A 57107-nucleotide genomic window follows, 5' to 3' on the forward strand; every position below is an offset into this window, starting at 1 on the left:
CCTCCACGACGCTCGTCCGATCTAGCGCGGCGCCGGCCACGGCGGGCTGGGTCACGGGGTCGGCCGCGCGGCGGGCGCGCGCGGCGCCCGGGGCGGGCAGCCGGAAGATGGCGCGCACCAGCGGCGGGGCCGCGATGAGCAGCACGATCACGGACTGCACCACGAGGACGATGTCGACCGGCACCCCGGTCTCGGTCTGCATGGTCACGCCGCCGGCGCGCAGGGCGCCGAAGAGCAGGCCCGCGAACAGCACGCCCACCGGGTGGGACCGGCCGAGCAGCGCCACCGTGATCGCGTCGAAGCCGAAGGACCCGGCCACGGAGGTGTTCAGCGTGCTCTCCGTGCCGGCCACGTGGGTGGCGCCGGCCAGGCCGGCCAGGCCGCCGGAGATCGCCATGGCGGCCAGGTAGGAGCCCTTGACGGAGATGCCGGCCGTGCGGGCGGCGTCCGGGTTGGCGCCCACGGCCCGCAGGCGGAAGCCGAGGGTGGAGCGCTGCATCAGCCACCACGTGAAGAGCACGGCCAGCAGCGCGACGAAGAAGCCCCAGTGCAGCCGGAAGTCGGTCCCCAGCAGCCGCGGGAACATGGCGGAGCGGTCCAGCGGCGCGGACACCGGGTTCGTGGTGCCGGGCGCCCGCAGGACGGGGGTGTTCAACAGGTAGGCGAGCAGGTTCACCGCCACGTAGTTGAGCATGATCGTGAGGATCACCTCGTGCGCGCCCGTCCAGGCCTTGAGCACGCCGACGACGGAGCCCCACAGCACGCCGCCGAGCACGCCCATCACGACGACGAGCAGCAGGTGCACGCCGGCCGGCAGGTGCAGGTGCACGCCGAACCACGTGGCGAACATGGCGCCGAAGATGAACTGACCCTGGCCGCCGATGTTGAACAGGCCCGCCCGGAAGGCGATGGCGATGCCCAGCGAGATGATGATCAGCGGGGTCGCCACGGTGAGGGTCTCGGTGAGCGGGTAGAGCATGCCCGTCGCGTCCGAGGCCCGGTAGTTGAAGACGGCGCCGCGGAACAGGGCCGCGAAGGCTCCGGCGAACGCGGCCCAGGCGGCGGAGAGCAGGTCGCCCGGGCGGGCGAAGAAGTAGCCGGCGGCGTCGCGGACGTCCTCGTCCACGGCGATGATCAGCAGGCCGGAGATCAGCAGGGACAGCAGGATCGCCAGGGCGGTGACCGTGCCGTTGCCCGAGAGGATCCGGCGCAGGGCGGAGTCGGCGGGGGCGGGCCGGGCGGCCGCGTCGGACGCGGGGGCCGGGCGCTGCGGGGCGGCGGTGCTCACGGGCGCTCTCCTTCCGTGGTGGGGTGGGCGGCGGGCGCCGCGCCGGCGGTGCCGGGCGTGCCCGCGGCGACGTCCGCGCCGGAGGCGAGGGCCGCGTCGTCGGGGGTCTGGCCGGCCATCATGAGGCCGAGCGTCTCGCGCGAGGTGTCCCCCGGCACGATGTCCACGATCCGCCCGTGGTACATCACGGCGATCCGGTCGGCCAGCTCGAGGACCTCGTCCAGCTCGGTGGAGACGATCAGCACGGGGGTGCCGGCGTCGCGCTCGGCGATGATCCGGTCGTGCAGGAACTCGATCGAGCCGACGTCCACGCCGCGCGTGGGCTGCGAGGCGATGAACAGGCGCAGCCCGTCCACGAGCTCGCGGGCCATGACGACCTTCTGCTGGTTGCCTCCCGAGAGGGAGGAGACCGGCAGGTCCACGCCCTGGGTGCGGACGTCGAACTCGGCCACGCGGCGCTCGGCGTGCGCCCGCACCGCGGCGGGGCGCATCTGCACGGCGTTGCCGGCCGGGGCGACGTCGAACCGGTTGAGCACCATGTTCTCCGCCACGGAGAACGGGCCGACGAGCCCGTCCGTGGAGCGGTCCTCGGGCACGAAGCCGACGCCGGCGCGGATGATCTGGCGGGTGGACCGGCCGATCAGCTCCCGGCCGTCCAGGGTGACGGAGCCGGTGGCCTTGACCAGGCCCATGATCGCCTCGGTCAGCTCGGTCTGCCCGTTGCCCTGCACACCGGCCACGGCGAGCACCTCGCCCTGGCGGACGGCGAAGGACACGGCGTCCAGCAGCACCTGGCCCGTGGGCGAGACGACGGAGAGGTCCTCGACGCGGAACGTCTCCTCCCCCAGGGTCGGGGCCGTCTTGCGCCGCTCGAGGACGACGCTCCGGCCCACCATGAGGGCGGCCAGCTCGGCGGCCTCGGCGGAGGGGTCCGCCGTGCCGACCACGCGGCCGCGGCGCAGCACGGTGATGTCGTCCGAGACGGCCTTGACCTCGCGCAGCTTGTGGGAGATGAACACGATCGCCGTGCCGTCCTCCCGCAGCTGCCGGATGATGCCGAGCAGCTCGTCGGTCTCCTGGGGGGTGAGCACGGCGGTCGGCTCGTCCAGGATGAGGATGCGCGCGTCGCGGACGAGGGCCTTGATGATCTCGACGCGCTGCTGCACGCCCACGGGCAGGTCCTCGACGACGGCGTCCGGGTCCACGTCGAAGCCGTACTGGGCGGAGATCTCCCGGATCCGCCGGCGGGTGGCCTCGAGGTCGAGCACGCCCAGGGCGCGGGTGTGCTCGTCGCCGAGGGCCACGTTCTCGGCCACCGTGAAGACGGGCACGAGCATGAAGTGCTGGTGCACCATGCCGATGCCCGCGCGCATGGCCTCACCGGGACCGGAGAACCGGACGGGCTCGCCGTCGAGGAGGATCTCCCCCTCGGTGGGCTCGTAGAGCCCGAAGAGGACGTTCATCAGGGTGGACTTGCCGGCGCCGTTCTCGCCGAGGAGGGTGTGCACCCGCCCCGACTCCACGGTCAGGTTCACGTCCTCGTTCGCGGCGAACGAGCCGAAGCGCTTGGTGATCCCGCGCAGTTCGAGCCTCATCGAGGGCCTTCCGTCTGGTCGATGCTCGTGGTGCCGCGCTCGGCGGCGGGGGCGGGCCGGGCGCCCGCGCGCCGCGGGGCCGGTCCGGAGGGGTCCGGGCCGGCCCTGCGGCGGTGGCGAGGCGGGTCAGGCCTCCGGGGAGTACTCCGAGCCGACCTTCAGCTCGCCCGAGACGATCTTGGCCTCGAGGTCCTTGAGCTCGTCCTTGAGCTCCTGCGGCACCGTGTCCTCGAAGTCGTGGAACGGGGCCAGCTCGACGCCCTTGTTCTCCAACGTGCCCACGTAGGGCTCGGCCGAGAACTCGTCCTTCAGGTCCGCGGCGATCACGTCGGCGACGGACTGGCCCATGTTCTTCTTCACCGAGGTGAGGATCAGGTTGCCGTCCTTGGTGGACTCGTAGCCGTCCGAGTCCGGCCAGATGACCTTGACGTCCTTGCCGCCCTGGTTCGCCTCGCGGACGGCGTCCAGGGTGCCCAGGCCCACGGGGCCGGCCACCGGCATCACGATGTCGGCGCCCTCGTTGATGAAGTTGGCGGTGTTCGTCTTGCCGTTGGCCACGTTCTTGAAGTCGCCCGTGAAGGAGCCGGTCTTCGCGTCCTTGTCCCAGCCCAGGACCTTGACGTCCTTGTCCTTGACCTCGTTGTAGTGCTCCACGCCGCGGGCGAAGCCGTCCATGAAGATGGTGACGGTGGGGATCTCCATGCCGCCGTAGGTGGCCACGGTGCCGGTCTCGGTGGTGCCCGCCGCCAGGTAGCCGGCCAGGAACGCCGCCTGCGCCGTGTCGTAGGTGAGCTTCTGGAAGTTGTCGGAGAAGCCCTCCGCGGTGACGTCCACGCCGAAGAAGTGGGTGTCCGAGTGCTGCGCGGCGATCGGCTTCATGGCGTCGCCGAGGAGGAAGCCCACGCCGATGACGGCGTCGCAGTCGGCGTTGACCATGGCGGTCACGTTCGGGGTGAACTCGCTGGGCTCGTTCGACTCGGCCTCGCTGGTGGTGATGCCGTAGGCCTTCTCGGCGGCCTTGAGGCCCTCGTAGGAGGACTGGTTGAAGGAGCGGTCGTCGAAGCCGCCCTCGTCCGAGACGATGCAGGCCTTGTAGTCCTTGTTGTCCGAGCCGACGCCGTCCACGGTGGCGATGGCCTCGCTCTCGGCGGCGCCGGAGCCCGAGGCCTCGGACTGCTCCGGCGGGGCGCCGCACGCGGTCAGCAGCAGGCCGGAGACGCCGAGCGCGGCGACGGGGAGCAGGAGACGACGACGGCGCGCGGCCGAGGGGGTGGCGATGCCCATGGGGTCCTCATTTCGGAAGGCACGGTGCGAGGTCCGCGGCCGGTGGCCGCGGAAAGACGGGGCCCGTGCGGGCGGCCCCGTCCGGATGAGCGCGAGTCTACCGAACGGTGGGCCCGTCCCCTCCGGCGGGTGCGGGCGGCGGGGTCAGTGGTGGTCCTCGCCCGTGAGCACCTGCAGCGCGGCGGCGGTGAAGACCCGCATGCCCACGCCGATGGCCCGCTCGTCCGGCGCGTAGTCCCCGCGGTGCAGATCGTAGATGGGGCCACCCGGGGACCGGGTGCCGAGGCGCAGCATGGAGCCGGGCACCTTCTGGGTCATCCAGGCGAAGTCCTCGCCGCCCATCGACTGCGGGGTCAGGACGATCGCCCGCGAGCCGAGCTCCCGCCGCGCCGCGGTCTCGATCAGCGCCGTCTCGCCCTCGGTGTTGTGCACCGGCGGGACGCCGCGCACGTGCTCGAGCTGCACGTGCACGCCGTACGGCGCGGCCACCTGCCGGACCACCTCGTCGAGCAGCGCACCGGCCTCCTCCCACACGTCCGCGTCGAGGCAGCGCATGGTCCCGGCCAGGTAGCCGGTGTTGTCGATCGCGTTGGGCGCGCTGCCGGCGGCGATCTGCCCCCACACCACGGAGACGGCCGAGCGCACGTCGATCCGCCGGGAGAGCACGGCGGGCACGTTCACGGCGATCTGGGACAGGGCGAAGACCATGTCCTCGGTGAGGTGGGGCCGCGAGGTGTGCCCCCCGCGTCCGGTGAGGGTGATCCGGATCGTGTCCGCCGCCGAGGTGATGGCGCCGATGCGGGTGCCGATCGAGCCGACGTCGACCTGGGGGTCGCAGTGCGCCGCCAGGATGCGGGGCACGTCGTCGAGGATCCCCTGCCGCAGCACGGCCAGGGAGCCGCCGGGCAGCCGCTCCTCCGCGGGCTGGAAGATGACGCGGACCGTGCCGTGGACCCGCTCGCCGACCGCGCGCAGGTCGGGGTCGGCGGTGGCCCCGCGGAGGATGCGGCCGAGGGCGACGGCCACACCCGCCATGACGGCGGTGTGCATGTCGTGGCCGCACGCGTGCGCGACGCCGTCATTGACGGACACGTAGGGCAGGCCGGTCTCCTCCTCGACCGGCAGCGCGTCGATGTCCGCGCGCAGGGCCAGCACCACCGGCCCCTCCCCGACGTCCACATAGGCGCCCGTGGACTCCATCCGCACGGGCGAGAGCCCATAGCCGGAGAGCAGCTCCACGATGCGGTCGGTGGTGCGGTACTCCTCATAGGAGAGCTCGGGATGCCGGTGCAGGTCCCGGCGGAAGGACACGATCTCGTCCTCGAGCTCGGCCACCACGGGGCCCACCGAGGGGACGGAGGTCGGACGGGGCCCGGTCAGCACGGAGTCGGAGGTGGTCATGGCCCAGCACCCTACTCCGGGGGTGCCGGTCGGTGCGGACCGGACCCGGCCGGGGACGCGGTCAGAGGACCTCGTCCACGCCCTCGGCCTTGAGCGCCTCGACGGCCTTCTTGACCTCCTGCGCGTGCTCCGTGGTGGTGACCAGCAGCGCGTCCTCGGTGTCCACCACGACGACGTCCTCGATGCCGATCAGCGCGATGACGCGCTTCGTGTCCGTCACCACGACGCCGGACGCGTCGTCCGAGTACACCCGCGGGGTGTCGCCGATCACCGTGATGCCGGAGGCGTCCTTGACCGGGTTCAGGCGGGCGATCGCCGCGAAGTCCCCCACGTCGTCCCACGTGAAGGAGCCGGGGATCACGGCCACGTCGCCGACGGCGGCGGCGGGCTCGGCCACGGCGTAGTCGATGGCGGTCTTCGTCAGCTCGGGCCACACCCGGGCCATGACCTCGTCCCGCTCCGGCGTCTCCCACGCGCGGGCGATCTCCATCAGGCCGGCGTGCAGCGCGGGCTCGTTCTCTTCGAGGTGGGCCAGCATGAGGCCCACGGGCGCCACGAACATGCCCGCGTTCCAGAGGTAGCGGCCGGACTTCACGTACTGCTGGGCGACCTTCAGGTCCGGCTTCTCCACGAACGCGGCGACGTCATGCGCGTCCGGAGCGCCGGCCACGCGGAGGCGGCGGCCCCGGCGGATGTAGCCGAAGCCCGTGGCCGCGTGCGTGGGCTCGATGCCGATGGTCACGATCCGGCCGGTGGCCGCCGTCTCGACGGCCTGCCGCACCGCGTCCTGGAAGACCTCCACCGGGGAGATCACCTGATCCGCCGCGAACGAGCCCATGATCGTGTCCGGGTCACGCAGGGAGAGGATCGCCGCGGCCAGGCCGATGGCGGCCGCGGAGTCCTTCGGCGAGGGCTCGAGCACCAGATCCGTCTCCGCCAGGGCCGGCAGCTGCGTGCACACCGCCTCCCGGTGGGCCTCCCCGGTCACCACGAGCATGCCCGCGGCCAGGGGCGCCAGACGGTCCCACGTGGCACGGATCAGGGTCTGGCCCGAGCCGGTGAGGTCGTGGAGGAACTTCGGCGCGGCGGCCCGCGAGAGGGGCCACAGGCGGGTGCCCACGCCCCCGGCGGGGATCACGGCGTGGAAGCGGGACAGGGCCGTGCCCGGCGCGGCCTCGCGCGGGGCATCGGTCAGGTTCGGATCGGTGCTCACCGGCCCAGACTACGGAACCGTCCGGACGGGGGACCACTCGACGCGTCCCAGGCGGGGCACAGCCCAGACCGAACAGGACGGCGGCGGGGCGCCGCACGCGTCACAGTGGTCGCCCGGGTCCCCGATCGGGCACGGAGGCGCGGGAAGGGTCTACCCTAGGCGGAGGAATCCACTCGCACACGCCCCTGCCCGTCGTCGTCCCACGGCGGAGGACCGGGATCGTGCATTCCCCCTGGAGGTATCAACCGTGTCTAGCGCCACTGCGCAGGCCCCGGCCAAGAACGGCCGCGGAACCCTGTACCGGGGCCACGGCGGCATGTGGTCCTGGGTGGGCCACCGCGTCACCGGCGTCGTCATCTTCTTCTACCTGCTCGTCCACGTGCTGGACACGGCCCTGGTCCGGGTCTCCCCCGAGGCCTACAACGCCGTGATCGGCTCGTACAAGACGTGGTACTTCGCGCTCGGCGAGGCCGGCCTCGTCGCGGCGATCATCTTCCACGCCCTGAACGGCCTGCGCATCATCCTGGTCGACTTCTGGAAGGGCGGCACCCAGCACCACAAGACCCTGCTGTGGATCGTGCTGGGGCTGTGGGTCGTCCTGACCCTGGGCTTCGCCATCCGTCATTTCAGCCTCGCACTCGGAGGTCACTGAGCCATGAGCACCACCGCTGAGACCACCATCGCGGCGCCCCGCAGCCGCCGTCTGGACCCCAAGTACACGCGCGACGGCGGCGGCCGCGGCAACTTCGAGATGCTCGCCTGGCTGTTCATGCGCATCTCTGGTGTCTTCCTCGTCGTGCTGATCGCCGTGCACCTGACCACCAACCTGCTGGTGGGCGACGGCATCCACGCCATCGACTTCGGCTTCGTGGCCGGCAAGTGGGCGCACCCGCTGTGGCAGTTCTGGGACCTGGCCCTCCTGTGGCTGGCCATGCTGCACGGCGCCAACGGCGTGCGCACGATCATCAACGACTACACCCGCCGCGGCAGCGCCCGCTTCTGGCTGACGATGATCCTGTACATCGCCACGGCCGTGATCATCATCCTCGGCACCCTGGTGATCTTCACCTTCGATCCCTGCATGGTGGACGCCTCCGGCGCCCTGCTCGAGGGCTCCCCGGCCTTCTGCGGCTGACCCCGGCAACGTTCACCCTGCGGTGCGGCCGGCCCGAGCGGCCGCCGCGTCACAGACACCCAGAAAGAGAGACCTGAATGCAGGTGCACAAGTACGACGTGGTGATCGTCGGCGCCGGCGGCGCGGGCATGCGCGCGGCCATCGAGGCCGGTCAGCGCGCGCACACCGCCGTCCTCACCAAGATCTACCCCACGCGTTCCCACACCGGCGCGGCCCAGGGCGGCATGTGCGCGGCCCTCGCCAACGTCGAGGAGGACAACTGGGAGTGGCACACGTTCGACACCGTCAAGGGCGGCGACTACCTGGTGGACCAGGACGCCGCGGAGGTCATGGCCAAGGAGGCCATCGACGCGGTGCTCGACCTCGAGAAGATGGGCCTGCCCTTCAACCGCACCCCCGAGGGCAAGATCGACCAGCGACGCTTCGGCGGCCACACCCGTGACCACGGCAAGGCGCCCGTGCGCCGCGCCTGCTACGCCGCGGACCGCACCGGCCACATGATCCTCCAGACGCTGTACCAGAACTGCGTCAAGCACAACGTGGAGTTCTACAACGAGTTCTACGTGCTCGACCTGCTGCTGGTGGAGGAGGACGCCGTGCGCGAGGACGGCACCGCCTACAAGCAGAAGCGCACCGCCGGCGTCGTCTCCTACGAGCTGGCCACCGGCGAGATCCACGTCTTCCAGGCCAAGTCGGTCGTCTTCGCCACCGGCGGCGCCGGCAAGGTGTACAAGACCACCTCGAACGCCCACACCCTCACCGGCGACGGCATGGCCATCGCCTACCGCGCGGGCCTGCCGCTGGAGGACATGGAGTTCGTGCAGTTCCACCCGACCGGCCTGGCCGGCCTGGGCATCCTGCTCTCCGAGGCCGCACGCGGCGAGGGCGGCATCCTCCGCAACGCGGACGGCGAGCGCTTCATGGAGCGCTACGCCCCCACCATCAAGGACCTCGCCCCGCGCGACATCGTGGCCCGGTCCATGGCCGAGGAGGTCCGTCAGGGCCGCGGCGCCGGTCCCAACAAGGACTACGTGCTGCTCGACCTGACGCACCTGGAGCCCTCGCACATCGACGAGAAGCTCCCGGACATCACCGAGTTCGCCCGCACGTACCTGGGCGTCGAGCCCTACACGGAGCCGGTGCCGGTGTTCCCCACCTGCCACTACTTCATGGGCGGCATCCCCACGAACATCAAGGCCGAGGTCCTCCAGGACAACGACACCGTCGTGCCGGGCCTGTACGCCGCCGGCGAGGTGGCCTGCGTATCCGTGCACGGGTCCAACCGCCTGGGCACCAACTCGCTGCTGGACATCAACGTGTTCGGCCGCCGCGCCGGCATCTACGCCGCCGAGTACGCCGTGCAGGCGGACTGGGTGGAGCTGCCCGAGGGCGGCGAGCTGCCGACCGTGGAGCACATCGAGAACCTGCGCTCCGCCACCGGCTCCGAGCGCGTCGCGGACATCCGCGCCGAGCTCCAGGAGTCCATGGACGCGGACATGCAGGTCTTCCGCGACGAGGACTCGATCCGCCGCGCACTGGCCAAGATCGAGGAGCTGCGCGGGCGCTACGAGAACGTGTCCGTCCAGGACAAGGGCCACCGCTTCAACCTCGACCTGCTCGAGGGCATGGAGCTGGGCTATCTCCTGGACATCGCCGAGGCGATGACCCTCGCGGCCCTGGGCCGCAAGGAGTCCCGCGGCGGCCACTACCGCGAGGACTACCCCGATCGCGACGACGAGAACTTCATGGCGCACACCATGATCTACCGTGACGAGACGGCGGAGATGGAGGGCGTCAAGGGCATCCGCTTCGAGACCAAGCCCGTCGTCGTGACCCGTTACCAGCCGATGGAGCGTAAGTACTGATGAGCCACTCAGCAACCGAGACCGAGGCCCCCGTGGCCCAGGCGCAGACCCAGTCCGCCGGCGGCGGCGCAGGCGAGGTCGAGAGCTTCGACATCGTGCTCAAGGTCCGCCGCTACCTCCCGGAGTCCTCCGAGGAGTCCTACTGGGACGAGTGGCGCCTGACCATGTACGGCACCGACCGCGTGCTGGACGCCCTGCACAAGGTCAAGTGGGACCACGACGGCACCCTGTCGTTCCGCCGCTCCTGCGCCCACGGCGTGTGCGGCTCCGACGCCATGCGCATCAACGGCCGCAACCGACTGGCCTGCAAGACGCTCCTGAAGGACCTCGACCTGTCCAAGCCCATCCTGGTGGAGCCCATCAAGGGCCTGCCGGTGGAGAAGGACCTGATCGTGGACATGGACCCGTTCTTCCAGTCCTACCGCGAGATCATGCCGTTCCTGGTCGCCGAGGGCCACGCGCCCACCAAGGAGCGCTACCAGTCCCAGGCCGACCGGGCGATCTACGACGACACCACGAAGTGCATCCTGTGCGCCGCGTGCACCTCGTCCTGCCCGGTGTTCTGGACGGACGGCCAGTACTTCGGCCCGGCCGCCATCGTCAACGCGCACCGGTTCATCTTCGACTCGCGTGACGAGGCCGGCGACATGCGCCTGGAGATCCTGAACGACAAGGAGGGCGTGTGGCGCTGCCGCACGACCTTCAACTGCACCGACGCGTGCCCCCGCGGCATCCAGGTGACCAAGGCGATCGCCGAGGTGAAGCAGGCCATCCTGGCCCGCCAGTTCTGATCCCCCGCACCACGACGGCGGCCCGTCTCCTCGCACGAGGAGGCGGGCCGCCGTCGTCGTGGGCGGAGCCCCCTCCCGCCGAGGCCCGCAGACGCGCCGTCACCGGACCGGCGTAGCGGCGTGTCTGCGGGCCTCGGCGTGGGGACGGGCGGGACCGGAGGCGGAGTCGGAGGCGGGGCGAGCTCAGACGTCGAAGGCGTCGCGCGTCTCCCGCCGGTGTGCCACACGCAGCCACACCGCGCTGGACACGAGCATCCCGACGACGGCGCCCAGCACGACCGGACCCCCTCCCCCGGCCTGCACCATCCGCCCGCCGTCGACCATCCAGAAGGCCGCCGTGAGCATCCCCAGCACCACGAACACGCTCCCCACGGGGCGCACGGCCCGAATCCGGCGGGTGATGCCGGCCAGGAGCACCAGGGTCAGGACGACCACCGCCGCGGCGGCCACCGGCCCCGCCCCCGCCGGGGTGAGGAACGCGGCGACGTCGGCGTCGGTGACCTCGCTCGCGCCCCAGGAGCGCGCCTCCAGCACGGCGCGGGCATAGGTGGGCGACAACTGCAGCGCGAGCACGCCCCCCACGCCGGCCGCGCTCAGTGCCCCCGTGACCGCCGTGACGGTCTGGAACAGGCGCAGGGGACGCAGGGCCGCGCGATCGGGACCGGGGTCGCGCTCCGTGGTCTCGTGGGGATCGTCGTGGAGGGGGTGCATGCCCCCCATCATGCCCGGCGGCGCAGGAAGGTCGTCGCGAGGCCCGGGTTGAAGGCGCACACGAGCCAGGCCGCGTTCACGAGCGCGAACAGCCCGCCCAGGACCAGGGGCAGCACCACGTCCCCGGCGGGGAAGACGAACAGGCGGATGGCCCCCAGCAGCGTCACGAAGATGGCGATCGAGGCGAACAGGGCACCCATGATGCGCGCCGTGTTGCTGTGCCGGGTCAGGCCGACGAGGACGATCGCGTAGACCGCCAGACCCAGCAGGGTCGCGAACCAGACACTGCCGGTGAGGGCGCCCTCGATGGCCTCGGCAGTCATCGCGGGCGACTGCGCGCCGCCCTCGGGCAGCGAGTCCGCGATGTCCTGGGCCGCGCCCGGGAGGAGGTTCCGCAGGATCGACGCGGCGTAGAGGACCGCGGACGCGACCGTGAGCCCGAGCAGCGCCCGGAACACGCCGGGGGTGCGGGCATCGGGGCGGATGAGCGGGCGGGCGTCCGGGCCGGAGTGCCCGGCGATGCGCCGCCGCGCTTCGTCCGGACCCACCACGGGCCGCCCGCCGCCGTCCAGGTCGTCGGAGTCGGGGGACACGGGATGCGGGGGTCGATGATCGGAGGCCATGTCGCCATGGTCTCCGCTGGCCGACGCCGGGGCGAGGGCTGGCGACCCAGGACTCGCCGCCGGCGAACGGCGTCGGGGTCAGGCGCGGCGGCCCTGACGGGTGTAGGCCGCGACCTGCGGGTTGAAGGCCTTGACCAGCCACAGGATGTTCACGATCACCAGCGCCAGGCTGAGCACGGAGGCCAGCACGCCGCCGATGCCGGGGTAGGTCACGAAGGAGAAGATGCCGCCGACGGCGCTGAGGGTGCCCAGGATCGCGACGACGATGCCGAGGATGCGGGCCCAGTTCTTGGCCCCGCGGAGGTTGAAGTACACCAGGGCGTACAGGGCCACGCCGATGAGCAGGACGATGATCGTGCCCACCGTCACGGAGGCGCCCACGACAGGCGCGATCTCCTCCACCTGCTCGGGGGTGAGGCCGCTCTGGCGAAGGGAGTCCCGCATGCGTTCGATGCTCTCCTCGCCGCCGAACAGGGCCGGCAGGGAGGACAGCACGTACAGCGCGAGCGACGTGAGTGTCAGCGTCAGGAGCGCGGGGAACGCGGCCGGCTCCGGGACGATGCCGTACGGGCTGCCCGGCTGGGCGCCGTAGCCCGGGGCCGCGTAGGGCTGCGTGCCGTAGCGGGAGCCCGCGGCGGGCTGGCCCGGGTTCGGGTCCTGGTGCGGTCGATCGGTGGTCATGGTGAGCTCCTCGGTGTCGGGGGTGCGGGTGGTGGTGATGACGGGCGCGGCGGCAGGATCACTCGTGCCGCAGTGCCTCGATGGGATCCTTGCGGGCCGCACGCAGGGCGGGCAAGGTGCCGGCGATGAACGCGATGGCCACGATCAGCAGCAGGATCAGCAGCAGGGCGAGGGGGTTGACCGCGAACAGGACCAGGCCGGTGACGCCGCTGAGGGGGCCGGTGGTCAGCACCTGGTTCGCGATGAGTCCGACGGCGACGCCCAGGCCGATGCCGATCAGCGAGCCGAGCAGGCCGATCACGACGGCCTCCATGGTGAACAGGCCGAAGATCTTCCCGCCGGTCATGCCGAGAGCCTTCATGAGGCCGATCTCCCGGGTGCGCTCCTGCACCGCCATGAGCAGGGTGTTGATGATGCCGAAGCTGGCGGCGAGCAGCGCGATGAGCGCGAAGCCGGTCAGCACCCACGTGACGGCGTCGATGATGCCGCGGATCACGCCGAGCTGCTCCTCGAGGGTCTGCGCCAGCAGGCCCTGGTCGGCCAGCGCCTGCTTCACGGCGTCCTCGTTCGCCTCCGGGTCCTCCACGATCGCCGTGGCCTGGAAGTAGGTGTCCCGCTGGGACTCCGGCAGGCCCTCCGTCGTGATGTCGTAGATCGCCTGCTCGAGCGACTCCGACGGCGTCGGGGCGGTGCCCGCACCGGACGCGGCCGCCTTCGTCACACCGACCACGGTGGCCTTCACGGACTTGTGCTCCTGCAGCGGGGTCGCTGCCACGACGGTCAGCTCCGTGCCGATCAGGTCCTCGGCGTCGCTGGCGCCCAGGTCCTCCACCCACGACTCGGGCACGACGATCTCGTTGGCCCCGGCCTCGGGGGCACGGCCGGCGGAGAAGGTGAGCATGTCGATCTCACCGGAGCTGCCCATGAAGCCGGTCTGCCACTTGCGGCCGTCCGGGCCCTGGATGTACTCCGGCTCGGCCACCCGATAGGTCTTCACCTCGGTGACGTGCTCGGTGTCCTCGATCGCGGCGAGGTCCTCCTGGGTGAGCAGCGGCATGCCGAACATCTCGCCGCCGGCGGCGTCCTGCTCCGTGTACTCCTGGGGCGAACCGCTCACCGCGCCGGCCGAGGACATGTCCTGCTGCTTCATCACGGTCAGCTCGCCGGGCTGGCCGAAGCCCTCGACCACGTTGTCCACGTACTTGTTGATTCCCGCGCCGAGCCCCGTGGTGAGGGTCAGCGTGAATGCGCCGATCACGATCGCGACGACGGTGAGGAACGTGCGCAGCTTGGAGCGCATCGTGTTGGCGAGCGCCGTGCCCGCGACGTCGGTGACCTTCATGCCCATGCTCCGTCCTGCTCGGTGCCGACGCGCTCGTCGGCGATGACCACGCCGTCCTGCAGCTCGACGCGACGGTCGCACTTCGCGGCCAGGTCGTCGTCGTGCGTGACCACCACGAGGGTGATGCCCTCGTCGCGGTGCAGGCCGAAGAGGATGTCCTCCACGGCCGCCGAGGTGGCGGAGTCCAGGTTGCCCGTGGGCTCGTCCGCGAACAGCACCGTCGGGTTGTTCACGAGCGCACGGGCGATGCACACGCGCTGCTTCTGGCCGCCGGAGAGGTCCGTGGCCTTGTTCTTCGCCTTGTCCGCGAGCTCGAGCCGCTCGAGCACCGCCATGCCGCGGCGGGTGCGCTGGGCCCGGCCCACGCCGGCGATCTTCAGCGGCAGCACGGTGTTCTCCAGGACCGTCTGGTTCGGGTTCAGGAAGAACTGCTGGAACACGAAGCCGAACCGCTCGTTGCGCAGCTGGGAGATCTCCGCGGCCTTGAGCTGGGAGACGGGACGGCCGTCCATCGCGACGACGCCGGCGGAGGGCTGGTCCAGCAGCGCCAGCAGGTGCATCAGGGTGGACTTGCCGGAGCCGGACTTGCCGACGACGGCCAGGGACTCGCCGCGCTGGATCTGCAGGGTGATGCCCTTCAGCGCGTCGAAGCGGGACGCCCCGCGACCGTAGACCTTGACGAGGTTCTCCGTCTCCAGGACGGGTTCGGCGCCGGGCGGGACCTCGGCGACGGCGGGGATGGGGACAGCGGTGGACATGGCTCCGGCACTCCTCTGTCGGTGGGGCTCGCCCCCGCTGCGGCAGGAGCGGAGGCAGTGCCTCCATCCTGACAGCCGCGCACGCGCCGCCGCCTCCGCCTCGAGTCGGAGAACACGACGGCCCGCGTCCCCCGCAGGTCGGGGGCGCGGGCCATCGTCGGGAGGCCGCGGGGCCGGTGCGGCCCGGCTCAGCGCAGCGGCGGCAGGAAGCCGACCTTGGCGTAGACGTCCTCGAGCACGGGCGTGGCCACGGCGCGGGCCTTCTCGGCTCCGGAGGCGAGGATGCGGTCCAGCTCAGCGGGGTCGGCGAGCAGCTCGAGGGCGCGCTCGCGCACGGGGGCCAGGCGCTCGACGACAGCGTCCGCCACCGCGACCTTGAGGTGCCCGTACATCTTGCCGACGAACTCCTCCTCGAGCTGCGGGATCGGCGTGCCGGACACCGCGGCGAGGATGGTCAGCAGGTTGGAGACGCCGGGCTTGGCCTCGCGGTCGAAGCGCACCTCGGTGCCGTCGTCGGTGACCGCGGACTTGATCTTCTTGGCGGTCTTCTTCGGCTCCTCGAGGATGTTGATGAGCCCGTTCGGGGACGCCGCGGACTTGGACATCTTCGACGTGGGGTCCTGCAGGTCGTAGATGCGCGCGCCGGTCTCCGGGTAGAAGCCGGTGGGCACCACGAACGTCTCGCCGTAGCGGTGGTTGAAGCGCTGGGCGAGGTCGCGGGTGAGCTCCACGTGCTGGCGCTGGTCGTCGCCCACGGGCACGCCATGCGGCTGGTAGAGCAGGATGTCCGCGGCCATGAGCATGGGGTACGCGAGCAGGCCGACGCCGGCCGCGTCCGCGCCCTGCTTGGCGGACTTGTCCTTGAACTGGGTCATGCGCATGGCCTCGCCCATGCCGGTCATGCAGGTCAGCACCCACGCCAGCTGCGCGTGCTCGGGCACCTGGGACTGGACGAACAGCGTGGAGCGCTCGGGGTCGATGCCGCCGGCGATGAACTGCGCGGCGGCCACCCGCGTGCGCTCCGCCAGGGCTGCCGGGTCCTGCGGCACGGTGATGGCGTGCAGGTCGGGGATGAAGAAGAACGCCTCGAAGTCGGCCTGGGTGCGCTCCCAGTTCACGAGGGCACCGAGGTAATTGCCCAGGTGGAGGGAGTCCGCCGAGGGCTGCATGCCGGAGAGCACGCGGTGCCGGGCGGACGCGCCGGCCAGGTGGGCGGTGGCGGCGGCGTCCTGGGCCAGGACGTCCTGGACGGAGTTCTTCTTCATGGTCATCTCAGCCTCGGGTCTCTCCTGCACGGTCAGAACTGGTAGTCGACCACGAGCGGGGCGTGGTCGGAGAAGCGGGTGCCCCAGCTGGGGGCGCGGTCCACGACGGCGGTCGTCGCCCGCTCGGCCAGGCCCGCGGTCGCCATGTGGTAGTCGATGCGCCACCCGGCGTCGTTGTCGAAGGCCTTGCCGCGCATGGACCACCACGTGTACGGGCCCGGCACCGGCCCGGCGAGAGCGCGGTGCACGTCCGTGAAGCCGAGCTCGCCGAAGAACCGGTCGAAGTAGGCGCGCTCCTCGGGCAGGAAGCCGGCCTTCTTCACGTTGCCCTTCCAGTTCTTGATGTCCAGCTCGGTGTGGCCCACGTTGAGGTCGCCCGTGACGAGGGCATGCCCCTCCCCCGCGGCCAGCTCGGAGAGGCGGCGGGCCATCTCGTCGAGGAACCGGTACTTGTCCACCTGCTTCGGGGTGTCGACCTCGCCCGAGTGCACGTACGCGGAGACCACGGTCAGCGGCGAGCCGTCCGGCAGGCGCAGGTCGGCCTCGATCCAGCGGCCGGCGTCGTCGAAGTACCCGTCGGCGTCGGCGATGCCCGTGCGGACCTCGCCGAGCGGGAACCGCGAGGCGATCGCGACGCCGGCCCGCCCCTTGGCGGCGGCCACGGCGTCCGCCAGGTGCACCTCGTCCCAGTCCTCGCCCACGATCTCGCGGACCAGCTGCGCCGTGACGTCCGCGGGGGCGCGCACCTCCTGGAGGGTGAGCACGTCCACGCCGCGGCCGGCGAACCACTCCCGCATGCCCTTGCGGTGCGAGGCGCGGATGCCGTTGACGTTCACGGTGGCCACGCGCACGGCGCCGTCGGCCTTGGGCGCCCCGGCGTGGGCGTGCACCACGGGCTCGCCCTCGGCGGGCTCGGGGTACTTCCCGGTGACGGGGTCCTTCTCGGGCAGCGCCGTCATCAGCCGATCACCGTCCCGCTCACCGGGCCCTCGGCGCCGCCGGTCCGGGACTCCTTGATCATGTCGCGGGCGTTGGAGGCCGTGATGTCGATGGTCTCCAGGGCGCGGTCCACCATCTCGCGGTCCATGCCCTCGCCTGCGGCGAGCTGCTCGCGCACCACGCGCACCTGCACCTGGGCGATCTTGAACGAGTGGTCCAGCTTGGTGTCCCGCAGGGGGTCCGCGGCCGGTGCCGGCGGGACCACCGCGGGGGCGGCGGCGTCGGCGTCGCGGCCGCGCAGGGCGGCGACGTCGGCGCGGGCGTTCTGCATGGCGGTGTCCACCTTGCGGCCCGCGGCCTGGACGCCACGGCGCATCTGCAGGTACACGACCACCGCGAACACGAGCCAGCCGGCGGCGACCGCGACCACGAGCCACCCGATCACGTCGTTCTGGTTCGCGGCGAAGATGATCGCCACGATCAGGATGACGATCATCGCGACGAAGCCGAGCGATCCCACGCGCAGGCCGGCGCGGGGGCCGCGGCGCGCGCCGTCGGGACCGGGGGTCAGGGACTGGGACATGGGTGCTCCTCCGGAGGGGCTCGTGGGGTCTGCCCTCCATCATCCCGCATCGTGGGGTGCGCTCCGAATCGGGCGGCCCGCGTCGGTACCTATCCTGAGGCGATGACCCCCCGCCCCCCGCACCCCGCCGACCCCGCGTCCGGGGCCTTCACCCCTGACCAGCGCCGCATCCTCACCGCACTGCTCATGCCGCTCTTCCTCGCGCTGATGAGCGTGTCCGTGGTGAACGTGGCGCTGCCGGCCATCGAGTCGGGCCTGGACGCCACGAGCGCGGATCTGCAGTGGGTGCTGGCGGGGTACACGCTGACGTTCGGCACCGTGCTCGTGGCCGCGGGCCGCGCCGGCGACCTGTGGGGGCGCAAGAACCTGTTCCTGGCGGGCATCACGCTGTACATGCTCGGCTCCCTGCTCTCCGGCCTGGCCGGGGACACTCTGCTGCTCAATGCCGGGCGCCTGCTCACGGGCCTGGGCGCGGGCGTGTTCAACCCCCAGGTCATCGGGTTCATCCAGTCGAACTTCCACGGCCGCGCCCGCGGGCGGGCCTACGGGCTCTTCGGCACCGTGGTGGGCCTCGGCGTGGCCGTGGGGCCCCTGCTCGGCGGGCTGTTCCTCGGCGCGTTCGGCCCCGAGTGGGGCTGGCGCTCCACGTTCCTCATGAACGTGCCCGTGGGCCTGGCCGCCGTCGCGATGGGCGCCCTCTGGCTGCCGCCGCCCACCCGCGTGCACGGCCTGCCCCCCGCCCCCGGACCACGCGGGATCGCCGCGCTCGATCCGGTGGGCGCCCTGCTGCTCGGCGCCGGCGGGGTGAGCCTCATGGTGCCGTTCATCGTCCCGGGCACCGCCTGGCTGCTGGTCCTCGCCGCCGCGCTCGTGACGGCGTGGTGGCTGTGGGAGAAGCGCGTGAAGGCCCGGGCGTCGGCCACCGGCGTGCAGCCCATGGTGGACCCGGCCCTGTTCCGGCGGCCGTCCTTCACGATCGGCGCGCTCGAGTCCACCATCTACCTGGCCACCATGCCGGCGGTGTTCGCGATCGTGGCGATCTTCCTGCAGCGCGGCATGGGGTTCACGCCGCTCGAGGCCGGCCTCGTGGGTCTGCCCGGCGCCGTCGTCGTGGCCTCCCTGTCCCCGTGGGTGGGTTCGATGGTGCAGCGGCGGGGGCCCGTGCTCGTGCTGCTCGGCGCTCTGGTGGGCCTCGTGTCGCTGGGGGTGCTCGCGCTCGCGTTCGAGCGCAGCGCGGCCGGCGCGTGGTCGCCGTGGATCGTGGGGGTGGGGCTGATCGTGCAGTCGGCCTCGCAGGCCCTGCTGCTCACCAGCACGCAGGTGCTGATGATGGACGACGTCGCCGGCCACGAGGCGGGGGCGGCCGGCGGCGTCGCCCAGACGGCGCAGCGTCTCGGCACCGCCCTGGGCCTGTCCGTGGTGACGGGCGCGTTCTTCGCGGCCCTGGCCGGCGCCGCAGCCGAGAGCGCCGGTCCGCCGTCGGCCGCGGCGTACGCGCACGCGGCCTCGACCGCCATGGGCATGGTGGCCGTGTGCTGGGCGCTCACCGCCGCGGTCGCGGCCCTGGACGTGGTCCGGCGGCGCCGCGCCGCGCGCGCGGCCTGACCGGCCCGCGGGGGCCTCAGCGCAGGAACAGCGCGCCGAGCCGGCGGGCGGCGAGCCACACCCCGACGCCGGCCATCACCACGAAGTAGAGGACGTGGCCGGCGGTCGCCCAGCTCAGCACGCCCACCGCGAGGGCGCGCATCATCTCCACGGCGTGCCACAGCGGGAACACGCGGATCACCCACTGGATCGGCTCCGGGTAGACCGCGAGCGGGAAGAACGTGGCCGAGAACAGGAACATGGGCATCAGCACGATCTGGACCCAGTCCATGTGCTGGAACGTCTTCATCCAGCTCGTCACCGCCATGCCGAGGGAGGCGAAGCCCAGCGCCACGAGCAGGGCGCCGGGGATCATGAGCAGCGCCGTCCACGAGGTGACGAGCCCGGCCACGGTCATGACGATCAGGAAGCCGACCGCGTAGATCAGCCCGCGCAGCAGCGCCATCGCGATCTCCCCGAGCGCCACGTCCAGCGGGCCCAGCCGCGTGGAGAGCATGGTCTGGTACGTCTTCGCGTAGCGCAGCTTGAAGAACACGTTCCACGTGGAGTCGTAGATGGCGCCGTTCATCGCCGAGACCGCCAGCAGTGCGGGGGCGAGGTACATGCCGTACGGGACGGGGGTGCCGTCCGGGCCGGCCACGTCGCCGACCAGCGCGCCGAGCCCCAGTCCCATGGAGGCCAGGTAGAGCACGGGCTCGAAGAAGCCGGAGAAGAACACCACCCAGTTGTTGGACTTCAGGGACAGGAACGCCCGCTCCATCACCGCGCGCACGTTGCCCGAGTACGCGCCGGCCAGCGGGCCGCGGCGCACGGGGATCTCGGGCATGGGCGGCACGGCGACGGCGTGTTCCCGCACCACCGACGACGACGGCGCGGCCGGGCCCGCCTGCGCGGCGGCGGGTGCGACGTCGGCGCGGGCGGCCCCGGTGCGCGCGGCACGGCGGCCCAGGCGCGGGGCACGGTCCCGGCGGGCGGCCGTGACGGCGTCGCGGTCCGGGGTGCCTCGGACCCAGCCGAGGCGGCGCGTGTAGATCCGCACCGCGAGCCAGGCCCCGCCGAGCGCGAGGGCCAGCAGGAACGCCACATGCGCCACGGTGAGCCAGACCGGCTCGGCCATCCCGTAGGAGAGCACGCGGCCGAGCTGGGCGGCATGCCACTGCGGGGAGAGCCAGCCGATCCAGCGCAGCCACACGGGCAGTACGTCCAGCGGGTAGAAGGTGGCGGAGAACAGGAACAGGGGCATGACCACGAGCCGCTGCAGGGTGGCGAACTGGCCCTTGTCCTCCTTCAGGGAGGCGGCGAACGCCATGATCGGCGCGCCGACGGCGAGCCCGCCGAGCGTGGCGGTGAGGACCTGCACCCACGCCCACGGGCTCGAGACCACGCCGAACGCCAGCATCACCAGCAGGAACACGGCGGCCTGGAACACGAACCGCAGGCTCACGGCCGCGAGGTGGCCCAGGGCGATCTGCGCCGGAGACAGCGGAGTGGCCTGCGCCGCGTAGTACGTGCGCTGCCATTGGAACCCGCCCATCACCGGGTAGGAGAACTCGACGGACGCGGTCATCAGCGCGCCCGAGGCCAGCAGCGCCGGGGCGATGAACGCGACGTAGGAGACCCCGCCCAGGGCGTCCTGCGGCATCCCGCCGCCCATGAGCTGGGCCAGGCCCAGGCCCATGGCCAGCAGGTAGAGCACGGGCTCGCCGAGCGCCCCGACGAGCAGCACCGCGCCGTAGCGGCGCATGTTCCGCAGCTGGTGTTCGGCGTAGAGCAGGACGCCGCGGCGCCTCACGCGCTCCGCGGACGCCGCCGCGGTGACCGGCGGGCGCAGCGGCTCGGCGGGCGAGGCGGGGCCGGGGGCCGTCGTCGTGATGGGGGACGGCACGGGTCAGTCCACCAGGGTGCGGCCGGTGAGGATGAGGAACACGTCCTCGAGGCTCGCGCGGCGGGTCAGCGTGGTGACGGGGGCGGGCAGGGCGCCCTCGTCGACGAGGCGCTGCACGACGTCGTGCAGGTCGTCCGCGCGTCGGGCGTAGACGAGGACGCGGTCCGGGAGGACCTCGACGCGGTGCACGACGCCGTCACCCGCGTGGGCCTGGACGGTGCGGGCTGCGGCCTCGTTGCGGTCCGCGCCGAAGCGCGCCTCGAGGACCTCGCGGGAGGCGTGCTCGCGGATGAGCTCGGCGGGGGTGCCGGCGGCCATGATCTCGCCGCCGTCGACCACGACGAGCCGGTCGCACAGCTGCTCCGCCTCGTCCATGTGGTGCGTGGTCAGCAGCAGCGTGGTGCCGCGTTCCTTGAGCCGGTAGAGGCGGTCCCACAGGATGTGGCGGGCCTGCGGGTCCAGGCCCGTGGTGGGCTCGTCGAGGAGGAAGAGGGCCGGCTCGTTGACCAGGGCGCGGGCGATCACGAGCCGGCGCTTCATGCCGCCGGAGAGGTCCGTGACCTTGGCGTCCGCCTTCTCGGTGAGCTGGGCGAAGACCAGCAGCTCCTCGGCCTTGGGCCGCAGGTACGAGTAGGGCAGGCCGAAGTAGCGGCCGTAGATCAGGATGTTCTCCCGGGCGGTGAGCTCCTCGTCCAGGTTGTCCTGCTGCGGCACCACGCCCAGGCGCGCACGGACGGCCGGCCCGTCCTCCTCCGGGTCGATGCCCAGGATGGTCAGCTCGCCCGCGGTGCGCTGCGAGGTGCCCGCGAGCATGCGCATGGTGGTGGACTTGCCCGCGCCGTTGGGGCCGAGCAGGCCGAAGCACTCGCCGGGGCGCACGTCCAGGTCGATGCCCTTCACGGCGTGGAACTCGCCGTACTGCTTGCGCAGCCCACGGGCACGGATGACGGAGGCGTCGCCGGGGGACGCATGCAGAGTGGTGTGACTCACAAGCCGACAGCATAGGCGCATCGCCCGCCCGGACGCGCGCCGCCCCCTCGGCGACGAACCCTGCGATATGGCCCCCATCCGGGGTGGATGGGGGCCATATCGCAGGGTTGGTCGCGGGAGTGGGAGAGGTCAGGCGCCGGCCCGCTCCCCCGCCCAGTCCTCGCCGTCGGCGGCGCGCTCGGCGGCCTCGACGACGTTCGCCAGCAGCATGACGCGGGTCATCGGCCCGACGCCCCCCGGGTTCGGCGCCATCCAGGCCGCCTTCTCCTTCACGGCCGGGTCCACGTCACCCAGGACGCGGGACTTCCCGTCCTCCCCGGTCACGCGCGAGACGCCCACGTCCAGGACGATCACGCCCTCCTTGACCTGTTCCGGCGTCACCATGTGGGCGGAGCCGGCGGCGGCGATCACGACGTCGGCGCTCGCCAGCAGCTCGTCGAGGTTCGTGGTGCCGGTGTGGGCCAGGGTCACGGTGGCGTTGACCTCGCGGCGGGTGAGCACGAGGCCGGCGGGCCGGCCGATGGTCACGCCGCGGCCGATCACGAGCACGTGCTTGCCGGCCAGCTCCACACCGTGGTGGCGCAGCAGCTCGACGCAGCCGGCCGGGGTGCACGGCAGCGGCGAGTCCAGCTCGCCGCCGACCGAGGCCACGAGCCGCCCCAGGTTCATGGGGTGCAGGCCGTCCGCGTCCTTGTCCGGGTCGATGGCCTCGAGCACCTTCTGGGTGTCCACGTGCCGGGGCAGCGGCAGCTGGACGATGTAGCCCGTGCAGGCCGGGTCCTCGTTCAGCTCGCGCACGACGTCGAGGATCTGCTCCTCCGTCGCGTCCGCGGGCAGCTCACGCTGGATGGACTCGATGCCCACCTCGGCGCAGTCGCGGTGCTTGCCCGCCACGTACTTCTGCGAGCCGGCGTCCTCACCGACGAGCAGGGTGCCGAGGCCGGGGGTGTGCCCGCGCTCGGCGAGGGCGGCCACGCGGCCGCGCAGCTCCTTCTTGATCGCGGCGGCGGTGGCCTTGCCGTCCAGGACCTTCGCGGTCATCGGCGGCTCACCAGCCCTCGAGGCCGTCGTAGAGCGGGAAGTCCTCGGTGAGCTTCACGACGCGGGCGCGCAACGCCTCCACGTCCGGGCTCGGCTTGAGGGCCTCGGCGATGACGTCGGACACCTCGCGGAACTCGGCCTCGCCGAAGCCGCGGGAGGCCAGCGCGGGGGTGCCGATGCGCAGGCCGGAGGTGGTCATCGGCGGACGCGGGTCCCACGGCACCGAGTTGCGGTTCACCGTGATGCCGACCTCGTGCAGGATGTCCTCGCCCTGCCTGCCGTCCAGCTGGGACTCGCGCAGATCCACCAGGACCAGGTGCACGTCCGTGCCGCCGGTGAGCACCGAGATGCCGTGCTCGGCCATGTCCGGGGCGGTCAGTCGCTCGGCCAGGATCTGCGCACCGGCCAGGGTGCGCTCCTGCTTCTCCTTGAAGTCCGCGGAGCCGGCGATCTTGAAGGCCACGGCCTTGCCCGCGATCGCGTGCATCAGCGGGCCGCCCTGCTGGCCCGGGAACACGGCGGAGTCGATCTTCTTCTTCAGCTCCTCGGTGGAGAGGATGAAGCCCGAACGGGGGCCGGCGAGGGTCTTGTGCACGGTGGAGGAGACGACGTCGGCGTGCGGCACCGGGTTCGGGTGCAGGCCGGCGGCCACGAGGCCGGCGAAGTGGGCCATGTCCACCCAGAGCCTGGCGCCGACCTCGTCCGCGATCGAGCGGAAGGCGGCGAAGTCGAGCTGACGGGGGTAGGCGGACCAGCCGGCCACGATCACCTTCGGCCGGGCCTCGAGGGCCTTCTCGCGCACCTTGTCCATGTCGATGCGGTGGGTGTCCGGCTCCACCTCGTACGCGGCGATGCTGTAGTTCTTGCCGGAGAAGTTCAGCTTCATGCCGTGCGTCAGGTGGCCGCCGTGCGCCAGGGACAGGCCCATCATCGTGTCCCCGTGGTCCAGCAGCGAGGTCATCACGGCCACGTTGGCCTGGGCGCCGGCGTGCGGCTGGACGTTGGCGTGCTCGGCGCCGAACAGGTCCTTGGCGCGCTGGATGGCCAGGTTCTCGGCCACGTCCACGAACTCGCAGCCGCCGTAGTAGCGGCGGCCCGGGTAGCCCTCCGCGTACTTGTTGGTCAGCACCGAGCCCTGCGTCTCGAGGATGGCCCGCGGCACGAAGTTCTCCGAGGCGATCATCTCGAGCGTGCCCCGCTGGCGGCCGAGCTCGTCCGCGAGCGCCGCGGCGATCTCCGGGTCCACCTCGGCGAGGGGCTGGGTGTTGATGTCGGGCGTCTGCGTCACGGGGGTTCCCTTCGAACGGGGGTCTGTGCGGCCGGAAGGCTCCGGTGCCCTCCATCCTAGTGACCGGGCGCCGTCGTCGGGCCTGCGCGACGGCGCCCCGCGGCCCCGGCGACCGACCCCGACACACGGTTCTTTTGACTGATTCAGAAATATGCCAAGATCGGGGGTGACGCCGCCCACCGCGCCGATCGGTGCGCGGCCGACGTCGATCGACGAAGGAGAGTTCCATGACGGAGTACCAGAAGACGACCCCGCACGCGACCGGTTCCACCCGCCAGAACGGCGCCCCGGCCGTCAGCGACCGCCAGTCCCTGACCGTGGGCAGCGAGGGGCCCATCGTCCTGCACGACACCCACCTGCTGGAGACCCACCAGCACTTCAACCGCATGAACATCCCGGAGCGCCGCCCGCACGCCAAGGGCTCCGGCGCCTTCGGCGAGTTCGAGGTGACCGAGGACGTGTCGAAGTACACCAAGGCCCTCGTGTTCCAGCCCGGCACGAAGACCGAGACCCTCCTGCGCTTCTCCACCGTGGCCGGCGAGCTCGGCTCCCCGGACACCTGGCGCGACGTGCGCGGCTTCGCGCTGCGCTTCTACACCGAGGAGGGCAACTACGACCTCGTCGGCAACAACACCCCGATCTTCTTCCTGCGCGACCCGATGAAGTTCACCCACTTCATCCGCTCGCAGAAGCGTCTGCCGGACTCCGGCCTGCGCGATGCCACCATGCAGTGGGACTTCTGGACCAACAACCCCGAGTCGGCGCACCAGGTGACCTACCTGATGGGCCCGCGCGGCCTGCCCCGCACCTGGCGTGAGATGAACGGGTACGGCTCCCACACCTACCTGTGGGTCAACGCCCAGGGCGAGAAGCACTGGGTGAAGTACCACTTCATCTCCCAGCAGGGCGTGCACAACTTCTCGAACGACGAGGCCACGAAGATGGCCGGCGAGAACGCCGACTTCCACCGCCAGGACCTGTTCGAGTCCATCGCCAAGGGCGACCACCCCAAGTGGGACCTCTACATCCAGGCGATCCCCTATGAGGAGGGCAAGACCTACCGGTTCAACCCCTTCGACCTGACGAAGACGATCTCCCAGAAGGACTACCCGCGCATCAAGGTCGGCACGCTGACCCTGAACCGCAACCCGGAGAACCACTTCGCGCAGATCGAGTCCGCCGCGTTCAGCCCGAGCAACACCGTGCCGGGCATCGGCCTCTCCCCGGACCGCATGCTCCTGGGCCGCGCCTTCGCGTACCACGACGCCCAGCTGTACCGCGTGGGCGCCCACGTGAACCAGCTGCCGGTGAACCGCCCCAAGAACGCGGTGCACAACTACGCCTTCGAGGGCCAGATGTGGTACGACCACACCGGCGACCGCTCCACCTACGTGCCGAACTCCAACGGCGACTCCTGGTCGGACGAGACCGGCCCGGTGGACGACGGCTGGGAGGCCGACGGCACCCTGACCCGCGAGGCCCAGGCCCTGCGCGCGGACGACGACGACTTCGGTCAGGCCGGCACCCTCGTCCGCGAGGTCTTCTCGGCCCAGGAGCGCGAGGACTTCGTGGAGACCGTGGCCGGCGCGCTGAAGGGCGTCCGCCAGGACGTCCAGGCCCGCGCCTTCGAGTACTGGAAGAACGTGGACGCTACGATCGGCCAGCGCATCGAGGACGAGGTCAAGCGCCACGAGGGCGACGGCATCCCGGGCGTCGAGGCCGGCGGCGAGGCCCGCATCTGACGGCTCCCTCCCCCGGCGGGCGCCCGCGCGGGCTCCGCTGAACGCGCGGCGGCCGCTCCCTCACACGAGGGGGCGGCCGCCGTCGTCGTGGGGCGGTTGTTCCGGTCAGCGCTTGCCCCAGCGGCGCTCCTGCGCCTGGGACAGCTTGTCCTTGACCACCTTCACGACCGTGTCCTTGGCGGGCACGGCCACGTTGTCCCGCAGCGGGACGGCGACCTTGTCACGCACGGTCTCGAACGCGGAGGCCGCCACGGCGCCGACCTGGGCCAGCTTCGACTCACCCTCGGCGTCCGAGGCTCGGGTCTCGTCGCGGTCCGCCCGCAGGTCCGGGAGGGCGGCGCCCTCGGTGTCGTCCTCGGCGGGCTCCTCATCCGTGGGGGCGGAGGAGGTGGAGGTGTCCGGGGCCACGGTCGTGGGCGTCGACGACGTCGGCGCGGCGGTCCCGGCAGTCCCGGCGGTCCCAGCAGTCCCGGCGGCCCCGGCGGCTGCCGCCGACTGCGCGGCGCGGGCCTCGCGGCGGGTCGCCGGGGTGGTGTCCTCCGCGCGGCCGGACGAGGCTGCGGTCGGATCCAGCTCCGGGGTGCCGCCCAGGGGCGTGGCCGGCGTGGTGCCGGCGTGGGTCTCCGGGGCCTCGGCCCGGCGGGTGGCCGGGGCGGCCTCGAGCGGCGGGCGCTCAGCCGCGGGCTCGACCGCCGCCGGCTGCGCGACGTCCGCGCCGTGGTCATCGGTGCGCGCCGGCCCGCGGTCCGCCTCCGCCACGCGACCGGGCACCCCGGGCGTGCCGTCGATGCGCAGGGACCCGGCGGCCGAGCGCTCCGCCCCGTCGGCGCCGTTCTGCAGGGCCTGGTCCGACTCGGTGGCCACGACGGTGACCGAGCCGTGCGCGGTGGTGGCGACCGTGTGCGTCTCGAGGTGCTCGCCCTGAGGGACGGGGATCGCCTCCGTGGCGAGCTCCTTGGTGGGGGTGTGCTCGGCGGCGACCTCGTCGGCGGGGACGGTCCCGTGCACGTGCTCGGGAGCCGGGGTGAGGTGGCTCCTGTGCTGCGGAGCCTCGGCGGCCGGTGCCGCCGGGGCGGGGGTCTCGGTCACCGCAGACGGGGAGGCCGGGGTCGCCGGGACGTCCGCCGCGGGCGTCTGCTCGTCCAGGGTGACGCCGGAGCCGCCGGCCACACCGGCCGCGCCCAGGCCCACGGTGTCCGCCTCGCGCGCCGTGCTCGGCGCCGCCGGAGCGGGGCGCAGAGTGCCCCGGGTGGCCGGAGCCGCGGCGTCGCGGCGGTGGGTCTGAGCGGCGGCGTCGGCGCTCGGGGCGTCGTGCTGGTCCACGGTCACCCCGGCACCGCCGGCCACGCCGGCGACGGACTCGTCGGTCTCGCGGTCCGCCGCGGCGGTGTCGGACGCAGCCGGACCCCCGGCGGGCTTCACCGCGGCCGCGGGGCGAGCGTCCTTCTCGGCCGCCACCTCGTCCAGGCGGGAGAGGCGGGTCGGGGCCGCGGGGGCGGCCGCGGCGGCGGCCGCCTGCTCACCCGCGGTGTCCGCGCTGACGCCCCGGCGCTCAAGCAGGGTCTCGGCCACCTCGGTCTCGGCCTCGCGACGACGTCGCGAGGCGACCACCGAGAGGATGATCAGGATCAACAGCACGACAATGATCGCCGCGATGATCCAGTAGAGGGTGGACTGTGGCATGGGGTGCTCCTCGGTTGCTGGGGCGACCGGCCGTGCCGGGCGCCGCGTCGTGCCTCCCCCGCCGCCACGCGGCGGGGAACCTGGTCTTGAGGATGACACGGGGCCCGGCCCCCCGACCAGGGATCAGCCCCGTCATCCCGCGGTTCCGCGCGGTCGGCACCGCCTACCATCGACGCCATGGACACGGCAGCCCTCTCCCCCAGCCCCTCCCCCGCCTCCGGCGCCGAGCACGCCCACGTGCTCACGCTGGCCTGCACGAACCGCAAGGGCATCGTGCACGCCGTGACGGGCGCCCTGCTGGGCGTGGAGGCGGACATCACCGAGTCGCAGCAGTACGACTCCCCGGACACCGGCGACTTCTTCATGCGCGTGGAGTTCGTGACCCCGGCCACGTGGGAGGACATCGACCAGGCGCTCGCGCCGGTGCGCGAGGAGTTCGGCATGCGCATGGGCCTGTGGGACGCGGCGCACCGCATGCGCACCCTCGTGATGTGCTCCAAGGACGGGCACACCCTCAACGACCTGCTCTTCCAGCAGCGCGCCGGCACCCTGCCCATCGAGATCCCCGTGGTGGTCTCGAACCACCTGGACCTGCAGCCGCTCGCCTCCTTCTACGGCGTGCCCTTCATCCACGTGCCCGTCTCCAAGGACCCCTCGAGCCGGGACTCCAAGGAGGCCGCGGAGGACCGGCTGCGCGACCTGATCGCCCAGTTCGACATCGAGCTGGTGGTCCTGGCCCGCTACATGCAGATCCTCTCGGACGAGCTGTGCCGGGACCTGGCCGGGATGGCCATCAACATCCACCACTCGTTCCTGCCCTCCTTCAAGGGCGCCCGCCCCTACCACCAGGCGCACGAACGCGGCGTGAAGCTCATCGGCGCCACCGCCCACTACGTGACCGCCGACCTGGACGAGGGCCCGATCATCGCGCAGTCCGTGCAGCCGGTGACCCACGCCCAGACCGCCGCCGACTTCGTGGCCCGCGGCCGCGACGTCGAGGGCTCCACGCTCGCGCAGGCCGTGCGCTGGCACGCCCAGCACCGCGTCCTCGCGGACGGCCGGCGGACCGTCGTCTTCAGCTGAGCCCGGGACGACGGCGCCACGCGGCGCCGTCGTGCTGCCCGCCTAGGCTGGTGGCATGGCCCACATCATCACCGTCGCGGGTGCCACCCCGCGCATCCACGAGTCCGTCTTCCTCGCCCCGACCGCCGCGATCACCGGCGACGTCGAGATGGCCGAGCGCTCCTCCGCCTTCTACGGCGTCTCCGCCCGCGGCGACTCCGCCCCCATCCGGGTCGGCACGGGCACCAACCTGCAGGACAACGTGGTGCTGCACGCGGACGAGGGCTTCCCGTGCACCCTCGGCGCCGGTGTCTCCGTGGGCCACTCCGCCGTGGTGCACGGGGCCACCGTGGAGGACGACTGCCTGATCGGCATGTCCGCCACGGTGATGAACGGCGCGGTCATCGGGGCCGGTTCGCTCGTGGCCGCCGGCGCCCTGGTGCTCGAGGGGACGCAGGTCCCGGCCGGCTCGCTCGTGGCGGGCGTCCCCGCGAAGGTCCGCCGCCCCCTCACGGACGAGGAGCGGGAGGGCCTCAAGAAGAACGCGGCCACCTACCTGCGGCTGTCCGCCGCGCACCGGGACGCCGTCGCCGGCTGAACCGGGCCCGGAGGATGTGGGACGGTGGGCACCATGCCCACCTCTTCCGCTCTCCCCCGCACCCGACCCGACGACGTCCCCGAGCGCCTGCTCGTCCTCCCCGCGGCGCAGGACGTCGCCGGCACCCCCTACGCCCACGCCCGTCGGCTGGCCGAGCAGGCCGTGGCCGACGTCGGCGGCGCCGCCGTGGCCGAGGGCGACACCTCCGCCACGGCCCTGCTGATGGTCCGCCCGATCCCGGTCGATGCGCTCGCCGCGGCCCTGGCCGCCCACCCCCACGTGAGCTGGGTGCAGCTCCCGTTCGCCGGGATCGAGCCGTTCGTCCCCCTCGTGCGCAGCCGCCCGGACATCGTGTGGACGTCCGCCAAGGGCACGTACGCTCCGCCGGTGGCCGAACACGCGCTGCTGCTCACCCTGGCCCTGCTGCGGGACCTGCCCGCGCGCGTCCGCGCCACCACGTGGGGCCCCTCCTCCGGTCGCACCCTGAACGGCCTGAATGCCGTGGTCGTGGGCGGCGGCGGGATCGCACAGGAGTACATCCGCCTGCTCAAGACCTGGGACGTGCACGTCACCGCGGTCCGCCGACGCGCGGGCGACGTGCCCGGCGCGGACCGCACCGTCACGACCGACCGCCTCGACGAGGTCCTGCCCGGCGCACAGGTGGTGATGATCGCCGCGGCGGCGCCGAGGAGACCCGCGGCATGTTCGACGCCGACCGCCTCGCCCTCCTGGACGAGGACGCCGTGCTCGTGAACGTCGCCCGCGGGGCGCTGGTGGACACGGACGCCGTCGTCCAGGCCCTCGCGGCGGGCCGGCTGCACGGCTTCGGCACGGACGTCACCGACCCCGAGCCGCTGCCGGAGGGCCACCCGCTCTGGACTGAGGAGCGGGCCCTCATCACGCCGCATACGGCGGACACCCCGGAGATGTGCGTCCCGCTGCTCCACGCGCGGGTCGAGCGGAACCTGCGGGCCCGCGCGGCCGGGACGGAGCTGGAGGGCCTGGTGGACGCCGAGGGCGGGTACTGACCCGCCTCCGGCGTCCCCGGCGCCGGCTCAGCGGCGCGGCGCGTCCGCCTCGCGCGCGACCGCGTCACGCTCGGCCGCCATCTCGATCTGGCGGCGACGCTCCTCGGCGGCCCGGCGGGTCAGCTCGGCGCCGGCCTCGGGGTCGCGGGTGAGGTTCTCACCGGTGGTCGGGTCGAACAGGTGCACCCGCGTCGTGTCCACCCACAGGCGGGTCGGCGTGCCCGGCCGGGCGCGGGACTCGCCGGAGAGGGTGGCCACGACGACGGGGCGCAGCTCGTCCGCGTCCAGGTCCTTGGCCAGCGAGGAGAGCATCTCGGCCACGGCCGGGTCCGGATCGAACTCGATGTAGCCGTACTGCTCGTGGCCCAGCCACTCCAGGTGCGTGAGCGTCGCGTCGAAGGTGGAGCCCTGGTCGCGGCGGCTGTCCTCCACCAGCTCGGCGTCCTCGAAGAACTCCGGCCGCAGACCGAGGAAGACGATGTCCCGCCCCTCGGCGGCGCGGGCCTTCTCGGGCGGCACCGGGATGTCGCCGATCGGCGAGGACAGCACGTGGCCGCCCTCCTTCTGCTTCAGCGAGGCGGGCAGGAAGTTCATCGACGGCGAGCCGATGAAGCCGGCCACGAACAGGTTGAGCGGCTGCTCGTAGAGCTCGCGCGGGCTGGCCACCTGCTGCAGCTCGCCCTTCTTGAGCACGGCCACCCGGTCGCCCAGGGTCATGGCCTCGGTCTGGTCGTGCGTCACGTAGACGGAGGTGGTGGCCAGGCGGCGCTGCAGCTGCGAGATCTCCGCGCGCATCTGCCCGCGCAGCTTGGCGTCCAGGTTGGACAGCGGCTCGTCGAAGAGGAACGCGTCCGCCTCGCGCACGATCGCCCGGCCCATGGCCACGCGCTGACGCTGGCCGCCGGAGAGGTTGCCGGGCTTGCGCTCGAGGTGGTCCTCGAGCTCGAGCACGCGGGCGGCGTCGCGCACCTTGCGGTCGATCTCCTCCTCGGAGGGCTTGTTCTCCTTGATCAGCCGCAGCGGGAAGGCGATGTTCTCGTACACCGTCAGGTGCGGGTACAGCGCGTAGTTCTGGAACACCATCGCGAGGTTGCGGTCCTTGGGGGCCGCCTCGTTCACGCGGCGGCCGTCGATCAGCATCTCGCCGTCGGTGATGTCCTCGAGGCCCACGATCATGCGCAGCAGCGTGGACTTGCCGGAGCCGGAGGGGCCCACGAGGATGACGAACTCGCCGTCCTCGATCTCCAGGTTCACGTCCTTGATGGCGTGGAAGCCGTCGTCGTAGGTCTTGTCGATGTGGTTCAGGGTGATGGAGGCCATCGGGGGGTCCTTTCGGGAGGTCTCGTGTGCGGGCCTCAGCCCTTCACCGCGCCGTTGGTCAGGCCGGCCACGATCTGACGCTGGAACGCCAGCACCAGGATCACGATCGGGATGGTCACGATGATCGCGGCCGCCGAGATGGCCCCGGTCGGCGACTCGAACTGCGAGGCGCCGGTGAAGAAGGCCAGGGCGGCGGGCACGGTGCGCGCGGTCTCGGTGGAGGTCAGGGAGATGCCGAACACGAAGTCGTTCCAGGCGATGAAGAAGGCGATGATCGCCGTCGTGAAGACGCCGGGGGCGGCCAGCGGGACGATCACCTTGCGGAACGCCTCGAGCGGGGTCGCGCCGTCCACCTGCGCGGCCTGGTCGAGCTCCCACGGGATCTGGCGGAAGAACGCGGCCAGGGTCCAGATGGAGATCGGCAGGGTCAGGGACAGGTAGGGGATGATCAGGCCGAGCCACGTGTCGTACAGCCCGAGGGTGCGCCACATGTTGAACAGCGGCGTCACCAGGGAGATGACGGGGAACATCGAGACCATCAGGGACACCGTGAGCACGAGCCGCTTGCCCGGGAAGTCCAGGCGGGCGATCGCGTAGGCGCACAGCGTGGCCAGGATGACGGCGATGATCGTGGCGATCACGGTGATGCCGATCGAGTTGCGCAGCGCCGTGAGGAACAGCTCGCGCGAGCCGCCCACGAAGATCTCCTCGTAGTTCACGGTGGACCACTGGGTGGGCAGCAGCTTGCCGTTGGCGAGGTCGGCGGGCGTCTTGAAGCTGGTCGCGAAGATCGAGAACAGCGGGAAGAGGCACCACACGCCGATCACGACGGTGAGGATCCACCACAGTGCGGTGGCCTTCCCGGTGCCGCGACGGTGGGGCGCGCGGCCCTCAGGCGCGCGGCCCTCGGGGGCGGGAGCGGATGCGGCGGTGCTCACTTGGAACCTCCTCGGTCGGCCAGGTCCACCTTGAAGCCCTTGACGGCGATGACCGCCATGAGGGCCACGCACAGGAACAGGATCACGGAGACCGCCGAACCCATGCCGATCTCGAGCCGGCCGATGGACGTGCGGTAGGCCAGCAGCGAGAGGACCTCGGTGCCGTAGGCGCCGTTGGTCATGATGTAGATGGAGTCGAAGATGCGGAACGCGTCCATCGCGCGGAACAGGACGGCCACCATGATCGAGGCCTTCATGTTCGGCAGGATGACCAGCTTCATCCGCTGCCACCACGAGGCGCCGTCGACGGAGGCGGCCTCGGTGAGGTCGCCCGGCACCTGGGCCAGGCCGGCCAGCAGGAGCAGGGAGATGAACGGGGTGGTCTTCCAGATCTCGGAGAGCATGATCACGAACAGCGCGGTGCTGCCCTGCGCGAACCAGTTCAGGTCCGCGTCGACGCCCGGCAGCCACTCGAACCAGGCGTTGATGTAGCCCGAGTCGATCGAGAACATGTAGAACCACGCGAACGCGGAGACCACGGTGATGATGCCGTACGGCACCAGGATGATCGTGCGGATCAGGCCGCGGGTCTGCTTGATGGCGTGGTGCATGGCCAGGGCCAGCAGGAAGCCGAGGATGAGCTCGACCACCACGGTCACCACGGTGATCAGCAGGGTCACCCCGAGGCCCTTCCAGAACACGGGGTCCGTGAGGATCACGCCGTAGTTGCCCAGGCCCACGAACTCGCGGTCGCCCGGCGCGGTGAGCCGGTACTTGAACAGCGAGTCGTAGAGGGCCTGCAGGATCGGGTACAGGACCACGAACAGCATCACGAAGAACGCGGGGCCGGCCAGGAGCCAGCCGAGACGCGCCTCGGACTTCGCGCGCTGGGACTTCACCCGGCGGGGGCGACGACCCTCGGCGGCGCGCGGGGTGGATGCGGCGGGTGCGGTGTCGACGTGGCTCACAGCAGACGCTCCCCTCTCAGGACTTCCTGGATGAAGTCGTCGGTCTCGGCCGGGGTGGACTCGGAGACGCCCGACGGCGGCGCGTAGCGCTGCTGGATCGCGGTGGAGACCTCGTTGTAGTACGGGGTCTGCGGCCGCGGGGCGCCGAGTTCGAGGGACTCCCGGATGGTGTCCGCCATGGGGTACTTCTCGGCGACCTCGGGGGCGTCGTAGGCCGCCGGGTCGGCGGGCGGGTTGCCGTTCTCGACGAAGTACTGGCTCTGGTGCTCGGTGGTGGTGATGCAGGAGATCGCGTCCCAGGCGAGGTCCTGGTGCTCGGACTTCGCGCCCACCCCCAGGTTGATGCCGCCCACGGGCGGCGCGGCGTCCTTGCCCTCGACGGTGCGGGGGTAGACGGCCCAGCCGATGTCCTCGGGCAGGTCCTCCGGCAGCGAGCCCTCCTCCACGGAGCCGAGGGTGGCCGGCCAGACGAACGGCCAGTTGACCATGAACGAGCCGTTCTTGCCCTGGAAGAGCAGCATGGAGGCGTTCTCGTCCTGCGTCGGCAGGCCGGCGCTGCCGAGACCCTCCTTGCCGATCGTGGAGATGATCCGGGCGGCCGTGCGGCCGGCCTCGGAGTCGAGGTTCGTGGTGACCTCGTCCGTGGGCGCCTCGGCGTTGGGGACGATCTGCTCCCCGCCGCCCTCGATGAGCGCGTTGAGCCACACGGTCATGGACTCCGCACGGGCGCCCTGGACGGCCAGGTCCTTGTCCTGGCTGCGGGCGGCCTCGATCAGCTGGTCCCACGTGACGGGCTGGGACATGTCCAGCCCCGCGGCCTCGGCGACCGACTTGCGGTACCAGAGCAGCTGCGTGTTGGCCCAGAACGGGACCGTGACGAGCTCGTCCTTCCAGCTGGCGGCCGCGAGCGCGCCCTCCAGGGCGTTGTCCTCCGCGTACGCCTGCATCTCCTCCGGCACGGGGGCCAGGAAGCCGGGCTCGGCGAGCTCGGGGACGAACGGCGGGTCGAGGGACATGATGTCCATCGACGTGTCGCCCGCGGCGAGGCGGCGGGTCAGCTGCTCGCGCTGGGAGGCGGCGTCCGTCGGAAGCATGGACGTCTCGACTCTGTACCGGCCGTTCGCGGCGTCGGTGCACTGGGCGGCGATCTTCGCCTGCCCGCCGTCGTCGGGGTTGGTGTACCAGGTCAGGGTGGGCATCTGCTCGGCCGGAGCACACCCGGCCAGGATCAGCGCGCCCGCGGCGACGGCGCCGGCCAGCGTGGCCCGGCGCCGTTGACGTGCCCGCGTGTCGTGTCTCACAAGTGGAACCTCAATCGATGCGAGTCGGATGTGACGGCCATCATCACGCATCACAGCGATTCCTGCACGTTTCGCGGACCCCTTTCTCAGCGGGCGCGGCGGTTCGTCCGGGCGGTCGGCTCCGCGGCGGCGGGATCCTCGGGCCACGGGTGCTTGGGGTAGCGCCCCCGGTTCTCAGCGCGGACCTGCGCGTAGGGGCCGGCCCAGAAGGAGGGCAGGTCGGCGGTCACGGCGAGCGGGCGACCTGCCGGGGAGAGCAGGTGCAGGACCACCGGCTCACGACCGTCCGCGACAGCGGGGGTGACACGCGCCCCGAAGAACTCCTGCAGCTTGGCGGCGACCACGGGCGGGGTGTCCTCGTGGACGGCCGGATAGTCCACGACGACGGCGCGCCCGCTCGGCACGGGCAGGCGCTCGGGGGCGAGCTCGTCCAGCCGGCCCGCCTCCGGCCAGGGCAGGGCGCCGCGCAGCAGCGCCTCGGCGTCCAGGCGTGCGAGGGACCGCCCCGCGGCCAGGTCGGCCGCAAGCCCGTCGACCAGCGCGTCCAGGCCGGGCAGCGCCGCGTCCGAGAGGTCCGGCCACGGGGCGCCGAGGACGCGGTGGAGCAGGTGCACCCGGCGGCGCAGGCGTTCGGTCCGACCGCTCGGGTCGAACCGGGCGAGGCCGTCGGCGGCGAGTGCGGCGCGCACGGCCTGCGCGGCGGCGTCGGGGGCGACGGGGGCCGGCGTCTCCGCCAGCACGAGCGCGCCCAGCCGGTCCACGCGGCGGCCGGTGAGCCGGTCCCCGCGCCAGTCGGCGGTGTCCTCGGTGCGCCGCAGGCCCGCGCCGGCGAGCTCGGCGAGCGTCCGGTCGATCGGCGCGGTCGCGCGGATCGCGGCACCCGTGCCGGCCGCGTCCCCGGCCACACGGGCGACCTCGGCCACGGCCAGCCACTCCTGCCCCGCCAGGCCGCCGCCGGCGGCGTCGCGGGGCAGGGCCGCGCGGGTGCCGGAGGCGAGCAGGTACGCGCCCGCCTCCCCCGCGCGTCGGGCGATCCACGCGGGGAAGGCCAGGGCGGACACGAGGCCGGCGGGGTGCCGGCGCGCGGCCGCCGTCGCCTCGGGCCCGGGCTCTCCCGGCGCTCTCGTCTCCAGGGAGTGGTGTGCGTGCCGACGGGCGAGTCGTTCCAGTCGGTCCGCCTCCCGGCGCCAGCGCCCGGCCTCCGGGTGCCGGCCGTCCCGCACGGCCGCGACCAGCGCCTCGAGGTCGGCCCCGGGGGCGCGCAGGTCCAGGGCGAGGGCCGCCGTCGCCTCGGCCGCGGGGCGGGGCCCCGTCCACGGTGCCGCGCGCAGGAGGGCGTGGCCGAGGGGCGGGTCCAGGGGCAGCTCGGCCAGGACGGCGCCGTGCGGGGTGATGCGCCCGTCCGCGTCCACCGCGTCGAGGGAGGCGAGCGTGCGCTCGGCGGCGGCCATCGCGTCGGCCGGCGGGTCCTCGGGCAGGGTCAACCCGTGGCCGCCCGGGGCGCCCCACGCCGCGAACGCCAGGGCCACCGGCGCGAGGTCGACGACGGCGAGGGCCGGCGTCGGGGCTGCGGGCGCGGTGCCCAGGGCCGCGGCGGTGTGGCAGCGGACCACGGTGCCGGGGCCGAGGCGGGCGGCGCGGCCCGCCCGCTGGCCGGCGGCCGCACGCGATGCTTGGACGGTGACGAGACCGGCCATGCCCCGCCCCCGGTCCCGGCGCGGCTCGCGGGCCAGGCCCGAGTCGATCACGAGGCGCGCCCCCGGCACGGTCAGCGAGGACTCGGCGACCGCCGTCGCGACGACGACGCGCGGCACGGCGGGGTCGGCGCGGCCGGCGAGCGCGGCGTCCTGGTCGGCGGGTTCCTGGCGGCCGTGCAGGACGCGGACCTCGGTGTCCGGGGCGAGCGCGGCGACGCGCCCCGCGACCGCCTCGACCTCGGCCACCCCGGGCAGGAAGACGAGGGCGTCCACGGACGGGTCGGCGTCGAGCGCTTCGGCGTGGGCGCGCGCGGCCGTGGCCGCGACGTGGTCGAGGAAGGCCCGGTCCACGCGGCCCTCGGCGGTGAGGCGGTGGCCGCGGAACGGGGCGTGCTCCTCGCGCAGCGGGTGCAGCACGGCCGGGGTGGAGACCACGGGCAGGGGCGCCTCCTCCCCCATGCCGCGGGCCCAGCGGGCGGCCAGGGCCGCCGCGTCCACGGTCGCGGACATGGCCACGAGCACGAGTTCGGGGCGCAGCTGCCGCAGGTCGGCGAGGAGGGCGAAGAGCAGGTCCGTGTCCAGATCCCGCTCGTGGACCTCGTCCAGGACCACCGCGTCCACGCCATCGAGCCCGGGGTCGGCGAGGAGGCGGCGCAGCAGCAGGCCCGGGGTCACGAACTCGACGGCCGAGGCCCCGCCGCCCACCGCGTCGCCGCGCACGGCGTACCCGACGGCGGCGTCCGCGAGCCGGGCCTGCGCGTCGGGGTCGGCGCCGGGCTGCGCGTCGGCCGCGGCGGCCGGCACCGCCGTGCGCAGCCGCCGCCAGGCCGCGCGCACCGCGACCCGCCGCGGCTGCGTGACCAGGACGCGCCCGCCGCCGTGATCCGCGAGCCGGACCGCGAGCGCGGGCGGGACCACGGTGGTCTTGCCCGTGCCCGGGGGCGCCTCGACGACGGCCGCCCCGCGCGCGTCCAGCGCCGCTTCGAGGTCGGGCAGGGCGGCGGCGAACGTCAGGCCGGCGCTGAGGCGGCCGAGGGCGGCGGAGAGGGCGGACGGGACGGTGACGGGATCGACGGGGGTGGGCATCGGGTCCATTGTGCCCGCCTCCGCCACGCTGTCCCGGGACCGTCCCACTGACTAGGCTGTGACCCATGACCACACCCGTCCAGGAGCACCTCGATCGCCTCACGTCGGCCCACGCGGGTGAGGGGGAGGTCCCGGACGGGCTGGGCGTCGCGATGCTCCTGGTGGACGGGCACCGCTACGTCTCCGGATCCATGACGCCCGTGCCGCTCGCCACGCTCGCCTCTCCCCTGTTCCACGCGCAGGCCCTCGAGGACCTCGGCGCGGTGCGGGTGGGCGAGCGCGTGGGAGCCGCCCCCGTGCGCGACCTGGACCACCGGGTCGAGGTGGACGCCGTCACGGGCCTGCCGCACAACCCGCTGCAGAACGCGGGCGCGGTGGCCACCGCCTCCCTCGTGAAGGGCCGCGGTGGCCGCGACCGCACCGCGCGCATGATGCAGCTGCTCTCCGCACTGTTCGACCGCGAGGTCACCGTCACGGAGTCGGCCGCGCGTGCGGAGAACCGCGCCCAGCACCACACCCGGTCCGCTGCCTGGCTGATGAAGTCCCTCGACACGCTGGACGCCGACCCCGAGACGCTGCTCGAGGACATCGCCACGGTGCGTGCCGCCGCCGTGACCGTGGAGGACCTCGCCCTGCTCGCCGGCACCCTCGCGCACGGCGGCGTCCACCCCGTCACCGGGGACCGTGTGCTGAGCGAGGAGACGGTCCGCGGTGTGCTCTCCGTGATGGACTCCTGCGGCATGGACACCCGGGACTCCCGGTGGGCGTACGACGTCGGCCAGCCCGGCTGGGCGTCCACGCGCGGCGGCACGGTGCTCGTGGTGGTGCCGGGCCACCTCGGTCTGGCGCTGCAGTCGGACACGACGGACGAGAACGGGCTCGGCGCCGCGGCGATGGCCGCCCTGCGGACCATCGTCGAGGACTTCGAGCTGCACCCGTCGGTGGTCACCGGTTCCCCGCGCGCGGCCCTGCGCACCCACTACCGGATCGATCAGGCGCCCTCGGGCACGGTGCGCAGCGCCGTCGTCCTCGAGGCGCTCGGGCGGTTCGCGGACACCGTGCACGTCATGGAGCTGGGCGGTCACCTCGGCTTCAGCCAGGTGGACGCGATCGCCCGCGTCAGCCGCGGTCTGCCGGAGGCCCTCGAGACGCTCGTGGTGGACATGCGCTCGGTCAGCTCCATCTCCCGTCCGGCCCGGCTGCTGGTGGCCCAGTGGTTCGCCCGCGCGCTGGGCAACGGGCTCGACGTCGTCGTCGTGGACCGGGACGCCGCGGAGATGAAGGAGCTGATGGCGGCCGTCGAGGAGTCCGTGGAGGTCGACCTGCCCGAGCCGCTGCAGGATGAGGCCGAGGGGGTGGATCCCGCCGCCGAGGGTGCGCAGTTCGTGTTCTTCGACTCCCGCTCGCGGGCCGCCCAGTGGGCCGAGCAGCGGCTGCTCTCCCGGCACGCCCCCCACCTGCTGCCGCGGGACGCCCAGGAGGCGGCCGTGGCACCCCTGCTGCAGCACCTCTCCGCGGACGACGCGCGTCTGCTCGAGTCCATGATGGACGAGCGGGTCTACTCGGACGGCCAGATCATCCGTCGCGCCGGCCAGCCGTTCGGCGGCATCTACGTGATCGTCTCCGGCAGCGTGGAGCTCTCGGGTCAGGGCACGGGCAGCCGCCGCGTGCGCCGCACCCTGCTCACCCCGGGGATGACGTTCGGCGAGATGGCCCTGGGCCAGCCCGGCCGCCAGCCCTCCACCGTCCGCGCGCGCGGGCCGGTGACGGCGCGAGTCCTCACCGCCCAGGTGATGGTCGCGCTCCAGGAGGGCTTCCCCCAGCTGGCCCTGGCCCTGTGGGAGGCCCTGGCCCGCGACGCGTTCACCGCGCTAGGCCAGCTCATCCGGGAGACCGGCGCGCTGCAGGACTGACCACCCGCCGGGGCAGCGTCTCTGTGGGACGCGCCCCCACCCCCGTCACCGCCCGAGGATGTGGCGCAACGCGCCCTCCAGTTCGGGGTCGCGCATCTCGTAGCCGGAGGAGACCAGCCGGTCCGCCAGGACCTTCTGGTCGGCCGCGACGGTCTCCATCCGGCCCTCCTCGCCCAGCAGCAGGCGCGGCCCGGCCTCGGGCACCGGGATGACCGCGGGCCGGCGCAGCACCCGCCCGAGCACGGTGGCGAACTCCCGGGCCGTGACCGGCACGGGCGCCACTGCGTTCACCGGGCCGGTGACGCCGTCGTCGAGCACCGCGTGGGCGAAGGCCCCCGCGATGTCATCCGCGCCGATCCAGCTCAGCCACGGGCTGCCGTCGTGGCTCTCCCCACCCGAGGTCGCGACCGGACCGCCGAGGCCCGCGAGGAACAGCGGCAGCACCTGCTGCAGCATGCCCCCGGCCGGGCTCAGGACCACGCCGGTCCGCAGCATCGCGACCCGGATCCCGGCCGCCTCGGCGCGCCGGGCCTCCGCCTCCCAGTCCGCGACGACCTCGGCGAGGAAGTCGTCCCCGGGCTCCAGATCCTCGACGAGGCCGCTGCCGAACGGGCCCGTGCCCGCGTCCGCCCCGTAGTACCCGATCGCCGAGCCGTTCACGAGTGCCCGCGCCCGCGCCTCGTCCCCCTCCCGCGCGGCGATCCGGGCGAGCGCGTCCACGAGGGTGCGCGTGCCGCGCACGCGCGAGTCGTGCACGGCCTCCTTGTGCGCGTCCGAGAACCGGCCCGCGATGGGCTCGCCCGCCAGGTTCACGACGACGTCGGCCTCGGCCAGGGCGTCCTCATCCACGGTCTCCCGGCCGGGGTCCCACAGCGCCGCGTCCAGCGCGCCGGCCTTCTTCGGGCTCCGCACGAGCCGGATGACGCGGTGGCCGCCGGTGGTGAGCAGGGCACAGAGCTGCCGGCCGATCAGTCCGCCGGCCCCCGTCACGGCGACCGCGCGGGCCGGCCCGCCGACGAGGGGACCGGGGTGGGCGGCGTGGAAGTCCAGGTCGTCGGCCATCACGCGGGCGCGATAGGCGAACTGGCGGCCCAGCTCCGCCTCGAAGGCCTCGTGGGCGCGGCGCGAGGCCGCGGTGCCCAGAGCGGGCACGCGGGCCACCAGGGACTCCCCCGGCAGGGCGTACTCGATGTGGTCCGTCACGACCGTGCCGCGCCGGCCGTCCGCCGTGTCCGCCTCACCGGGCGCGGCGTCATCGAGCAGGTGAGTGTGCCGCCAGGAGGCCAGAGGTCCGGAGACCATCTCGTCCCGGAACATGCGGCCCTCCTCGTAGGCCGTGTGGCGGGCGCGCCACGGCACCGCGGGCGCGGCCCCACCGGGCAGGCGGGAGGCGACGGCGTCCGGCAGCAGGCCCGTGAGCATCCCGTGGGCCGCGCCGGCGAACAGGCCGGCCGCCCCGGGGGCCTGGATGCGCAGCCGTGACTCGGAGCCCACGCGGAGGCCGTCCGTGGGTCCCTGGACCACCTCGCCGGCGAAGGGCGGGGTGAGCCGCTCCAGCGCGCCGGGGTTCTCCAGCCAGCGGAAGACGACCTCACGCGGGTGGCGCAGGAGGGTGCGGTGCTCGAAGACGCGGATCTCAGTCATGGACGCCAGCCTGACACAGGGAGGGGACGCGCGAACACCTGTCCGGGCCGGGCCGTGCAGGACAATGAGGGGATGGACCTGCTTCCCGAGCTGCGCTGGACCGCCGCCGCCCTGCCCGCCACCGAGCTCACCCTCGTGGCCGTCTTCTCCCCCGAGGACCAGACGGTGCGCGCCTCCGGCGTGGCCGTGCCGGAGGACTCGGAGCCCCCCGCCGCCGCGATCGGGCGCCTCCTCGAGACGCTCATGGACCGGCTCGTGGCCCTGGACCCGGAGACCGCCGACCGCGAGATGAACCCGCGCCCCGTGGAGCCGCGCCCGGGCGTGTCCCAGCCCGTCGCCGACGCCCTGGCCGCCTACGCCGCGGGGGACGTGGCCGCGCTCGACGCCCTCGACGTCACCCAGCCGGGCACCGCGTTCCGGCAGCGGGCGTGGCGGGAGCTGCGCGGCATCGCCCCCGGCTCCCCCGCCACCTACGGCGGCCTGGCCGAGCGGTGCGGGGCCCCGCGGGCCGTGCGCGCGGCCGGCGGGGCGTGCGCCGCCAACCTGGTGGCCGTCGTCGTGCCCTGCCACCGCGTGGTGCGCGCCGACGGCGCCGCCGGCCACTACCTCTACGGCACCGCCGCGAAGCAGGCCCTGCTGGCCCACGAGGCGGCACACGCGGGCTGACCACCCCTCCCCCCGGGCAACGTCGGTTGAGTTGTCACGGGTCCGGGGCACGCACACCCGTGACAACTCAACCCGCGTTGCGGGCGGGGAGCCGTCTCGGGTGGCCGGGTGGCCGGGGGTCGGCGTCGGGCGCCGGGGAACGAGAAGGGGCCGGGCCGCGCGCTCCACGCACGCGGCCCGGCCCCCGACGCTCGAATGCTCAGACGGAGAGCTTGTCCACGATCGCGTTGAGCGTCGCGGACGGACGCATCACCGAGGTGACCTTCTCCAGCTCCGGCGCGTAGTAGCCGCCCAGGTCCACCGGGGAGCCCTGCACGCCGTTGAGCTCGGCCAGGATGGTCTCCTCCTGGGCCTCCAGCTCCTCGGCGATCGGCTTCGCCGCGGCCGCCAGCTCGGCGTCCTCGGTCTGCTTCGCCAGCTCGCGGGCCCAGTACAGCGCCAGGTAGAAGTGGCTGCCGCGGTTGTCCAGCTCGCCGACCTTGCGCTTCGGGGACTTGCCCTCGATCAGCAGGGTGCCGGTGGCGGCGTCCAGGGTGTCCGCGAGCACCTGCGCGCGGTGGTTCTCGTTCGCGACCGCCTCGTGTTCGAAGGACACGGCCAGCGCGAGGAACTCACCGAGGGAGTCCCAGCGCAGGTGGTTCTCCTCCAGCAGCTGCTGCACGTGCTTCGGGGCGGAGCCGCCCGCGCCGGTCTCGAACAGGCCGCCGCCGTTGAGCAGCGGGACGATCGAGAGCATCTTCGCGGACGTGCCCAGCTCGAGGATCGGGAACAGATCCGTGTTGTAGTCACGCAGCACGTTGCCGGTCACGGAGATGGTGTCCTCGCCGCGGCGGATGCGCTCCACCGAGAGCTTGGTGGCCTCCACCGGGGAGAGGATGCGCAGATCCAGGCCCTCGGTGTCGTGCTCCTTGAGGTACTCCTCGACCTTCTTGATGAGCTCGCGGTCGTGGGCGCGGGTCTCGTCCAGCCAGAACACGGCCGGGGTCTGGGACGCGCGGGCGCGGGTCACGGCCAGCTTCACCCAGTCGCGCACCGGGACGTCCTTGGTCTGGCAGGCGCGCCAGATGTCGCCGGCCTCGACCTCGTGGGAGAGCAGGGTCTCCCCGGCGGAGTTCTTCACGGCCACGGTGCCCGCGGCGTCCATGATGAACGTCTTGTCGTGCGAGCCGTACTCCTCGGCCTTCTGCGCCATGAGGCCCACGTTCGGGACGGTGCCCATGGTGGTGGGGTCGTAGGCGCCGTTGGCCTTGCAGTCGTCGATCACGGCCTGGTAGACGCCGGCGTAGGAGGAGTCCGGGATGACGGCCAGGGTGTCCTGGGTCTGGTCGTCCTTGTTCCACATGCGGCCGGAGGTGCGGATCATGGCGGGCATGGAGGCGTCCACGATCACGTCGGAGGGCACGTGGAGGTTGGTGATGCCCTTGGCGGAGTTCACCATGGCCACGTCCGGGCCGTTCTCGTAGGCGGCGGCGATGGCGGCGCGCACACCCTCGGCGGTCTCGGCGTCGAGCTTGTCCAAGCCGCCCTCGATCGCGGCGAGGCCGTTGTTCGCGGACAGGCCGGCGGCGGCCAGCTGCTCGCCGTACTTCTCGAACAGCTCGGAGAAGTAGGCCTTCACGACGTGGCCGAAGATCACCGGGTCGGAGACCTTCATCATGGTGGCCTTCAGGTGCGCGGAGAAGAGGATGCCCTCCTCCTTGGCGCGCTTGACCTGCTCGGCGAGGAACGCGTCCAGGGCCTTGGCGGACATGAACGTGCCGTCCACGACCTCGCCCTTGAGGACCTTCAGGCCCTCCTTGAGCACGGTGGTCTTCCCGTCCTCACCGGTGAACTCGATCGTCAGCACGTCGGCGGCCGGCAGGGTCACGGACTGCTCGTTGGCGCGGAAGTCGTCCGCGCCCATGGTGGCGACGGCGGTCTTGGAGTCCGGGGTCCACTCGCCCATCGAGTGGGGAAAGCGCTTGGCGTACGCCTTCACGGCCTTCGGGGCGCGGCGGTCCGAGTTGCCCTCGCGCAGCACCGGATTCACGGCGGAGCCCTTGACGGAGTCGTAGCGCGCCTTCGCGTCCTTCTCCGCGTCCGTCTTCGGCTCGTCCGGGTACTCCGGCAGCGCGTAGCCGTGCGCCTGCAGCTCCTTGATCGCGGCGCGCAGCTGCGGCACGGACGCGGAGATGTTCGGCAGCTTGATGACGTTGGCCTCGGGGGTCTTCACGAGCTCGCCGAGCTCGGCGAGGGCGTCCGCGGTGCGCTGCTCCTCGGGCAGGACGTCCTTGAACGCGGCGAGGATGCGGCCGGCCAGCGAGATGTCACGGGTCTCCAGCTCCACGCCGGCGGTGCCCGCGTAGGCGCGCACGATCGGCAGCAGCGACGCGGTGGCCAGCATGGGCGCCTCGTCCGTGAGCGTGTAGATGATCTTCGACATGCGGATGATCTCTCCTTCTGGCCGCACTCGAGACGCGGCCCTCGTCGGCAGGGAACGGGTGACTCGCCGCCAATCTACCCGGCGTCTCGGACGCGCCACACCGTGTGTGGCTCGGCGTCAGCGCCCCCGGCCGTCGCCGGTGCCCTCGCCGGGCCGGGAGGGATCGCCCGGGTACCAGGGGGGCGTCGGGTCGGAGGGGGCGCCCTCCGACGACGGCGGCGTGGATCGTGGCCGGCTCAGGTGCCCCGCACGGCCTGGGCGATGAAGAAGGAGACGACCAGGCCGAGGGGCTCCACACCATCGGCCCGCCCCGCTCAGCCGTGGAAGAAGTGGCGCGCCCCGGTCAGGTACAGGGTCACGCCGGCGGCCTCGGCCGCAGCCACGACCTCCTCGTCCCGGACGGAGCCGCCCGGCTGGACGACGGCCTTCACGCCGGCGTCGATGAGGATCTGCAGCCCGTCCGCGAACGGGAAGAACGCGTCCGAGGCGGCCACGGACCCGCGGGCCCGCTCGGGGGCGCCCTCCCCGGAGACGTTCTCGGCGCCGCCGGCGCTGCTCACGTCCTGCCCGCCGGTCTGCGCGGCGCCCAGGGTGTTGGCGCGCTCGACGGCCAGGCGGCAGGAGTCGAGGCGGTTGACCTGGCCCATGCCCACGCCCACCGTGGCGCCGTCGTGGGCCAGCAGCACGGCGTTGGACTTGGCCGCGCGCACGGCGCGCCACGCGAAGGCCAGGTCAGCCAGGACGGCCTCGTCGGCGGCGGGGCCGGCGGCGAGGGTCCAGGTGGCCGGGTCGTCGCCGTCCGCGTCCACCGCGTCCGCGATCTGCAGCAGCATGCCGCCGGAGACCTGCTTGGCCTCCACGGCGTCCCGCAGGAAGCCCTCGGGCAGGCTCAGCAGGCGCAGGTTCTTCTTGGCGGAGAGGATCTCCAGGGCCTCGGGCTCGAACGCCGGGGCCACGACGACCTCCGTGAACACGTCCTTCACCTGGGCGGCCATGGCGGCGGTGACGGGGCGGTTGGCCGCGATCACGCCGCCGAACGCGGAGACCGGGTCGCACGCGTGGGCCTTGGCGTGCGCCTGCGCGATGTCCGTGCCCTCGTCCGTGACGGCCACGCCGCACGGGTTGGCGTGCTTGACGATCGCCACGGCCGGGACCGGGTGGTCGAAGGCGGCGCGCACCGCGGCGTCGGCGTCCACGTAGTTGTTGTAGCTCATCGGCTTGCCGTGCAGCAGCTCGGCCTGCGCGATGCCGGGGGCCGCCGAGGAGTCCAGGTACAGCGCCGCGGGCTGGTGCGGGTTCTCGCCGTAGCGCAGGATCTGCGCGCGCTCGAGGGAGAAGCCGGCGTAGGGCGGGAACACGGGGATCTCGTCGGCGTGCGTGTCCTCGCCGAAGTGGGCGGCGGTCCAGGCGGCCACGGCGTTGTCGTACGCCGCGGTGTGGGCGAAGGCCAGGGCGGCCAGGCGCCGGCGGGCACGCAGGTCGAAGCCGCCGGACTGCGCGGCCTGGACGACCTCGCCGTAGCGGGCCGGGTCCACGACGATCGCCACGGACGCGTGGTTCTTCGCCGCCGCGCGCACCATGGACGGCCCGCCGATGTCGATCTGCTCGACGACGGCGTCCTCCGCGGCGCCCGAGTTCACGGTGTCCACGAACGGGTAGAGGTTCACGACGACGAGGTCGAACGGCTCCACCTCGAGCGCGCGCAGCTGGGTCACGTGGTCCTCGCGACGACGGTCCGCCAGGATGCCCGCGTGCACGCGCGGGTGCAGCGTCTTCACGCGGCCGTCCAGGCACTCCTGGAACCCGGTGACCTCGGCGACCTCGGTGACGGGGACGCCGGCGGCGGCGATGCGCTGGGCGGTGGAGCCGGTCGAGACGATCTGCACGCCCGCGGCGTGGAGCCCGGTGGCGAGCTCCTCGAGGCCGGTCTTGTCGTACACGGAGATCAGGGCCCGCTTCAGGGGCACCGTGTCCAGGACGGTGGTGGTGGGCTGGGCAGAGGTCACGAGGGGGCGCTCCTTCGAGGGGGTCCGGGTGTCCTCCAGCATAGGCCGGGCCGCATAATGGCCCAGGCGTCCGCGTGACGGACCGCCCCCCACTCCACCCGACGAACGGGAGCCGACCATGTCCTCCGCCACCCCGCCCCGCCCCAGCGCCGACGGCGCGCACCCCGGGCCCGCGCCCGACGTCGTCGCCCCCGACGCCGCCCTGCCCACCGGTGAGGCGGTCGTCCAGGAGCTGCCGTGGCGCTGGTCCGTCCAGGGCCGCATCTTCCTGATCGGCGGCCTGGGCTTCATGTTCGACGCGTGGGACGTCACGCTCAACGGCGTGATGATCCCGCTGCTGCGCGAGGAGTGGGCCCTGGACAAGGCCGACGCCGCGTGGATCGGCACCGCCAACCTCATCGGCATGGCCGTGGGCGCGTTCCTGTGGGGCACCATCGCGGACCGCATCGGCCGCAAGGCGGCGTTCGCGTGGACGCTGGCGATCTTCTCCGTGTTCACGATCGCAGGCGCGCTGACCGACTCCCTGCTGTGGTTCGCGCTGTTCCGGTTCGTGGCCGGCATGGGCCTGGGCGGCACGATCCCCGTGGACTACGCGCTCGTGGGCGAGTTCACCCCGCGCCGGCTGCGCGGTCGCGTCCTGGCCGCGATGGACGGCTGGTGGCCCGTCGGCGCCGCGCTGTGCGGCCTCGTCTCCGCCTGGCTCGTGGGCACGTGGGGCGACTGGCGCCTGCCCCTGCTGGCCATGGTCCTGCCGGCCCTGCTCGTGTTCGTCGTGCGCCTGGGCATCCCCGAGTCCCCGCTGTTCCTGATGAGCCGGGGCCGCGAGGCACAGGCCCGCGCCGTCATCGACCGCATGGTGGCGGCCACCGGCGCGCCTCGCCGGCCCTACACGATGCCCCCGGCCGAGCCGGCCCGCTCCGGCGGCGTCGGCGCGCAGCTCGCCGCGGTCTGGCGGTTCTCCCCGCGCATCACCGCGGTCGCCTGGGCCCTGTTCGTGGCCATCATGCTCGTCTACTACATCGCGCTGCAGTGGCTGCCGACGTTCCTCATCGACGCCGGCTACGCGGAGGGCCGCGCCTTCATCATGACCTCCGGCATGGCCGCGGCCGGCCTGCTCGGCGTGGTCGTGGCCACCGCGCTGATCGAGGTCACCGGCCGCCGCTGGCTGCTGGCCGTCAGCGCCGTCGTCGCGAGCGCCCTGACCGTCTGGCTGGCGAGCGTGCTGGACGTGCCCGCCGCGGTGCTGCCGCTCGTGCTGGCGTTCGGCTTCGTGGTGCAGGTCGCGATCCCGGTGCTCTACACGTACGTCTCCGAGCTGTACCCGACGACACTGCGCGCCTCCGGCTTCGGCTGGGCGTCGGCGGCCTCGCGGGTGGGCGCGGGCCTGGGTCCGCTGCTCTTCGTGGGCATGCTGGTCCCCGCCCTCGGGCTGCCGGGGGCGTTCGCCGTCACCGGCGGGCTCGTGGTCCTGGCCTGCGCGGCGATGCTGGCGCTGGCCCCGGAGACCCGCGGCCGCGCCCTCGAGGTCAGCGCCGACTGAGCTCGCCGAGCACGCGCAGCAGCAGGGCCCGCTCCTGGACCTTGATGCGCTCGTGCAGCTCGGCCTCGGTGTCCGTGTCCAGCACGGGCACCGCGGCCTGGGCGAGGATCGGGCCGGTGTCCACGCCCGCGTCCACCACGTGCACGGTGCAGCCGGTGACCTTCACCCCGTGCGCCAGCGCGTCCCGGACGCCGTGGGCCCCCGGGAAGGAGGGCAGCAGGGCCGGGTGGGTGTTGAGGATGCGGCCCTCGAACCGCTCGAGCAGCGGGGCGCCCAGGATCCGCATGAACCCGGAGCACACGACCCAGTCCGGCGCGTAGGCGGCGACGGCGTCCGCAAGCGCCTCGTCCCACGCGCGCCGGTCCGCGTGGTCCTTCGGGGACACCACGAACGTCTCGATCCCGTGGGCGCGGGCGCGCTCGAGGCCGCCGGCGTCGGCGACGTCGGCGCCCACCGCGGCGATCTCCACGTCCAGGGCGCCGGAGGCGACGGCGTCGAGGACGGCCTGCAGGTTGGTGCCGGAACCGGAGACGAGGGCAACGATGCGCATGCGCCCATCGTAGGGTGAGGGGGTGTCCGCCCCCGTTCCCTCCTCCCCGCCCCGCCCGCCGCAGGGCGCCCCGGACCCCGGCCGCGTCCGCACCGGCCGTGCCCTGCTGTGGCAGTCCGTGGCGCTGCTGGGGATGGTGCTCTCCTTCTCCCTCGTGCTGCCGTGGAAGCTGATCGCCCTCGCGCTGGGGCTGGTCGCCCTCGTGCTCGGCGTGCGCGTGTGGGTCACGAGCCGCGGCGCCGAGCGCTCGGGGCTGCCCCGCGCGGTGGCGTCCGCCGGCATGGCGATGGCGCTGATGGGCATGACGACGGCGGCGCTGCCGCTGCTCGCGTGGGACGCGACGGTCCAGCTCGAGCAGTGCAGCGCCTCCGCGCTCACCGTGCGGGCGCAGCAGGCGTGCGCGGACGAGTTCACCCGTCAGGTGGAGGAGCGCACGGGGGTGCCCCAGCTGCGGCCCTGAGCCGCGGGCGTCAGTCCCGCGCCCGGCGCGGGGACGGCCGGTCGCGCGGGCCCGAGGCACGGTCGCCGGACCGCGGCGCCGTCGTCGTCCCGTCCCGGTGCCCGGCCACGGCCAGGGCGGTGAGGTAGCCGGCCGCGCAGCCCAGCGCGACCCACCCGGCGACGGCGGCGGACACCGCCCAGACGTGGGGGCCGATGTCCGTCAGCGTGCCGAGCCCGAGCGTCCCGGAGGTGAGGGCCAGCGGCACGAGCAGCAGCAGCCCGGCGAGCAGTCCGGTGAGCACGGCCAGGGCCAGCGTGGACAGTGTCAAGGACACCGCGCGGCTGCCGTGACGGGTGTGCAGCCAGTCGTCGAGGTGGTTCTCCCCCTCCCGCAGCAGCCACACGCCGGCCACGGCGCCGGCGCCGATCGGCACGGCCAGCAGGAGCAGCTGCCACGGCGACCACGTCACGGGCAGCGCACCCAGCACCGGGAGGGCAGGCGCGGTGGCCGGCGTCGCGCCGAACACGGAGTAGAGGCTGTCCGCGCCCACGGAGAACCCCGGGCCCGCCGTCCACGCGATCGACCACGCGGTGAACGTGGGCAGCCAGCCGATCTGCAGCAGCGCCACCAGCAGGCCGCCCAGCGGGCCGCCCCCGATCGCCTGGGCCACGGTGACGACGGCGGCCCACTCGACGGCCAGCCGCCCCGCCACGAGCAGCGCGTTCAGGCCCGTCAGGGCGAGCACGGCGACGGCCGCGGCGCGCACCACGGACCACGCGTACGAGCCGGCCCAGCGTTCGTACTGCGAGCGCCGCGAGATCCGCTCCGTGAGGTCCAGGCCGATCAGGTGCGCCCAGGTGCCGGCCTCGCGCCGCGCCCCCGCGAGGGCGGCGACGCCGAAGAGCAGGGCGGGCAGCAGCGCCGCCGGGGCGGGGTGCGCCGTCAGCTCGTCCGTGCCGGGCAGGAACGCCACGGCCAGCCCCACCAGGGCGTAGGCCCCCACCGCGCCCACGAAGGCCTGCCACGCCTGGTCCCGGTAGGACGCGCGGGCCAGGCGCCGGCCGGCCCGCCACGACAGCGCGAGCGGGACCAGGGTCAGGCCCCACGGCACGAGCCACGCCGTGCCGGTGATGAGATGATCCGGCGCGGTGGGCATGGCCGTGGCCACGGTGACGGGCACCGCGTGCAGGGCCAGCCACAGGACGCCGCCCACCTGGACGGCACCCTCGATGGTCGGCCGCTCGAACCCGCCCGTGGCCCACACCGCGAGGGTGGGGACCATGACCGCCAGCAGGCTGATCATCGCCGTGACGAGCGCCTCGACCACCCCCTGCAGCCACAGCGGCAGGGGGACGGGGCGCAGCAGACGGGGCGCAGCGGGGCGGGAACTCACCCGTCCATGGTGCCACCCGACTCCGGGCGGCGCCTGGACGGGGCGGGCCGCGCGGGCCGGTGCGACGACCGTCACGCGCCCCGAGAGTTCACCGCGGGGTCACCGGGCCGTCGTCGGCGGGTGTCCCGGCCGTGGTCCGGGGTCCTTAGCGTCGGCCACGTGCGTGTCGTCGTGGTCGCCGAATCGTTCCTGCCCCATATGAACGGGGTCACCAACTCCATCCTCCAGGTGCTGCGCCACCTGCGGGAACGGGGCGACGAGGCGATGGTGGTCGCCCCGGCCGCCTCGTGGTCCGCCGGGTGGACCCAGCGCGCGGGCGCCGGTGAGGCCCCCCGCGAGGTCGAGGGCTTCCCCGTGCGCACCCTGCCCTCCGTGCCCCTGACCGGGTACACCTCCGTGCGGGTGGCCGCCGGCACGGTGGGCCGGCTGCGCGGCATGCTCGCCGACTTCGCCCCGGACGTGGTGCACATCGCCTCCCCCTTCGTGCTGGGCTGGCGCGCGGTGCAGGCGGCCGAGGAGCTCGGCATCCCCTCCGTGGCCGTCTACCAGACCGAGGTCCCCGGCTACGCGGCCCGGTACGGCGCCCCGTGGCTGGAGGACGTCCTGTGGAGCCACGTGGCGCGCCTGCACAACATGGCCACGCTGACGCTCGCGCCGTCGTCGTTCACCGTCCGACAGCTGCACCGCCAGGGGGTGCGGCGCGTGCACCTGTGGGGCCGCGGCGTCGACTCCCGCCGATTCCATCCCGCCAAGCGCGACGAGGCGCTGCGCGCGCAGCTCGCCCCGAACGGCGAGAAGCTCGTGGGCTTCGTGGGGCGGCTGGCGCACGAGAAGCAGGTCGGGGACCTGCGGGTGCTCTCGGACCTGCCGGGCACCCGCCTCGTGGTCATCGGCTCCGGGCCGCTGCGCGAACAGCTCGAGCGGGAGCTGCCCGGCGCCCACTTCGCCGGCTTCCAGGGGGGCGAGGACCTCGCGCGCCACGTGGCCAGCCTGGACCTGTTCGTGCACCCCGGCGAGTCCGACACCTTCGGCCAGACGCTGCAGGAGGCGATGGCCTCGGGCGTGCCCGTCGTCGCCGTCGGCCGCGGCGGCCCCCTCGACATCGTGGACGCCTCCCGCACCGGCTGGCTCTACCCGCCCGGCGAGCTGGACGAGCTGCGCCGCCACGTCGCGGACCTCGTGTACGACGACGTCAAGCGGGCCGCGTTCGCCGACGCGGCGTGGGCGTCGGTGCAGGGCCGGACCTGGCCGGTGCTGTGCGAGCAGCTCATGGGCTACTACGAGAAGGCGATCGCGGTGCAGGAGCGCCGCCGCGTGGAGCTGGCCCGCCGGCTGCTGACGGCGCCGTCGCTGCTGGCCGCGCGCGTGTTCGGCTGAGCCCCGGCCGACGTCGCCCGCCTGGCCGACCTCGTCAACGACGCGACCGTGGAAGGCCCGCGCTGAGCCGAACGTGGGGCCCGGGGTGGCCCGCGTCTCATTTCGGCAACAGAGCGCACTCCCTGTCAGGATGGGCGTCAGGCACCGCGGCCTCCTCCGACCGCGGCGCGCCACGGCGGGGGCACCGCGGGGCGTCTCTACCCCGACGTCCGAGGAGGACACCATGAATGAGTCTCTGGAGACCCTGCGCGACGAAGTGTTCGCGCGCAACCCCGGCGAGGCCGAGTTCCACCAGGCGGTGTCCGAGGTGTTCGAGGCGCTGGGACCGGTGATGCAGCGCCACCCCCAGTACGTCGAGGCCGGGGTCATGCACCGCCTCTGCGAGCCGGAGCGCCAGATCATCTTCCGCGTCCCGTGGATCGACGACGCCGGCGTCGTGCAGGTCAACCGCGGGTTCCGCGTGGAGTTCAACTCGGCGCTCGGCCCGTACAAGGGCGGGCTGCGCTTCCACCCCTCCGTGTACCTCGGGATCGTCAAGTTCCTGGGCTTCGAGCAGATCTTCAAGAACTCGCTCACCGGCATGCCGATCGGCGGCGGCAAGGGCGGCTCGGACTTCGACCCCGCCGGCAAGTCCGACCGCGAGATCATGCGGTTCTGCCAGTCCTTCATGACGGAGCTGCATCGCCACATCGGTGAGCACACGGACGTGCCGGCCGGTGACATCGGCGTGGGCGCCCGCGAGATCGGCTACATGTTCGGCCAGTACAAGCGACTGACCAACCGCTTCGAGGCCGGCGCCCTCACCGGCAAGGGCCTGACGTGGGGCGGCTCGCTGGTCCGCACCGAGGCCACCGGCTACGGCGCCGTGATGTTCGTCGACTCCATGCTGCGCACGCGCGGCGAATCCATGGACGGCCAGCAGGTGCTGATCTCCGGCTCCGGCAACGTGGCCATCTACGCCGCGGAGAAGGCCGCCGCGCTCGGGGCCACCGTGCTCACCGCGTCCGACTCCTCGGGCTACATCGTGGACCCGGACGGCCTCGACCTGGACCTGCTCAAGCAGATCAAGGAGGTCGAGCGTGCCCGCATCTCCGAGTACGCCGAGCGCCGCGGCGGGCGGTCCCGCTACGTGACCGGCGGCAGCGTGTGGGACGTCGAGGGCACCGTGGCCCTGCCGTGTGCCACCCAGAACGAGCTCGACGAGTCCGCCGCGCGGACCCTGCTGAAGAACGGGGTGAAGGCCGTGGCCGAGGGCGCGAACATGCCCTGCACCGAGGCGGCCTCCCACCTGTTCGTCGACTCCGGGACGCTGTTCGGCCCGGGCAAGGCCGCCAACGCGGGCGGCGTGGCGACGTCGGCGCTGGAGATGCAGCAGAACGCCTCGCGGGACTCGTGGAGCTTCGACTACACCCACGACCGGCTCGAGCAGATCATGCGTGACATCCACGACCGTTGCGTGGAGACCGCCGAGGAGTACGGCACGCCCGGCAACTACGTGGCGGGGGCCAACATCGCCGGGTTCATCAAGGTCGCCGACGCGATGATCGCCCAGGGCGTGGTCTGAGTCCCCGCCCTGCCCCTTCCGTGATCCTCCGCCGCCCTGCGACATCACCGCCGTTCTGACGCGCGGTGATGTCGCAGGGCGGCGGTCGCTTGAGGGCACCCGACTCCTGCACAGGCCCCCCGACGTCGGGTGCCCTCCACCGTCGGCGCGGCCGACCCGTCGCGCCCCGGACGGGCCCACGAGACTGGGCCGCATGACCCTGCTCTCCGACCACTCGCGTGCGCTGCTCCCGGGACGCGGGCCCCTGCTCAGCGCGGCGGACCCTCACGACGGGGCGGCGCGGCGCCGTCTCGAACGCGCCTGGACCCGCGGGGTCCTCGTGCGGCTCTGCCCGCGCGTCTACATCAGCGTCGGCGACTGGGCTGCGCTGCGTCCGTGGGACAGGGCGGTCGTGTCCGCCGTCGCCCTCTCGATCGCCCGCCCCGCGACGGTGTTCACGGGCCTGACCGCGGCCCGGCTGCACGGTCTGGGGCCGGCCGTCGAGCCGCCCGCGCTCGAGCTGCGCGCCCCCTCGCCCGGGCATCACGGCGCCGGTCCGCTGACCCGCCGTCCCTTCGCCCCCTCCGTGGTGGCCCACGATCGCCGGCTTCCCGTCCCGCCGCGCCGCCGACCCCGGTGGGGGCTGCCGGAGGCGGCCCCCGCCGCGCCTCAGCCGGTCGAGGCCGTCCTGTCGGACGGGCAGAGCCTGGGAACCGTCCTGGCGGATCCGCTGCCCACGGTGCTGCTGGTGCTGGGGGCGGCCACCCCGTTCCGCGACGCCGTGGCCCCGCTGGACGCGCTCGTCCGAGCCCGGCCCGAGGAGGCCGCACGCTGGGCGAGGCAGGCGGAGAGCCGACTCAAATCCGCGGCCGCCCTCCGCCGATTCGAGCGGGCCTGGCACTTCGCGGACGCGCGGGCGGAATCCGCCGGCGAGTCCTACAGCCGGGCCAGCATCCACGAGCTCGGCTTCGTCCCGCCCACGGCGCTGCAGCATCGCCACCGGGATGCGAACGGACGCGAGGTGGCCCGCACGGACTTCTGGTGGGAGCAGGTGCGGGTGTACGGGGAGTTCGACGGGCTGGGCAAGTACGACCTGTCGTTCTTCGACGGTGACGACACGGCCCGCCGCGCCAGCATCCGCCGGGAGAAGGAACGGGAGGTGGCCCTGCAGCTGGTCACCCGGGCGGGTGCGCATTGGACGTGGGGAGACCTCCTGCGGCCAGACCGGCTGGCGCGGATCCTCACCGCCGCGGGCGTCCCCCGCTCGGTCTGATCCACGGCCGTCCCACGGGCCCGGTCCCGACTCGGCGAGCCCGAGCGGTCGACCTCCGCTCTGCGACATCGCAGCCGTGCTGCACGGCGGTGATGTCGCTGGGCGGCTGTCGGGCGGTCAGCAGCCCACCTCGGCCCACCTCAGCCGGCCAGGGCCGCCCGCTGCTCGGGGCTGATGCGCACGGGGCGGCCCGTCTGCCCGTCGACGAACACCATGACGGACGTCGCGGTGGCGCAGAGGGTGTCGTCGACGCCGTCGTGCAGGGCGTAGCCCACGTGCACCGAGGCGGCCTTCACGGCGTCCACGCTCACCACCACGCGCAGTGGCACGGGGCGGTAGGGCATCTGGGCCCGGTACTTCACGGTGTGCTCGGAGATGAACGTCCGCACACCGGGGGCCACCCCCTCGAGCAGGTCGATCGGCGGGGCCTGCCCGCCACCGGCGCCGGTGTTCGCGGGCACGCCGAAGGCCGCCACGCGCGCCTCTTCCAGCAGCTGCACCACGGCGATGTTGTTCACATGGCCGTAGGCGTCCATGTCCGCCCAGCGCAGCGGGATGCGGACCTCGACGGAGCGCGAGGCGGTCATCGGGCGGCCTCCTCGTCCGCGGACCGACCGTCGCGCTGCGCCGCGGCGTCGAGGGTCGCCGGCGCCTCGTCGTCGCCGAGGATGTCCTCGCGCCAGGCCTCGGGCTGCACGTCCACGAACTCGACGGGCAGGATGCCCAGGTCCTCGAGCTGATTGGACAGCGTGGCCCCGTCCGGGCCGTAGCACCACGGGATGCCCGGGGTGGAACGGCGGGTGTCCTCCGCCCGACCGCCCGCGAGCAGCGCCTGCGAGGGGGTCAGCTGCCGGATGACGATCGCCTTGACCCGGTCGGGGTGGCGCTGCGCGAACTCGGCGTAGATCTCGGGGTCGTGCTGGCCGTCGTCGCCCACCAGGATCCACTGGATGTCCGGGAACTGCTCGGCGAGGCGCTCGAGCTGGACCCTCTTGTGCTCCTGGCCGGAACGGAACCAGCGGTCCTTCGTGGGCCCCCAGCTGGTCAGCAGCAGGGCGCCGAGCGGGTAGAGGTTGCGGCCCAGGAAGCGGGTGAGGGTCTGCGCCACGTTCCACGCGCCCGTGGACAGGTACAGCACGGGGGCCTTCGGCTCGAGCTCGGCGATCCGGCGCAGCAGCACGGCGATCCCCGGGGTGGGCGTGCGGGCGTGCTCGTCGATCACGAACGAGTTCCAGGCCGCCAGCAGGGGGCGGGGCAGCGAGGTGACCACCACCGTGTCGTCGATGTCCGAGACCAGGCCGACCCGCGCACCCGGCTCGCAGATGTACAGGTCCATGACGGCGCGCTCCTCCTGGCCGCCGACATGGAGGGTGGCGGTCTGCCAGCCGGGCTCCAGCTCGACGTCCAGCACGACGTCGACGACGCCCATCCGGTCCGTGCGCACCGTGGTGCGCAGGTTCCCCACCTGCACCTCCACCTCGGCGTAGGCCATGGGCGGGGCCACGAAGTTGCGCCAGCCGCGCACGCCGTCCGCCACCACCTTCGACAGCCGACGGCCGTTCATGAACTCCTCGTCGGAGGCGATCACCACGCGGGAGAGGAGCCGCACCCAGCTGGTGCTGCCGTAGCCCGTGAACGCCATGACCGTCGGCACGTGGCCGGCACGCAGCGCACGGGAGCGGTGCCAGCGGTTCCACCCCTCCTGCAGGTGGGTGGCGACGTTCTCCACGGGGGTGGGGTCACCGAGAGGGGCCAGGCGGCCGCGCCGGGGCGCGGGCGTGGGGGCGTCGGAGGCTGCGGGCATGCGCCCAGTATTCCGCACCGTGCGCTCTCAGCGGGTCTCGGGGACCAGCGCGGTCAGGCGGTCCAGCATGCGGCCGACCTTGCCGTTCTCGATCGCGGCGGCCACGTGCCCGTCCGCGAACCGCTCGCCGCGCACCAGGTAGGTGAACAGCGTGCCGAGGTCGGCCAGGGACGCCTCGGCGATGCCGGCCTCGCTCACCCGGTCCACGTTCCGCAGATAGTCGACGTCGATGCCCGCCAGCTCCTGCGCGGCCACGAGGCCGGGGAACACGCGGTCGTCGTAGTCCGGGTAGACGCCGCCGAGGGTGCCGGGCGCGGGGGCGCCGTAGGAGGCGATCGGCCGGGCCTCGGTGCCGTAGCCGGCGGCGAGCAGCTCGCGCAGCGCACGCACGGCGGCCACACGCTGGGGCGTGGGGGTCTGCGGGCCGGTGAGGGTGGCGTCGTCGTCGGGGGTCGGGAGGGGGTGCTCGGTCATGGCGGCTCCTCTGTTCGGGGGTCGGCTCCATTGTCCCGCGTCCGGTCCGGCGTGTCCGGGCCCCCGCCTAGGCTCGGGGCATGAGCCCCGCCCTGCCTCGCCCCGCCGAGCTGCGCGCGATCGCCCTCGACGCCGCCCGCGCGGTTGCCGACGACCTCGCCGCCGCCTTCCGCTCCCCCACCGCCATCGGGCCCGAGGCCAAGACCACGCACCACGACCTGGTCACGGTCCACGACCGGCGCACCGAGGCCCGGCTCGTCGCCGCGCTCACGACGGCGGTCCCCGGCTCCGGCGTGCTCGGCGAGGAGCTCGGGGCGCAGGCCGGCACCGGTGAGGCCGCCCGGTTGACCTGGA

General features: G+C 73.2%; 49 protein-coding genes (1 of these 49 running past the window's edge). 18 read left to right on the plus strand and 31 right to left on the minus strand.

The genetic code is table 11. The annotated features are described in order from the left end of the window. The 5 genes from MF605_RS04510 to MF605_RS04530 all read right to left on the minus strand — a co-directional run. The coding region (locus tag MF605_RS04510) for an ABC transporter permease (protein WP_242821242.1) at nt 1-1288 on the minus strand (1288 nt) is incomplete at its 3' end. Then, complete coding sequence (locus tag MF605_RS04515) at nt 1285-2883, minus strand: ABC transporter ATP-binding protein (RefSeq protein ID WP_134416296.1); 1599 nt, start codon at nt 2881-2883, stop codon at nt 1285-1287. The genes MF605_RS04515 and MF605_RS04510, both read right to left, overlap by 4 nt. 126 nt (nt 2884-3009) lie before the next feature. Then, the gene (locus tag MF605_RS04520) at nt 3010-4167 is read right to left on the minus strand and encodes a BMP family lipoprotein (protein ID WP_061866928.1); all 1158 of its coding nucleotides are present in this window, start codon (nt 4165-4167) and stop codon (nt 3010-3012) included. Nucleotides 4168-4311: 144 nt separating this feature from the next. After that, nucleotides 4312-5568 carry an amidohydrolase gene (locus tag MF605_RS04525; RefSeq protein ID WP_036314553.1) on the minus strand — a complete coding sequence of 419 codons (1257 nt, stop codon included), beginning with the start codon at nt 5566-5568 and terminating at the stop codon, nt 4312-4314. Between the two features lie 61 nt (nt 5569-5629). Beyond that, nucleotides 5630-6781 (minus strand): mannose-1-phosphate guanylyltransferase, encoded by a 1152-nt coding sequence (locus MF605_RS04530; protein ID WP_002856569.1) that lies wholly within the window; start codon nt 6779-6781, stop codon nt 5630-5632. 247 nt (nt 6782-7028) lie between these two features. Here MF605_RS04530 and sdhC point away from each other — a divergent pair, with 247 nt between their 5' ends. From sdhC to MF605_RS04550, 4 genes are all read left to right on the plus strand, one after another. Then, nucleotides 7029-7433: a succinate dehydrogenase, cytochrome b556 subunit gene (gene sdhC, locus MF605_RS04535; RefSeq protein ID WP_078025777.1), complete on the plus strand. Its 405-nt coding sequence runs from the start codon at nt 7029-7031 to the stop codon at nt 7431-7433. 3 nt (nt 7434-7436) lie between these two features. Next, nucleotides 7437-7916 (plus strand): succinate dehydrogenase hydrophobic membrane anchor subunit, encoded by a 480-nt coding sequence (locus MF605_RS04540; RefSeq protein ID WP_036314556.1) that lies wholly within the window; start codon nt 7437-7439, stop codon nt 7914-7916. A gap of 77 nt (nt 7917-7993) precedes the next feature. Then, nucleotides 7994-9781, plus strand: coding sequence for a succinate dehydrogenase flavoprotein subunit (sdhA, locus tag MF605_RS04545; protein ID WP_036381944.1), 1788 nt, complete (start codon nt 7994-7996; stop codon nt 9779-9781). Then, the gene (locus MF605_RS04550) at nt 9781-10572 is read left to right on the plus strand and encodes a succinate dehydrogenase iron-sulfur subunit (RefSeq protein ID WP_036381948.1); all 792 of its coding nucleotides are present in this window, start codon (nt 9781-9783) and stop codon (nt 10570-10572) included. Before sdhA ends, MF605_RS04550 begins: the two co-directional genes overlap by 1 nt. A 183-nt stretch (nt 10573-10755) precedes the next feature. Here MF605_RS04550 and MF605_RS04555 read toward each other — a convergent pair whose 3' ends face one another. The 8 genes from MF605_RS04555 to MF605_RS04590 form a co-directional block, all read right to left on the minus strand. After that, a complete protein-coding gene (locus tag MF605_RS04555; protein WP_036381951.1) occupies nt 10756-11283 on the minus strand; it encodes a hypothetical protein in 528 nt (175 codons plus the stop codon). Nucleotides 11284-11291: 8 nt separating this feature from the next. Beyond that, on the minus strand, nt 11292-11906 hold the full coding sequence (locus MF605_RS04560) for a hypothetical protein (protein ID WP_181743507.1): 615 nt from the start codon (nt 11904-11906) through the stop codon (nt 11292-11294). A gap of 78 nt (nt 11907-11984) precedes the next feature. Then, entirely contained in the window at nt 11985-12587 is a 603-nt protein-coding gene (locus tag MF605_RS04565) for a hypothetical protein (protein WP_036381954.1), read from the minus strand. 58 nt (nt 12588-12645) lie between these two features. Next, complete coding sequence (locus tag MF605_RS04570; protein WP_036382034.1) at nt 12646-13929, minus strand: ABC transporter permease; 1284 nt, start codon at nt 13927-13929, stop codon at nt 12646-12648. Further along, the gene (locus MF605_RS04575) at nt 13926-14687 is read right to left on the minus strand and encodes an ABC transporter ATP-binding protein (RefSeq protein WP_036381958.1); all 762 of its coding nucleotides are present in this window, start codon (nt 14685-14687) and stop codon (nt 13926-13928) included. The genes MF605_RS04570 and MF605_RS04575 overlap by 4 nt, the downstream gene beginning before the upstream one ends. 188 nt (nt 14688-14875) lie before the next feature. Then, nucleotides 14876-15958, minus strand: coding sequence for a tryptophan--tRNA ligase (gene trpS / locus MF605_RS04580; RefSeq protein ID WP_036381961.1), 1083 nt, complete (start codon nt 15956-15958; stop codon nt 14876-14878). Between the two features lie 26 nt (nt 15959-15984). Then, nucleotides 15985-16911 (minus strand): exodeoxyribonuclease III, encoded by a 927-nt coding sequence (locus MF605_RS04585; protein ID WP_036381964.1) that lies wholly within the window; start codon nt 16909-16911, stop codon nt 15985-15987. Then, the gene (locus MF605_RS04590; protein ID WP_036381966.1) at nt 16911-17474 is read right to left on the minus strand and encodes a hypothetical protein; all 564 of its coding nucleotides are present in this window, start codon (nt 17472-17474) and stop codon (nt 16911-16913) included. The genes MF605_RS04585 and MF605_RS04590 overlap by 1 nt, the downstream gene beginning before the upstream one ends. Nucleotides 17475-17576: 102 nt before the next feature. Here MF605_RS04590 and MF605_RS04595 point away from each other — a divergent pair, with 102 nt between their 5' ends. Beyond that, entirely contained in the window at nt 17577-19079 is a 1503-nt protein-coding gene (locus MF605_RS04595) for an MFS transporter (protein ID WP_225348313.1), read from the plus strand. A gap of 16 nt (nt 19080-19095) precedes the next feature. On the opposite strand, the gene MF605_RS12070 is transcribed toward MF605_RS04595, so the two are convergent. From MF605_RS12070 to glyA, 4 genes are all read right to left on the minus strand, one after another. After that, nucleotides 19096-20964, minus strand: coding sequence for an ABC transporter permease (locus tag MF605_RS12070; protein WP_036381969.1), 1869 nt, complete (start codon nt 20962-20964; stop codon nt 19096-19098). 3 nt (nt 20965-20967) lie between these two features. Beyond that, entirely contained in the window at nt 20968-21954 is a 987-nt protein-coding gene (locus MF605_RS04610) for an ABC transporter ATP-binding protein (protein ID WP_036381972.1), read from the minus strand. Between the two features lie 129 nt (nt 21955-22083). Beyond that, complete coding sequence (locus MF605_RS04615; protein WP_134416294.1) at nt 22084-22995, minus strand: bifunctional methylenetetrahydrofolate dehydrogenase/methenyltetrahydrofolate cyclohydrolase; 912 nt, start codon at nt 22993-22995, stop codon at nt 22084-22086. A 7-nt stretch (nt 22996-23002) separates the two neighbouring features. Beyond that, nucleotides 23003-24283: a serine hydroxymethyltransferase gene (glyA, locus tag MF605_RS04620; protein WP_010079361.1), complete on the minus strand. Its 1281-nt coding sequence runs from the start codon at nt 24281-24283 to the stop codon at nt 23003-23005. Nucleotides 24284-24510: 227 nt separating this feature from the next. Between glyA and MF605_RS04625 the strand changes: the two genes are divergently transcribed. Beyond that, on the plus strand, nt 24511-26025 hold the full coding sequence (locus tag MF605_RS04625; protein ID WP_134416292.1) for a catalase: 1515 nt from the start codon (nt 24511-24513) through the stop codon (nt 26023-26025). Nucleotides 26026-26130: 105 nt separating this feature from the next. On the opposite strand, the gene MF605_RS04630 is transcribed toward MF605_RS04625, so the two are convergent. Beyond that, nucleotides 26131-27708: a hypothetical protein gene (locus tag MF605_RS04630; RefSeq protein ID WP_134416290.1), complete on the minus strand. Its 1578-nt coding sequence runs from the start codon at nt 27706-27708 to the stop codon at nt 26131-26133. A gap of 177 nt (nt 27709-27885) precedes the next feature. Between MF605_RS04630 and MF605_RS04635 the strand changes: the two genes are divergently transcribed. From MF605_RS04635 to MF605_RS11985, 4 genes are read left to right on the plus strand one after another with little or no spacing between them, the layout of a single operon-like run. Continuing rightward, nucleotides 27886-28791: a formyltetrahydrofolate deformylase gene (locus MF605_RS04635; RefSeq protein WP_134416288.1), complete on the plus strand. Its 906-nt coding sequence runs from the start codon at nt 27886-27888 to the stop codon at nt 28789-28791. Between the two features lie 55 nt (nt 28792-28846). Then, nucleotides 28847-29368 carry a gamma carbonic anhydrase family protein gene (locus MF605_RS04640; RefSeq protein ID WP_049145584.1) on the plus strand — a complete coding sequence of 174 codons (522 nt, stop codon included), beginning with the start codon at nt 28847-28849 and terminating at the stop codon, nt 29366-29368. 33 nt (nt 29369-29401) lie between these two features. After that, nucleotides 29402-30121 carry an NAD(P)-dependent oxidoreductase gene (locus tag MF605_RS11980; RefSeq protein WP_277933389.1) on the plus strand — a complete coding sequence of 240 codons (720 nt, stop codon included), beginning with the start codon at nt 29402-29404 and terminating at the stop codon, nt 30119-30121. Next, the gene (locus MF605_RS11985; RefSeq protein ID WP_277933390.1) at nt 30070-30396 is read left to right on the plus strand and encodes an NAD(P)-dependent oxidoreductase; all 327 of its coding nucleotides are present in this window, start codon (nt 30070-30072) and stop codon (nt 30394-30396) included. Before MF605_RS11980 ends, MF605_RS11985 begins: the two co-directional genes overlap by 52 nt. Before the next feature lie 27 nt (nt 30397-30423). Here MF605_RS11985 and MF605_RS04650 read toward each other — a convergent pair whose 3' ends face one another. The 5 genes from MF605_RS04650 to MF605_RS04670 form a co-directional block, all read right to left on the minus strand. Continuing rightward, nucleotides 30424-31716, minus strand: coding sequence for an ABC transporter ATP-binding protein (locus MF605_RS04650; protein ID WP_134416286.1), 1293 nt, complete (start codon nt 31714-31716; stop codon nt 30424-30426). 35 nt (nt 31717-31751) lie between these two features. Then, nucleotides 31752-32654 carry a carbohydrate ABC transporter permease gene (locus MF605_RS04655; RefSeq protein WP_134416284.1) on the minus strand — a complete coding sequence of 301 codons (903 nt, stop codon included), beginning with the start codon at nt 32652-32654 and terminating at the stop codon, nt 31752-31754. Continuing rightward, entirely contained in the window at nt 32651-33622 is a 972-nt protein-coding gene (locus MF605_RS04660; RefSeq protein ID WP_041102962.1) for a carbohydrate ABC transporter permease, read from the minus strand. Before MF605_RS04660 ends, MF605_RS04655 begins: the two co-directional genes overlap by 4 nt. Beyond that, nucleotides 33619-34923, minus strand: a complete 1305-nt coding sequence (locus tag MF605_RS04665; RefSeq protein WP_134416282.1) for an extracellular solute-binding protein — start codon at nt 34921-34923, stop codon at nt 33619-33621. Before MF605_RS04665 ends, MF605_RS04660 begins: the two co-directional genes overlap by 4 nt. Before the next feature lie 86 nt (nt 34924-35009). After that, a complete protein-coding gene (locus tag MF605_RS04670) occupies nt 35010-37706 on the minus strand; it encodes an ATP-dependent helicase C-terminal domain-containing protein (protein ID WP_134416280.1) in 2697 nt (898 codons plus the stop codon). A gap of 65 nt (nt 37707-37771) precedes the next feature. Here MF605_RS04670 and MF605_RS04675 point away from each other — a divergent pair, with 65 nt between their 5' ends. Next, nucleotides 37772-39619 (plus strand): glutaminase, encoded by a 1848-nt coding sequence (locus MF605_RS04675; RefSeq protein WP_134416278.1) that lies wholly within the window; start codon nt 37772-37774, stop codon nt 39617-39619. 45 nt (nt 39620-39664) lie between these two features. Here MF605_RS04675 and MF605_RS04680 read toward each other — a convergent pair whose 3' ends face one another. Then, on the minus strand, nt 39665-41263 hold the full coding sequence (locus MF605_RS04680) for a TIGR01777 family oxidoreductase (RefSeq protein WP_063188956.1): 1599 nt from the start codon (nt 41261-41263) through the stop codon (nt 39665-39667). 72 nt (nt 41264-41335) lie between these two features. On the opposite strand from MF605_RS04680, the gene MF605_RS04685 reads away from it, so the two are divergent. Beyond that, entirely contained in the window at nt 41336-41929 is a 594-nt protein-coding gene (locus tag MF605_RS04685) for a methylated-DNA--[protein]-cysteine S-methyltransferase (protein ID WP_134416276.1), read from the plus strand. A gap of 199 nt (nt 41930-42128) precedes the next feature. On the opposite strand, the gene MF605_RS04690 is transcribed toward MF605_RS04685, so the two are convergent. Beyond that, a complete protein-coding gene (locus MF605_RS04690; RefSeq protein ID WP_134416274.1) occupies nt 42129-44351 on the minus strand; it encodes an NADP-dependent isocitrate dehydrogenase in 2223 nt (740 codons plus the stop codon). Between the two features lie 314 nt (nt 44352-44665). Continuing rightward, a complete protein-coding gene (gene purH, locus MF605_RS04695) occupies nt 44666-46357 on the minus strand; it encodes a bifunctional phosphoribosylaminoimidazolecarboxamide formyltransferase/IMP cyclohydrolase (RefSeq protein ID WP_063189041.1) in 1692 nt (563 codons plus the stop codon). A gap of 118 nt (nt 46358-46475) precedes the next feature. On the opposite strand from purH, the gene MF605_RS04700 reads away from it, so the two are divergent. Continuing rightward, nucleotides 46476-47897, plus strand: a complete 1422-nt coding sequence (locus tag MF605_RS04700) for an MFS transporter (protein ID WP_063188952.1) — start codon at nt 46476-46478, stop codon at nt 47895-47897. Here the strand turns inward: MF605_RS04700 and purN are convergent. Next, on the minus strand, nt 47884-48447 hold the full coding sequence (gene purN, locus MF605_RS04705; RefSeq protein ID WP_069941533.1) for a phosphoribosylglycinamide formyltransferase: 564 nt from the start codon (nt 48445-48447) through the stop codon (nt 47884-47886). The genes MF605_RS04700 and purN overlap by 14 nt on opposite strands. Nucleotides 48448-48469: 22 nt before the next feature. Between purN and MF605_RS04710 the strand changes: the two genes are divergently transcribed. Then, the gene (locus tag MF605_RS04710) at nt 48470-48907 is read left to right on the plus strand and encodes a hypothetical protein (RefSeq protein WP_036382019.1); all 438 of its coding nucleotides are present in this window, start codon (nt 48470-48472) and stop codon (nt 48905-48907) included. Nucleotides 48908-48917: 10 nt separating this feature from the next. On the opposite strand, the gene MF605_RS04715 is transcribed toward MF605_RS04710, so the two are convergent. Further along, the gene (locus MF605_RS04715; RefSeq protein WP_225348305.1) at nt 48918-50282 is read right to left on the minus strand and encodes a cell division protein PerM; all 1365 of its coding nucleotides are present in this window, start codon (nt 50280-50282) and stop codon (nt 48918-48920) included. A gap of 159 nt (nt 50283-50441) precedes the next feature. On the opposite strand from MF605_RS04715, the gene MF605_RS04720 reads away from it, so the two are divergent. The 3 genes from MF605_RS04720 to MF605_RS11990 all read left to right on the plus strand — a co-directional run bounded on the left by MF605_RS04720 (nt 50442) and on the right by MF605_RS11990 (nt 54475). Beyond that, complete coding sequence (locus tag MF605_RS04720; RefSeq protein ID WP_134416272.1) at nt 50442-51659, plus strand: glycosyltransferase family 4 protein; 1218 nt, start codon at nt 50442-50444, stop codon at nt 51657-51659. 223 nt (nt 51660-51882) lie between these two features. After that, a complete protein-coding gene (gene gdhA / locus MF605_RS04725; protein WP_134416270.1) occupies nt 51883-53223 on the plus strand; it encodes an NADP-specific glutamate dehydrogenase in 1341 nt (446 codons plus the stop codon). A 193-nt stretch (nt 53224-53416) separates the two neighbouring features. Beyond that, nucleotides 53417-54475 carry a hypothetical protein gene (locus MF605_RS11990; protein WP_134416268.1) on the plus strand — a complete coding sequence of 353 codons (1059 nt, stop codon included), beginning with the start codon at nt 53417-53419 and terminating at the stop codon, nt 54473-54475. 140 nt (nt 54476-54615) lie between these two features. Here the strand turns inward: MF605_RS11990 and MF605_RS04735 are convergent, their stop codons facing one another. From MF605_RS04735 to MF605_RS04745, 3 genes are read right to left on the minus strand one after another with little or no spacing between them, the layout of a single operon-like run. Further along, nucleotides 54616-55062, minus strand: coding sequence for an acyl-CoA thioesterase (locus MF605_RS04735; RefSeq protein WP_002853740.1), 447 nt, complete (start codon nt 55060-55062; stop codon nt 54616-54618). Beyond that, nucleotides 55059-56279, minus strand: a complete 1221-nt coding sequence (locus tag MF605_RS04740) for an App1 family protein phosphatidate phosphatase (RefSeq protein WP_044659013.1) — start codon at nt 56277-56279, stop codon at nt 55059-55061. The genes MF605_RS04735 and MF605_RS04740 overlap by 4 nt, the downstream gene beginning before the upstream one ends. Nucleotides 56280-56306: 27 nt before the next feature. Then, on the minus strand, nt 56307-56753 hold the full coding sequence (locus MF605_RS04745; RefSeq protein ID WP_044659014.1) for a DUF6508 domain-containing protein: 447 nt from the start codon (nt 56751-56753) through the stop codon (nt 56307-56309). A gap of 80 nt (nt 56754-56833) precedes the next feature. On the opposite strand from MF605_RS04745, the gene MF605_RS04750 reads away from it, so the two are divergent. Beyond that, nucleotides 56834-57107, plus strand: partial view of an inositol monophosphatase family protein gene (locus tag MF605_RS04750; protein WP_044659015.1) — the 5' end (the start) only. 632 nt of this gene lie beyond the right edge of the window; 274 of the gene's 906 nt are visible here — the first part of the coding sequence; the start codon lies at nt 56834-56836; its stop codon lies off the right edge, out of view.

The organism is Micrococcus luteus (assembly GCF_022664405.1).
GTDB classification, from domain to species: Bacteria; Actinomycetota; Actinomycetes; order Actinomycetales; family Micrococcaceae; genus Micrococcus; species Micrococcus luteus.

Bases quoted from the DNA above. Each gene is read 5' to 3' on its own strand.
- MF605_RS04700 (WP_063188952.1), top strand. From the start codon at position 46,476: ATGTCCTCCGCCACCCCGCCCCGCCCCAGCGCCGACGGCGCGCACCCC.
- MF605_RS04675 (WP_134416278.1), top strand. From the start codon at position 37,772: ATGACCACACCCGTCCAGGAGCACCTCGATCGCCTCACGTCGGCCCAC.
- MF605_RS11985 (WP_277933390.1), top strand. From the start codon at position 30,070: ATGTTCGACGCCGACCGCCTCGCCCTCCTGGACGAGGACGCCGTGCTC.
- MF605_RS04560 (WP_181743507.1), bottom strand. From the start codon at position 11,906: ATGGCCTCCGATCATCGACCCCCGCATCCCGTGTCCCCCGACTCCGAC.
- MF605_RS04525 (WP_036314553.1), bottom strand. From the start codon at position 5,568: ATGACCACCTCCGACTCCGTGCTGACCGGGCCCCGTCCGACCTCCGTC.
- MF605_RS04685 (WP_134416276.1), top strand. From the start codon at position 41,336: ATGGACCTGCTTCCCGAGCTGCGCTGGACCGCCGCCGCCCTGCCCGCC.
- trpS (WP_036381961.1), bottom strand. From the start codon at position 15,958: ATGACCATGAAGAAGAACTCCGTCCAGGACGTCCTGGCCCAGGACGCC.
- MF605_RS04570 (WP_036382034.1), bottom strand. From the start codon at position 13,929: ATGAAGGTCACCGACGTCGCGGGCACGGCGCTCGCCAACACGATGCGC.
- MF605_RS04735 (WP_002853740.1), bottom strand. From the start codon at position 55,062: ATGACCGCCTCGCGCTCCGTCGAGGTCCGCATCCCGCTGCGCTGGGCG.
- sdhA (WP_036381944.1), top strand. From the start codon at position 7,994: ATGCAGGTGCACAAGTACGACGTGGTGATCGTCGGCGCCGGCGGCGCG.
- MF605_RS04650 (WP_134416286.1), bottom strand. From the start codon at position 31,716: ATGGCCTCCATCACCCTGAACCACATCGACAAGACCTACGACGACGGC.
- MF605_RS04585 (WP_036381964.1), bottom strand. From the start codon at position 16,911: ATGACGGCGCTGCCCGAGAAGGACCCCGTCACCGGGAAGTACCCCGAG.
- MF605_RS04670 (WP_134416280.1), bottom strand. From the start codon at position 37,706: ATGCCCACCCCCGTCGATCCCGTCACCGTCCCGTCCGCCCTCTCCGCC.
- gdhA (WP_134416270.1), top strand. From the start codon at position 51,883: ATGAATGAGTCTCTGGAGACCCTGCGCGACGAAGTGTTCGCGCGCAAC.
- MF605_RS04550 (WP_036381948.1), top strand. From the start codon at position 9,781: ATGAGCCACTCAGCAACCGAGACCGAGGCCCCCGTGGCCCAGGCGCAG.
- MF605_RS04575 (WP_036381958.1), bottom strand. From the start codon at position 14,687: ATGTCCACCGCTGTCCCCATCCCCGCCGTCGCCGAGGTCCCGCCCGGC.
- MF605_RS04680 (WP_063188956.1), bottom strand. From the start codon at position 41,263: ATGACTGAGATCCGCGTCTTCGAGCACCGCACCCTCCTGCGCCACCCG.
- MF605_RS11990 (WP_134416268.1), top strand. From the start codon at position 53,417: ATGACCCTGCTCTCCGACCACTCGCGTGCGCTGCTCCCGGGACGCGGG.
- MF605_RS04520 (WP_061866928.1), bottom strand. From the start codon at position 4,167: ATGGGCATCGCCACCCCCTCGGCCGCGCGCCGTCGTCGTCTCCTGCTC.
- MF605_RS04640 (WP_049145584.1), top strand. From the start codon at position 28,847: ATGGCCCACATCATCACCGTCGCGGGTGCCACCCCGCGCATCCACGAG.
- MF605_RS11980 (WP_277933389.1), top strand. From the start codon at position 29,402: ATGCCCACCTCTTCCGCTCTCCCCCGCACCCGACCCGACGACGTCCCC.
- MF605_RS04555 (WP_036381951.1), bottom strand. From the start codon at position 11,283: ATGCACCCCCTCCACGACGATCCCCACGAGACCACGGAGCGCGACCCC.
- purN (WP_069941533.1), bottom strand. From the start codon at position 48,447: ATGCGCATCGTTGCCCTCGTCTCCGGTTCCGGCACCAACCTGCAGGCC.
- MF605_RS04540 (WP_036314556.1), top strand. From the start codon at position 7,437: ATGAGCACCACCGCTGAGACCACCATCGCGGCGCCCCGCAGCCGCCGT.
- MF605_RS04690 (WP_134416274.1), bottom strand. From the start codon at position 44,351: ATGTCGAAGATCATCTACACGCTCACGGACGAGGCGCCCATGCTGGCC.
- MF605_RS04515 (WP_134416296.1), bottom strand. From the start codon at position 2,883: ATGAGGCTCGAACTGCGCGGGATCACCAAGCGCTTCGGCTCGTTCGCC.
- MF605_RS04740 (WP_044659013.1), bottom strand. From the start codon at position 56,279: ATGCCCGCAGCCTCCGACGCCCCCACGCCCGCGCCCCGGCGCGGCCGC.
- MF605_RS04595 (WP_225348313.1), top strand. From the start codon at position 17,577: ATGACCCCCCGCCCCCCGCACCCCGCCGACCCCGCGTCCGGGGCCTTC.
- MF605_RS04745 (WP_044659014.1), bottom strand. From the start codon at position 56,753: ATGACCGAGCACCCCCTCCCGACCCCCGACGACGACGCCACCCTCACC.
- MF605_RS04625 (WP_134416292.1), top strand. From the start codon at position 24,511: ATGACGGAGTACCAGAAGACGACCCCGCACGCGACCGGTTCCACCCGC.
- MF605_RS04635 (WP_134416288.1), top strand. From the start codon at position 27,886: ATGGACACGGCAGCCCTCTCCCCCAGCCCCTCCCCCGCCTCCGGCGCC.
- MF605_RS04630 (WP_134416290.1), bottom strand. From the start codon at position 27,708: ATGCCACAGTCCACCCTCTACTGGATCATCGCGGCGATCATTGTCGTG.
- MF605_RS04565 (WP_036381954.1), bottom strand. From the start codon at position 12,587: ATGACCACCGATCGACCGCACCAGGACCCGAACCCGGGCCAGCCCGCC.
- MF605_RS04590 (WP_036381966.1), bottom strand. From the start codon at position 17,474: ATGTCCCAGTCCCTGACCCCCGGTCCCGACGGCGCGCGCCGCGGCCCC.
- MF605_RS04615 (WP_134416294.1), bottom strand. From the start codon at position 22,995: ATGACCGCGAAGGTCCTGGACGGCAAGGCCACCGCCGCCGCGATCAAG.